This window comes from Leptospira licerasiae serovar Varillal str. VAR 010 (assembly GCF_000244755.1).
Taxonomy (GTDB): Bacteria; Spirochaetota; Leptospiria; order Leptospirales; family Leptospiraceae; genus Leptospira_B; species Leptospira_B licerasiae.
The window spans coordinates 1,435,320-1,492,188 of sequence record NZ_AHOO02000005.1; the positions used below are offsets into that span (position 1 = coordinate 1,435,320).

At 41.2% G+C, this 56,869-nt stretch carries 57 protein-coding genes (2 of these 57 only partly in view); 39 read left to right on the plus strand and 18 right to left on the minus strand.

Annotation, left to right across the window (positions count from 1 at the left end; all coding sequences use genetic code 11):
• The 12 genes in view from LEP1GSC185_RS07245 to LEP1GSC185_RS07300 are tightly spaced (at most 25 nt apart) and all read left to right on the plus strand, a layout consistent with a single transcriptional unit that may run on beyond the window.
• On the plus strand, positions 1–377 hold the 3' portion of the coding sequence (locus tag LEP1GSC185_RS07245) for an NADH-quinone oxidoreductase subunit C (RefSeq protein ID WP_008594213.1). The gene continues 145 nt to the left of window position 1, outside the view; the window shows 377 of its 522 coding nt (coding positions 146–522); its start codon lies beyond the left edge, outside the window; its stop codon occupies positions 375–377.
• 12 nt (positions 378–389) lie between these two features.
• On the plus strand, positions 390–1,604 hold the full coding sequence (locus LEP1GSC185_RS07250) for an NADH-quinone oxidoreductase subunit D (RefSeq protein WP_024863934.1): 1,215 nt from the start codon (positions 390–392) through the stop codon (positions 1,602–1,604).
• On the plus strand, positions 1,604–2,083 hold the full coding sequence (locus LEP1GSC185_RS07255; RefSeq protein WP_008594791.1) for an NADH-quinone oxidoreductase subunit NuoE family protein: 480 nt from the start codon (positions 1,604–1,606) through the stop codon (positions 2,081–2,083). Before LEP1GSC185_RS07250 ends, LEP1GSC185_RS07255 begins: the two co-directional genes overlap by 1 nt.
• An 11-nt stretch (positions 2,084–2,094) precedes the next feature.
• A complete protein-coding gene (gene nuoF, locus LEP1GSC185_RS07260; RefSeq protein ID WP_008594679.1) occupies positions 2,095–3,390 on the plus strand; it encodes an NADH-quinone oxidoreductase subunit NuoF in 1,296 nt (431 codons plus the stop codon).
• A gap of 3 nt (positions 3,391–3,393) precedes the next feature.
• Positions 3,394–4,452, plus strand: coding sequence for an NADH-quinone oxidoreductase subunit NuoH (gene nuoH, locus LEP1GSC185_RS07265; RefSeq protein WP_008595685.1), 1,059 nt, complete (start codon positions 3,394–3,396; stop codon positions 4,450–4,452).
• A complete protein-coding gene (locus tag LEP1GSC185_RS07270; RefSeq protein ID WP_008593864.1) occupies positions 4,446–5,057 on the plus strand; it encodes an NADH-quinone oxidoreductase subunit J family protein in 612 nt (203 codons plus the stop codon). The genes nuoH and LEP1GSC185_RS07270 overlap by 7 nt, the downstream gene beginning before the upstream one ends.
• A complete protein-coding gene (gene nuoK / locus LEP1GSC185_RS07275) occupies positions 5,054–5,389 on the plus strand; it encodes an NADH-quinone oxidoreductase subunit NuoK (protein WP_008594272.1) in 336 nt (111 codons plus the stop codon). The genes LEP1GSC185_RS07270 and nuoK overlap by 4 nt, the downstream gene beginning before the upstream one ends.
• Before the next feature lie 4 nt (positions 5,390–5,393).
• Positions 5,394–7,325, plus strand: a complete 1,932-nt coding sequence (gene nuoL / locus LEP1GSC185_RS07280) for an NADH-quinone oxidoreductase subunit L (protein ID WP_008593686.1) — start codon at positions 5,394–5,396, stop codon at positions 7,323–7,325.
• Positions 7,326–8,975, plus strand: a complete 1,650-nt coding sequence (locus LEP1GSC185_RS07285; RefSeq protein WP_008594742.1) for a complex I subunit 4 family protein — start codon at positions 7,326–7,328, stop codon at positions 8,973–8,975.
• Complete coding sequence (locus tag LEP1GSC185_RS07290) at positions 8,972–10,450, plus strand: NADH-quinone oxidoreductase subunit N (RefSeq protein ID WP_008595823.1); 1,479 nt, start codon at positions 8,972–8,974, stop codon at positions 10,448–10,450. Before LEP1GSC185_RS07285 ends, LEP1GSC185_RS07290 begins: the two co-directional genes overlap by 4 nt.
• Before the next feature lies 1 nt (position 10,451).
• Positions 10,452–10,964, plus strand: a complete 513-nt coding sequence (locus LEP1GSC185_RS07295) for an SseB family protein (RefSeq protein WP_008594476.1) — start codon at positions 10,452–10,454, stop codon at positions 10,962–10,964.
• A gap of 25 nt (positions 10,965–10,989) precedes the next feature.
• Entirely contained in the window at positions 10,990–11,610 is a 621-nt protein-coding gene (locus LEP1GSC185_RS07300; protein WP_008593745.1) for a hypothetical protein, read from the plus strand.
• On the opposite strand, the gene LEP1GSC185_RS07305 is transcribed toward LEP1GSC185_RS07300, so the two are convergent.
• Positions 11,594–12,028 carry an MAPEG family protein gene (locus tag LEP1GSC185_RS07305; RefSeq protein ID WP_008594820.1) on the minus strand — a complete coding sequence of 145 codons (435 nt, stop codon included), beginning with the start codon at positions 12,026–12,028 and terminating at the stop codon, positions 11,594–11,596. The two genes, LEP1GSC185_RS07300 and LEP1GSC185_RS07305, sit on opposite strands and share 17 nt — an antisense overlap.
• A 160-nt stretch (positions 12,029–12,188) precedes the next feature.
• Here LEP1GSC185_RS07305 and LEP1GSC185_RS07310 point away from each other — a divergent pair, with 160 nt between their 5' ends.
• Entirely contained in the window at positions 12,189–16,022 is a 3,834-nt protein-coding gene (locus LEP1GSC185_RS07310) for a PAS domain S-box protein (RefSeq protein WP_008595728.1), read from the plus strand.
• Positions 16,023–16,028: 6 nt separating this feature from the next.
• Here the strand turns inward: LEP1GSC185_RS07310 and LEP1GSC185_RS07315 are convergent, their stop codons facing one another.
• Genes LEP1GSC185_RS07315 through thiL form a run of 3 tightly spaced genes read right to left on the minus strand, consistent with a single transcriptional unit; the run spans position 16,029 to position 19,499 of the window.
• Positions 16,029–17,192 (minus strand): DUF418 domain-containing protein, encoded by a 1,164-nt coding sequence (locus tag LEP1GSC185_RS07315; RefSeq protein WP_008593504.1) that lies wholly within the window; start codon positions 17,190–17,192, stop codon positions 16,029–16,031.
• Between the two features lie 9 nt (positions 17,193–17,201).
• Complete coding sequence (locus LEP1GSC185_RS07320; RefSeq protein ID WP_008595478.1) at positions 17,202–18,530, minus strand: MFS transporter; 1,329 nt, start codon at positions 18,528–18,530, stop codon at positions 17,202–17,204.
• 48 nt (positions 18,531–18,578) lie between these two features.
• Complete coding sequence (thiL, locus tag LEP1GSC185_RS07325) at positions 18,579–19,499, minus strand: thiamine-phosphate kinase (protein WP_008594532.1); 921 nt, start codon at positions 19,497–19,499, stop codon at positions 18,579–18,581.
• Positions 19,500–19,557: 58 nt separating this feature from the next.
• Between thiL and LEP1GSC185_RS07330 the strand changes: the two genes are divergently transcribed.
• A complete protein-coding gene (locus LEP1GSC185_RS07330; RefSeq protein WP_008596460.1) occupies positions 19,558–20,202 on the plus strand; it encodes a YceI family protein in 645 nt (214 codons plus the stop codon).
• 55 nt (positions 20,203–20,257) lie between these two features.
• Here LEP1GSC185_RS07330 and LEP1GSC185_RS07335 read toward each other — a convergent pair whose 3' ends face one another.
• From LEP1GSC185_RS07335 to LEP1GSC185_RS07345, 3 genes are all read right to left on the minus strand, one after another.
• Positions 20,258–20,818, minus strand: a complete 561-nt coding sequence (locus LEP1GSC185_RS07335; protein WP_232298497.1) for a hypothetical protein — start codon at positions 20,816–20,818, stop codon at positions 20,258–20,260.
• Positions 20,819–21,024: 206 nt separating this feature from the next.
• Positions 21,025–21,603: a hypothetical protein gene (locus tag LEP1GSC185_RS07340; RefSeq protein WP_232298498.1), complete on the minus strand. Its 579-nt coding sequence runs from the start codon at positions 21,601–21,603 to the stop codon at positions 21,025–21,027.
• A gap of 202 nt (positions 21,604–21,805) precedes the next feature.
• Complete coding sequence (locus LEP1GSC185_RS07345) at positions 21,806–22,447, minus strand: hypothetical protein (protein ID WP_008595817.1); 642 nt, start codon at positions 22,445–22,447, stop codon at positions 21,806–21,808.
• Between the two features lie 528 nt (positions 22,448–22,975).
• Between LEP1GSC185_RS07345 and LEP1GSC185_RS07350 the strand changes: the two genes are divergently transcribed.
• The 7 genes from LEP1GSC185_RS07350 to mpl17 all read left to right on the plus strand — a co-directional run bounded on the left by LEP1GSC185_RS07350 (position 22,976) and on the right by mpl17 (position 28,858).
• Entirely contained in the window at positions 22,976–23,800 is an 825-nt protein-coding gene (locus LEP1GSC185_RS07350; RefSeq protein WP_008593758.1) for an LA_0442/LA_0875 N-terminal domain-containing protein, read from the plus strand.
• Positions 23,801–23,867: 67 nt separating this feature from the next.
• Positions 23,868–24,317, plus strand: coding sequence for a 50S ribosomal protein L13 (gene rplM, locus LEP1GSC185_RS07355; protein WP_008594822.1), 450 nt, complete (start codon positions 23,868–23,870; stop codon positions 24,315–24,317).
• Between the two features lie 13 nt (positions 24,318–24,330).
• Positions 24,331–24,729, plus strand: coding sequence for a 30S ribosomal protein S9 (rpsI, locus tag LEP1GSC185_RS07360; RefSeq protein ID WP_008593622.1), 399 nt, complete (start codon positions 24,331–24,333; stop codon positions 24,727–24,729).
• Between the two features lie 83 nt (positions 24,730–24,812).
• Positions 24,813–27,572 (plus strand): alanine--tRNA ligase, encoded by a 2,760-nt coding sequence (gene alaS / locus LEP1GSC185_RS07365; RefSeq protein ID WP_008594976.1) that lies wholly within the window; start codon positions 24,813–24,815, stop codon positions 27,570–27,572.
• A 1-nt stretch (position 27,573) separates the two neighbouring features.
• Entirely contained in the window at positions 27,574–28,068 is a 495-nt protein-coding gene (locus LEP1GSC185_RS07370; protein WP_008593878.1) for a YajQ family cyclic di-GMP-binding protein, read from the plus strand.
• Between the two features lie 19 nt (positions 28,069–28,087).
• The gene (locus tag LEP1GSC185_RS07375; RefSeq protein WP_050806110.1) at positions 28,088–28,399 is read left to right on the plus strand and encodes a type II toxin-antitoxin system HigB family toxin; all 312 of its coding nucleotides are present in this window, start codon (positions 28,088–28,090) and stop codon (positions 28,397–28,399) included.
• A gap of 63 nt (positions 28,400–28,462) precedes the next feature.
• Positions 28,463–28,858: a cell surface protein MPL17 gene (gene mpl17, locus LEP1GSC185_RS07380; protein ID WP_008594101.1), complete on the plus strand. Its 396-nt coding sequence runs from the start codon at positions 28,463–28,465 to the stop codon at positions 28,856–28,858.
• Between the two features lie 213 nt (positions 28,859–29,071).
• Here the strand turns inward: mpl17 and LEP1GSC185_RS07385 are convergent, their stop codons facing one another.
• Positions 29,072–29,491 carry a lipoprotein gene (locus LEP1GSC185_RS07385; RefSeq protein WP_008595770.1) on the minus strand — a complete coding sequence of 140 codons (420 nt, stop codon included), beginning with the start codon at positions 29,489–29,491 and terminating at the stop codon, positions 29,072–29,074.
• A gap of 17 nt (positions 29,492–29,508) precedes the next feature.
• A complete protein-coding gene (locus tag LEP1GSC185_RS07390; protein WP_010513500.1) occupies positions 29,509–30,129 on the minus strand; it encodes a hypothetical protein in 621 nt (206 codons plus the stop codon).
• 95 nt (positions 30,130–30,224) lie between these two features.
• Between LEP1GSC185_RS07390 and LEP1GSC185_RS07395 the strand changes: the two genes are divergently transcribed.
• From LEP1GSC185_RS07395 to LEP1GSC185_RS07430, 8 genes are all read left to right on the plus strand, one after another.
• Positions 30,225–31,802, plus strand: coding sequence for a M16 family metallopeptidase (locus LEP1GSC185_RS07395; RefSeq protein WP_008596299.1), 1,578 nt, complete (start codon positions 30,225–30,227; stop codon positions 31,800–31,802).
• A complete protein-coding gene (locus LEP1GSC185_RS07400; protein ID WP_008595826.1) occupies positions 31,799–33,232 on the plus strand; it encodes a M16 family metallopeptidase in 1,434 nt (477 codons plus the stop codon). The genes LEP1GSC185_RS07395 and LEP1GSC185_RS07400 overlap by 4 nt, the downstream gene beginning before the upstream one ends.
• Positions 33,232–34,062, plus strand: a complete 831-nt coding sequence (locus LEP1GSC185_RS07405; protein WP_008594429.1) for an MBL fold metallo-hydrolase — start codon at positions 33,232–33,234, stop codon at positions 34,060–34,062. Before LEP1GSC185_RS07400 ends, LEP1GSC185_RS07405 begins: the two co-directional genes overlap by 1 nt.
• A gap of 3 nt (positions 34,063–34,065) precedes the next feature.
• Complete coding sequence (locus tag LEP1GSC185_RS07410) at positions 34,066–34,752, plus strand: O-methyltransferase (protein ID WP_008594909.1); 687 nt, start codon at positions 34,066–34,068, stop codon at positions 34,750–34,752.
• A 54-nt stretch (positions 34,753–34,806) separates the two neighbouring features.
• Positions 34,807–35,562 carry a hypothetical protein gene (locus LEP1GSC185_RS07415; protein ID WP_008593495.1) on the plus strand — a complete coding sequence of 252 codons (756 nt, stop codon included), beginning with the start codon at positions 34,807–34,809 and terminating at the stop codon, positions 35,560–35,562.
• A gap of 166 nt (positions 35,563–35,728) precedes the next feature.
• The gene (locus LEP1GSC185_RS07420; protein ID WP_232298499.1) at positions 35,729–37,015 is read left to right on the plus strand and encodes an N-acetylmuramoyl-L-alanine amidase; all 1,287 of its coding nucleotides are present in this window, start codon (positions 35,729–35,731) and stop codon (positions 37,013–37,015) included.
• Between the two features lie 198 nt (positions 37,016–37,213).
• Positions 37,214–38,716, plus strand: coding sequence for an MASE3 domain-containing protein (locus LEP1GSC185_RS07425; protein WP_010513494.1), 1,503 nt, complete (start codon positions 37,214–37,216; stop codon positions 38,714–38,716).
• A gap of 6 nt (positions 38,717–38,722) precedes the next feature.
• Positions 38,723–39,085, plus strand: coding sequence for a response regulator (locus tag LEP1GSC185_RS07430; protein ID WP_008596259.1), 363 nt, complete (start codon positions 38,723–38,725; stop codon positions 39,083–39,085).
• A 7-nt stretch (positions 39,086–39,092) separates the two neighbouring features.
• On the opposite strand, the gene LEP1GSC185_RS07435 is transcribed toward LEP1GSC185_RS07430, so the two are convergent.
• The 3 genes from LEP1GSC185_RS07435 to LEP1GSC185_RS07445 are packed head-to-tail and all read right to left on the minus strand — an operon-like array spanning position 39,093 to position 41,824.
• Positions 39,093–40,526 (minus strand): OmpP1/FadL family transporter, encoded by a 1,434-nt coding sequence (locus LEP1GSC185_RS07435; protein WP_010513490.1) that lies wholly within the window; start codon positions 40,524–40,526, stop codon positions 39,093–39,095.
• A 51-nt stretch (positions 40,527–40,577) separates the two neighbouring features.
• Entirely contained in the window at positions 40,578–40,937 is a 360-nt protein-coding gene (locus LEP1GSC185_RS07440) for a hypothetical protein (RefSeq protein ID WP_008595387.1), read from the minus strand.
• A complete protein-coding gene (locus tag LEP1GSC185_RS07445; RefSeq protein WP_008594266.1) occupies positions 40,934–41,824 on the minus strand; it encodes a patatin-like phospholipase family protein in 891 nt (296 codons plus the stop codon). The genes LEP1GSC185_RS07440 and LEP1GSC185_RS07445 overlap by 4 nt, the downstream gene beginning before the upstream one ends.
• 210 nt (positions 41,825–42,034) lie before the next feature.
• Between LEP1GSC185_RS07445 and LEP1GSC185_RS07450 the strand changes: the two genes are divergently transcribed.
• Genes LEP1GSC185_RS07450 through LEP1GSC185_RS07460 form a run of 3 tightly spaced genes read left to right on the plus strand, consistent with a single transcriptional unit; the run spans position 42,035 to position 45,916 of the window.
• Positions 42,035–43,663 carry an FAD-binding dehydrogenase gene (locus tag LEP1GSC185_RS07450; protein ID WP_008595500.1) on the plus strand — a complete coding sequence of 543 codons (1,629 nt, stop codon included), beginning with the start codon at positions 42,035–42,037 and terminating at the stop codon, positions 43,661–43,663.
• 16 nt (positions 43,664–43,679) lie between these two features.
• Positions 43,680–45,413, plus strand: a complete 1,734-nt coding sequence (locus tag LEP1GSC185_RS07455; protein WP_008595260.1) for a thiamine pyrophosphate-binding protein — start codon at positions 43,680–43,682, stop codon at positions 45,411–45,413.
• 11 nt (positions 45,414–45,424) lie between these two features.
• Entirely contained in the window at positions 45,425–45,916 is a 492-nt protein-coding gene (locus LEP1GSC185_RS07460; protein ID WP_008593754.1) for a copper resistance protein D, read from the plus strand.
• Positions 45,917–45,939: 23 nt separating this feature from the next.
• Here the strand turns inward: LEP1GSC185_RS07460 and LEP1GSC185_RS07465 are convergent, their stop codons facing one another.
• Positions 45,940–46,563 (minus strand): Crp/Fnr family transcriptional regulator, encoded by a 624-nt coding sequence (locus tag LEP1GSC185_RS07465; protein ID WP_008594841.1) that lies wholly within the window; start codon positions 46,561–46,563, stop codon positions 45,940–45,942.
• Between the two features lie 214 nt (positions 46,564–46,777).
• Here LEP1GSC185_RS07465 and LEP1GSC185_RS07470 point away from each other — a divergent pair, with 214 nt between their 5' ends.
• Genes LEP1GSC185_RS07470 through LEP1GSC185_RS07500 form a run of 7 tightly spaced genes read left to right on the plus strand, consistent with a single transcriptional unit; the run spans position 46,778 to position 52,975 of the window.
• Positions 46,778–47,224, plus strand: a complete 447-nt coding sequence (locus LEP1GSC185_RS07470; RefSeq protein WP_008594724.1) for a c-type cytochrome — start codon at positions 46,778–46,780, stop codon at positions 47,222–47,224.
• 54 nt (positions 47,225–47,278) lie between these two features.
• On the plus strand, positions 47,279–49,159 hold the full coding sequence (gene nosZ / locus LEP1GSC185_RS07475; RefSeq protein ID WP_085974974.1) for a Sec-dependent nitrous-oxide reductase: 1,881 nt from the start codon (positions 47,279–47,281) through the stop codon (positions 49,157–49,159).
• Between the two features lie 12 nt (positions 49,160–49,171).
• Entirely contained in the window at positions 49,172–49,780 is a 609-nt protein-coding gene (locus tag LEP1GSC185_RS07480) for a hypothetical protein (protein WP_008593967.1), read from the plus strand.
• On the plus strand, positions 49,767–50,207 hold the full coding sequence (locus LEP1GSC185_RS07485) for a nitrous oxide reductase accessory protein NosL (RefSeq protein ID WP_008595080.1): 441 nt from the start codon (positions 49,767–49,769) through the stop codon (positions 50,205–50,207). The genes LEP1GSC185_RS07480 and LEP1GSC185_RS07485 overlap by 14 nt, the downstream gene beginning before the upstream one ends.
• Positions 50,191–51,486: a nitrous oxide reductase family maturation protein NosD gene (locus LEP1GSC185_RS07490; protein ID WP_008594042.1), complete on the plus strand. Its 1,296-nt coding sequence runs from the start codon at positions 50,191–50,193 to the stop codon at positions 51,484–51,486. Before LEP1GSC185_RS07485 ends, LEP1GSC185_RS07490 begins: the two co-directional genes overlap by 17 nt.
• The gene (locus LEP1GSC185_RS07495; protein WP_008595442.1) at positions 51,483–52,193 is read left to right on the plus strand and encodes an ABC transporter ATP-binding protein; all 711 of its coding nucleotides are present in this window, start codon (positions 51,483–51,485) and stop codon (positions 52,191–52,193) included. The genes LEP1GSC185_RS07490 and LEP1GSC185_RS07495 overlap by 4 nt, the downstream gene beginning before the upstream one ends.
• A complete protein-coding gene (locus LEP1GSC185_RS07500) occupies positions 52,190–52,975 on the plus strand; it encodes an ABC transporter permease (protein ID WP_008594369.1) in 786 nt (261 codons plus the stop codon). Before LEP1GSC185_RS07495 ends, LEP1GSC185_RS07500 begins: the two co-directional genes overlap by 4 nt.
• A gap of 54 nt (positions 52,976–53,029) precedes the next feature.
• Here LEP1GSC185_RS07500 and LEP1GSC185_RS07505 read toward each other — a convergent pair whose 3' ends face one another.
• The 5 genes from LEP1GSC185_RS07505 to LEP1GSC185_RS07525 all read right to left on the minus strand — a co-directional run.
• Positions 53,030–54,187: a transporter gene (locus LEP1GSC185_RS07505; protein ID WP_008595832.1), complete on the minus strand. Its 1,158-nt coding sequence runs from the start codon at positions 54,185–54,187 to the stop codon at positions 53,030–53,032.
• Between the two features lie 61 nt (positions 54,188–54,248).
• Positions 54,249–55,031: a hypothetical protein gene (locus LEP1GSC185_RS07510; RefSeq protein WP_008594658.1), complete on the minus strand. Its 783-nt coding sequence runs from the start codon at positions 55,029–55,031 to the stop codon at positions 54,249–54,251.
• Between the two features lie 83 nt (positions 55,032–55,114).
• On the minus strand, positions 55,115–55,561 hold the full coding sequence (locus LEP1GSC185_RS07515; RefSeq protein ID WP_008593684.1) for an LIC_11090 family protein: 447 nt from the start codon (positions 55,559–55,561) through the stop codon (positions 55,115–55,117).
• Between the two features lie 105 nt (positions 55,562–55,666).
• Complete coding sequence (locus LEP1GSC185_RS07520; RefSeq protein WP_008595081.1) at positions 55,667–56,665, minus strand: sterol desaturase family protein; 999 nt, start codon at positions 56,663–56,665, stop codon at positions 55,667–55,669.
• Positions 56,666–56,741: 76 nt separating this feature from the next.
• Positions 56,742–56,869, minus strand: partial view of an NnrS family protein gene (locus LEP1GSC185_RS07525; RefSeq protein WP_008596492.1) — the 3' portion only. 1,051 nt of this gene lie beyond the right edge of the window; only the last 128 of its 1,179 coding nucleotides appear in the window; its start codon lies off the right edge, out of view; the stop codon is at positions 56,742–56,744.

Below are 56,869 nucleotides of genomic sequence, written 5' to 3' on the forward strand. Positions count from 1 at the left end.
GGATCGAGCTCAATTATCTAAACGATCTGACTGCGATCGATTGGTTGGGCAAAAAAACTCCAAGATTCGAAGTCTGCTATCTTCTCCGCTCCGGAAATAAATCCTCCACAAAAGTACAGTTCCGCGTAGCTTTGGAAGAAGACGAAGAAGTTCCGAGCATCATAAACATCTTCAAAGGTGCTAACTGGCCGGAGAGAGAAGTTTACGATCTATTCGGCATCCGTTTTACAGGGCATCCTAGAATGGATCGTCTTATCATGCCTGATAATTTCCAAGGTCATCCATTAAGAAAAGATTATCCTTTAGAAGGTTTCGGTCAGGATTATCTGGTAGAGGACCTTCTCACCATCCACTTAAAAGAAGATATGGAGGCTTAAGTTATGACGGCGATGTACGAAAAGACCGCGGAACATTTTAGCCTCAAACAGAAAAAACTCCCAGAAGGACATCTACTTGTGAACCTGGGACCTTCTCACCCTTCTACTCATGGGATCTTGCAGAATGTGATCCAACTAGATGGAGAAAGAGTGGTGGATGCGGAATCTGTGATCGGATACGTTCATCGCAGTTTCGAAAAATTAGGAGAACGTTATACTTATAATCAGTTCCTAGTCTGCACAGACAGGATGAACTATGTATCCACTCCACTCAATAATATCGGATGGATCCTCGCTGTAGAAAAAATGCTCCAGATAGAAGTTCCGGACAAGGTGACTTACGTTAGGATGATCGTTTCCGAACTTTCCCGAGTCATGGATCATATTATCTGCAACGGTATCTTAGGTGTGGACCTGGGCGCATTCTCCGGGATGTTGCACTTATTCCACCACAGAGAGAATATTTACCAGGTCCTGGAAAAACTTACCGGTGCAAGACTTACCACAACCTTTTGTAGAGTAGGCGGTCTCGAAAAAGATATTTATCCCGAATTCGAAAAGGATGTAAAGACTATCATCAAAGGTCTTCGTCCTGCGATCGAAGAGTTTCAGTCGTTACTCGTAAATAATAGGATCTTCATGGATAGAACGGAAGGTGTGGGAGGGATCTCTGCAGAAAATGCGATCTCTTACGGTTATTCCGGTCCTAACTTGAGAGCGGCAGGAGTCCCATGGGATATTCGTAAGGACGATCCTTATATGTTCTATGATAAGGTGGATTTTGATATACCTGTAGGGGAAGACGGATCCGTTCTCCATAGGACTCTTGTGCGTATGGAAGAGATGAGACAATCTCTTCGTATCGTGGAGCAGCTCATCAACGGTCTTCCAACTGGAGCTCACCATGCGGATATCCCTCATATTTACCTTCCTGAAAAGAGTAAAGTTTATAAGAATATGGAAGAGTTGATCTACCATTTCAAATTGATCATGCACGGGATCAAGGTGCCTAAGGGAGAATATTATATGGCGACCGAGGCGGCTAACGGTGAACTCGGGTTCTATATCGTTTCTGAAGGAGAGAAGTCTCCTTGGAGAGTGCATGTGCGCAGGCCTTGTTTCTGGTTTTATCAATCCTTCCCGGAATTAGTAAAAGGTTCACTTCTTGCGGATACGGTCGCTACCATGAGTTCTATGAATGTGATCGCAGGGGAGTTGGACTGCTAATGAGTTACCAATTCTCTTCCGAATCAGTTTCAAGATTAGACAAACTATTAGAGATGTTCCCGGATAAAAGAAGCGTGATCCTTCCAGGGTTGTACCTCCTACAAAAAGAACAAGGGTTCGTAGACAGAGAAGGTATGGAAGCTCTTGCGGAGAAGATAGGTTCTCCTATCTCTCTTGCTCAAGTCTATGGAGTCGCGACATTCTATACCTTATACAACAAAAAGCCTGTGGGTAAGTATCATATCCAGATTTGCGGAACTTCTTCTTGTTATATGCGAGGGAATGATAAATTAGAAAAACATATCTGCTCTCGTTTGGGAATTGAACTCGGAGAAACCACTCCTGATAAAAAATTCACTTTAGAAGAAGTGGAATGTCTGGGGGCCTGCGGATACGCTCCTATGGTCCAGATCAACGATGCATATTATGAAAATCTAACGTTCGAAAAAATGGATGAGATCCTAAAGGATTTAACCTAAGGGGAAACGTTATGGCAGAAATGAAGATTCTCACTAAATTTATAGACGATCCCCGTTCTAACGAATTGGAATTTTACGAATCTGTCCACGGTTACGACGGGATGAAAAAAGCCCTCGCCATGGCACCGGAAGAAATCATAGAGACCGTCAAAAAATCAGGTTTAAGAGGACGAGGGGGAGCAGGTTTCCCTACAGGACTCAAATGGTCCTTTATTCCAAAAGATATCCCAAAACCGAAATATCTCATTTGCAATGCGGACGAGGGAGAACCCGGAACATTCAAAGATCGTAAACTAATAGAGAACCTTCCCCACCAGATCATCGAGGGAATGGTGATCGGCGCGAAAGCAATCGGCGCAAACAAAGGATTCTTTTATATCCGCGGAGAGTTCAATAAGGGAATCGATTCCATGCAGAAGGCAATCGACGAGGCCTATACAAAAGGATATCTGGGTAAAAACATCCTAGGCAGCGGATTCGATTTCGATCTGGTACTCTATGCGGGAGCAGGCGCTTATATTTGCGGAGAAGAGACTGCACTCATCAATTCTTTGGAAGGTCGTAGGGGCCATCCTAGATTAAAACCTCCATTCCCTGCTGTTTCCGGTCTATATCGTTGTCCTACAGTAGTAAATAACGTGGAAACTTTCTCCACCGTTCCCCATATTTTGGACAAGGGCGCGGATTGGTATTCCAAGATCGGGACTGAAAAATCCCCTGGCACCCGTTTATTCTCCGTCTCCGGTCATGTAAAAAGACCCGGCGTATACGAAATTGAATTAGGAACTCCTTTATTAGAATTAGTGAATGATCTTTGCGGTGGAATGCTCGACGATGTTCCTTTGAAAGCGGTGATCCCAGGCGGTTCTTCCGTTCCGATCCTAACTGCGGAAGAATGTAAAACTGCAAATATGGATTTCGAATCCATGGCGGCTCATAAAACCATGCTTGGTTCCGGAGCGGTGATCGTAATCGGAGAAGGTACTGACTTGGTGGAAACCACATATCGATTTGCAAGATTCTACGCGCATGAATCCTGCGGACAATGTACTCCATGTAGAGAAGGTACTCACTGGGTAAGAGACCTTCTGCATAAGATCAGAGAAGGTGAGGGAACGAGCGCCGACTTAGAACTTATTCTTTCCTTAGCTCGAAATATGGAAGGTGGAACAACCATTTGTCCTCTTTCTGATGCGTGTGTGGGGGCGGTCCGACCAACTATCTTAAAATTCAAACATGAATTCGAAGCCAGATTAAAAGATAGAGCGGGTAAAGAAGAACAAATTCCTACTGGAACCGGGGCCTAAACCATGGATTGGAATATTGTCCTACTCTGGTTATTGAAAAGTGCGCTTTTTTTCTTGGTGTTTATCACTGCATGCGCTTACTATACATTAGCAGAACGTAAAGTAGCTGGATTCATCCAGGACAGGAAAGGTCCGAACCGCGCGGGTCCTCTTGGTTTATTACAACCTTTGGCGGACGGGATCAAGTTCTTAACCAAAGAAGAGATCTTTCCTCAGAATGTGAACAAGGTCATGTATTTGATCGCTCCTGCGATCTCTATGACCTGCGCCATCATGGCTTGGGCCGTAGTCCCTTTGGGCGGGACAATTATGTTACCTGAATGGCTGGCAAAACAGATCGGTTCTCCGTATTTGGATCTTCAGATAGCGAATCCTGATACAGGGATCTTGTTTTTGTTTGCTATTTCCAGTCTCTCAGTCTACGGGATCATCTTAGCAGGTTGGTCCAGTAATAATAAATATTCTTTGATCGGCGGGATCCGGGCCACGGCTCAGATGATCAGTTACGAGTTACCTTTAGGTCTTTCTGTAGCGTCTATCGTGATCTTAACTGGATCTTTAAAACTCACCGACATCAACGATGCCCAGATCGGCCTTTGGAATATTTTCAAACTTCCGGGGTTTATCGCATTTTCTGTTTTCGTAGTGGCTATGTTTGCGGAAACAAATCGACTTCCTTTCGATTTGGCCGAAGCTGAATCCGAATTAGTGGTAGGGTTCCATACTGAATACGGTGCATTTAAATTTGCGTTATTCTTCATTGCGGAATATATGAATATGATCACAATGAGTTGTGTGGTCACCATTCTATTCTTCGGAGGATACCATCTTCCTTTCGGTTGGTTGAGCGGCTCTATCTGGCAGGCTTGGGCGGGACTCGGGTTCTTTATTCTTAAAGTCCTATTCTTCGCGTTTTTATTTATGTGGGTGAGATGGACCCTGCCTAGATTCAGATACGATCAGTTGATGACGATCGGTTGGAAAAAAATGATCCCTTGGGCCGTCGCGAATATTCTGATCGCGAGCCTTTACGTTGGTTTGGACGGTTTCTGGAAATGGTAGGAATATTCGAGAATCCGGGGCTTCTGCTCTTTTTTATATTCGGTGGGGTGTTGGTTGCCGGTGCCTTAGGTGTTGTTTTTCATCCGAATCCGATCAGTTCTGCGGTTTTACTAGTGCTTTCCTTTTTCGCGTTAGCCGGAATTTATGCGGTATTAGGCTCCGTTTTCGTGGCCACAATGCAAGTTTTGGTCTATGCGGGCGCCATTATGGTGCTTGTGGTTTTCGTTTTGATGCTTCTTTCTTTGCATGACGAAGGGATCACTAAACTTTGGAATCATCCGATCAAAAAAGTTCTGGTTCTTTCCGTGGTTGTATTACTTGGAGTCGTGCTGATTCATTCCGTGAGAGAAGGTATTCCGAATACGGACGCTTCTCCTAAAGGATATTCTGAATCAGGTTCTTACCAATATACATTATCCGAATCGGAAGAAGGTAAGGCGAACGTAGTCGCAGAGGGGAATACTGCAGTAGTAGGAAGTTCCATGTTCTTGGATTATCTTCTTCCTTTTGAAATAGTCTCCATATTACTTTTGGCTGCCGTACTTGGCGCAGTTATATTAGGAAAAAAGAATTTAGGCAAAAAAACAGAAGAAGGGGAGCCATGAATCCGGGAATTCTGAAACCAACTCTCGCGGGAATCCCCGCGGAATATTTACTGATCCTTGCTTGTATCATTTTTTCCATCGGAGTCGCAGGTGTTTTATTCAGAAGAAGTGCCGTGGTTATCTTCATGAGTATTGAACTCATGTTGAACTCCGTAAATTTGGTATTTGTCGTTTTTTCGAAATCGCTTCATCAGGTTCAGGGAGAAGTGGTTGTTTTTTTTGTGATGGCAATCGCAGCAGTCGAAGCGGCAATAGGCTTGGCCTTAGTGGTCGCAATTCACAGAAAGAAAAAGACAAGTTTCGTAGACGAAATGAATTTAATGAAATGGTAATGCGATGAGTTGGGAAATCCTCATACCGATCCTAGTTTTTTCTCCGCTTCTCGGCTCCGTATTAAACGCGTTATTCGGAAGATTTTGGAAGGGGTTCTCCGGTCCTATCGGGACCTTGTTGTCTTTTGTATCCTTTGGAGCGAGCGTATTCGCCTATCTCCAATTCCATCCTTTGGAAAGACAAGACGCTCAAATAGTAACCTTATTCAATTGGGTAGAAGTAGGGAATTTTAAAGTGGATCTTGCTTACCAAGTGGACCAACTTTCCCTTTTTATGGCCCTGATCATCACGGGGATCGGGAGTTTGATCCATTTGTATTCCATCGGATACATGAAAGGAAATCAGGGGATCGGCAGATTTTTTTCCTATCTGAACCTATTCGTATTCTTCATGCTCCATCTGGTTTTAGCGGAAAATCTAGTGGTCCTGTTTTTCGGTTGGGAAGGTGTAGGGCTTTGTTCTTATCTTCTGATCGGTTTCGATACTCATAAAGAGAATGCGGCCCAGGCAAGTATCAAAGCTTTTGTTACCAATAGGATCGCTGACTTGGCGATGATCGGTGGGATAGCGCTTACCTATTGGTTAGCCGGTTCCGTTTCCTTTATTACAATTTCTGAATCTTTGCCTCAGGCAAAGTTCATGTTGAACGCACTTCCTTTCGTAGCGATCTGTTTCTTTATCGGAGCAATGGGTAAATCCGCTCAGTTCCCGTTCCATGTTTGGTTGCCGGATGCGATGGCCGGACCAACTCCGGTTTCCGCGTTGATCCACGCAGCGACAATGGTGACAGCGGGGCTTTTCCTGATCGCGAGATTGAATTTTATTTTTATCTTAGTTCCTAAAGTAGGTTTTTGGATCGTTTGTATCGGAACATTTACCGCATTCTTTGCTGCAACCATTGGCGTTTATCAAAACGATATCAAAAAGGTTTTAGCGTATTCTACCGTTTCTCAACTCGGTTACATGTTCGTCGCGATGGGAACGGGTGCTTATGTGGCGGGGCTTTTTCATTTACTGACACACGCGTTCTTTAAGGCACTTCTTTTCTTGGGTTCCGGTTCCGTGATCCATGGATTGTCGGATGAGCAGGATCTGAGAAGAATGGGTGGCTTAAAGTCCCAGATGAAGATCACCTGGTGGACTTTTCTTTTAGGAACCTTGGCGATCGTAGGAGCTCCCCCATTCAGCGGATTTTTCTCTAAGGACCTGATCTTAGAAAAGGCTTTCTATTTTCATCCGGTTTTCTTCGGGATGGGGATTGCTACCGCATTCTTGACTACTTTCTACATGTTCCGCCTAACGTTCTTGGCGTTTACAGGCAAGTCCAGGGTTTCGAATCATGTGCATCCCCATGAATCTCCTTGGACCATGACCCTACCATTGGTGATCTTGGCATTGGGCGCTGCATTCTCAGGTTATTTGTTAGTCCCTGAATCTTTAGGAGGAGGGATAGATTTCTTAGAGAAATATTTCTCTCCTGTTTTTGCAAAAGGATTACTGTATTATTCTCAGCAAAGAGGAGCTGTAGAAGTCCATCATTTAAGTCATGAGTTGGAACTCCTACTAGCTGGACTTTCTTTAGGGGCGATATTGCTTGGAGTGGGGATCTATTGGTTCTTTTTTGGTAAAAAGGAGAAGCTACCTTTAGATGAATCCTCTTACACAGGTTGGAGAATTCTTCCTGCAAACAAGTATTTCATAGATGAAATTTTTAGAACCGTTTTGATCGGACCGATCTCCGCTTTGTCGGAATTCTTATCCGAAGTTGTCGAAAAACGTTTGATAGATAGAGTTTTGACGGGTACCGGAAAATTTTCGGGAGGAATCTCCTCATTACTGCGTAGGATCCAGACTGGAACCGTAGTAGATTATGCTTTTCTAATTGTCTTAGGGACCGTTTTGATCTTGTCCGTATTCTTATGGAGGGGAATCTAAGTGCCCCAATATTATTTAAGTATTCTATTATTTTTGCCCGTTTTAGGGATCCCTTTCTTATTTCTTTCTAAAAACGAAAAGTGGATCCGCGCTTGGTCTTCGATCGTGACTCTTGGGGTTTTCGCGATGACCGTTCCTCTCTTTTTGGAATTCCTAAAAGGGGATAGCGGTTTTCAATTTACCCATCGTATCTGGAACTTTCTGGAATTACAATTCGGCGGATTAGATTATCATATAGCAATAGACGGTTTTTCCTTATTGCTTGTCGCGATGTCCGCGCTCCTATTCTTTCTTTCTGCTTTATCCGCTTTTTCTAATGTAAAACAAAGGATCAGAGAATTCTTTATACTTCTTCTTTTAGTGGAAACAGGGGTAATCGGAGTATTTCTTTCGGTTAACCTGGTCCAATTTTACGTTTTCTGGGAATGGATGGTCTTACCTTTCACCTTGATGGTAGGCATTTGGGGAGAAAAGGGAAGGATCAAGGCCGCAATGAAGTATCTGGTATTCTCATTTACCGGATCCGTTTTTATGCTCGCGAGTATTTTGGTATTATATCATTACACTCACACATTCGATTTGGAAGAATTGGCTGTGGTCTCCCTGAATTCTATTCCCGGGAATATTAGGTTTTGGTTATTCGTCGGTTTTAGTTTCGCGTTTGCGATCAAGGTCCCATTATTCCCTTTCCATACTTGGATGCCTGATGTTCACGAAGAGGCTCCGACTGTCGGTTCAGTGGACTTGGCGGGTATTCTTTTAAAGATCGGTTTATTTGCATATATTAGAGTGGCTATTCCACTTTTTCCTCAGGTATTTTTAGAATACCGTAATCTACTGACTGCCCTTGCTGTAGCCGGGATCGTCTATGGAGCTCTGGTCGCTTTAACTCAGAAAAACAGCAAACGTTTGGTTGCATTTTCTTCCCTTTCGCATATGGGATTCTGTATTTTAGGGATTTTAACTCTAACGGAAGAAGGTGTTGCCGGTGGAATGCTCCAAATGGTGAATCATGGATTTACATCCGGACTTCTTTTCTTTATATTAGGATTTCTGCATGAAAGAACGGGAACAAACGAATTAAAAGACTATTCGGGGCTTGCTAAATCCGCTCCTTTTTTAGCGGTAACAATCGGTCTGGCAACGTTTGCAAGCGCAGGGCTTCCCGGTACGAACGGATTCGTGGGAGAATTTTTAGTTCTTATAGGAACTTTCAAGTATAGCCTTCTTTACGGATTTTTAGCGGGGACCGCTGTAATTTTTGCGGCAGGATATATGTTATACTTTGCTCGAAACTTACTTTTCGGTGAGCCGAATTCTTTATCTTCGGGTTTGAGTCCTTTGAATTTACGAGAGAAGTTTATAATCTCAATAGTTGCTGGAATTATAATAATAACCGGTATTTTTCCGAACGTTCTACTAACCTACTTGAAGCCGAGTGCAAGGGTGGTATTAAACGTGACCTCTAAACAAGCGATTCAAGAAAGGGCCTTTTTGGAACAAGAAGGTACTTTGAAAAATACCAAGAAGAAATTTATAAATTATAGGACCTTGGGTGCAGAGCCTCCTATTTATGAAGATAGGATCAGTTCCGGAAGAGGAGCAGGGATCCCAGGTAAAAAGACGGTATCCCAAGAGGCGGAAGAATGAATTTAATTCCAAATTCCAACGATCTAATTTCTATACTTCCGATCCTAGTCCTTTCCGGTGGAGGGATCTTATTACTTGGATTACAGTTCTTTTTCCATGGATTCGAATTTAGGATCGTAAGATTTACTTCCGGTCTGGTTTTGATCGCGGCATTCTTTTCATTGTTTGTTTCTCAATCAAACCCCGGACCTGGATCATATTTTTCAGGGCATTATGAGATTTCGACTTTCGGATTTTGGTTCGGGGCGTTGTATTTGGTAGCCACATTCTGCACAGTTCTTGCGTCTCCGAGAGTATTAGAACAGCATAATATGGAATTCCCCGAGTTCTATCCTCTTCTACTCTTTTCGGTAGTCGGAATGCTCCTAATGACTTCTGGAGCCGACACGGTGACTATCTTCGTCGGCTTGGAATTAATGTCGGTATGCTTGTATGTTTTGGTAGGAATGGCGAGAAGCGATGTGTATTCCTTAGAAGCCAGCCTGAAATATTTTCTTTTAGGAAGTTTTTCCACAGGATTTTTCCTATTTGGAATGGCGTTCTTGTTCGGAGGATCAGGTACAACTCATCTACAAGACTCCCTAAAACCTTTAGTGAGTTCCGGATTCGATTCTAATTTCACAAAGATCGGATTGTTACTTTTATTAACCGGGATCTCATTCAAGATCGCGTTATTCCCATATCATTCTTGGACACCTGATGCTTACGAGGGAGCACTTACTCCGGTTACTGGATTTATGGCTACCGCTTCTAAGTCCGCTTCTATGGGATTATTGCTAGTAGTTTTTTCAAAACTTCCGGCTTCCAATTCCGGTGGGGAGTGGACCTGGGTGATGGGAATTTTAGCGTTCATGTCCATGACTTACGGTAACTTTGTCGCTTTAAAGCAGACAAGTTTGAAAAGAGTTTTAGCATATTCCTCTATCGCTCATGCCGGGTACGTCGTAGCAGGAATTGCGTTAGGTGGAAAGGAAGAAGCTCTATTCTATCTGATCGTATATTCTTTTATGAGTTTGGGTGCATTTGCCATTCTTTCTTTCTTAGAAGAAGGTAATCGCCACGTAACGTATGAGTCTATTGCAGGACTCGCAAAATCAAGACCTTGGACTAGCTTTGCTTTGTTCATCTTCTTTTTATCTTTAGCCGGAATTCCTCCTTTGGGCGGGTTCTGGGCAAAACTATTCCTATTCCAAAGAATTGCGGAAGGAACGGATCAGATCTCCAGATGGTTACTCATCGGAGGGATTGCAAACTCCGCGTTGGCATTGTACTATTATGTTAAAGTGGGAATACTCGCGTATATGAGTTCAGAAGAAGGAGAAATTTCCAAATTACATCCTCCTAAAGCAAGTTATGGAGTTATATTCGTATCCGTGATTTCTTTGGCGGCGGTATTGGTAGGATGGTATTTTATCCAACCTAAGGATTTGAATAGTTTGAAATTCGCAAACAAATCCGCAGAATTACAAAAGTAAGATGTCCAGTTTCAAAAAAGTTCTCTCTTCTATTAAAGAATATTTTGAACCTATTCCTAAGTTTGATGGAGAAAACGCGAATTTTAGGGAGGCAATCTATCTTTACTCTAAAAATCGTTCTGAAAAAAATTTAGAAAAACTTTCCGCAGAACTTACTAAGGCTTACTTTTTGATCCCTCATGCAGGCGCAGAAGCTGCGGCAAAAAAGGCAAAACCTAAAAAGAAAGCAGCTGCTAAAAAAAAGAAGAAAACTTCTCCAAAAAAAGGACCCGAACCTATTGTATTATTATATGTAAGCGATGAACGAGGTAGGGTCTTTCTACCTGCATTCTCCCATCCGTCTGAATCATTCCGTTATTTTAAAAAGGAGACTCCACTCGTTCCTATCACAGCGAAAGAATTATGGGCTTTAGGTCTACAGAACAAGGGGGTTTCCGGGGTAGCCATAGATCCGGGCTCTACGTTATGGTTGCTCTCCAGAGAACATTTGGAATTGTTGCAAAAAGAAAAATAACCCTCTCCTTTTCGAACGCAATCCAATGTATTCTTCTTTTCGAATATATCCTTTTTACTTTCTTCCTTTATTCGTCCTCTTTGCGAACTGTATCATTGTTTCTAGATCGGAACTTTATTCTCCTTCTACCTTAAATGAGGGAAAGGTATTAAAACATTATAAAAAAGTTTCCATTAAAGTGATTTATATCCCTGAAAAGGACGATCATGCTTATAACCTGGAAGAGGAAGAACAGAAGAATAGGGAAGAAACTTGGACAGAACTTTTGGTTTCCGCCTATGAGGATTCAGGATTATTCCGAGAAGTGAGTACTTCTTCGGACGGAGATCTGAAAGTCCAAATTAAGATAGTGGAGTCTCAAGCGGAAGATAGGGGAATAGAATACGCATTTTCCAAGGGTTGGGGTTTTCGACCATACAGAGAAGAAGGCTCGTTTGCTATGAGCACGGATTTTTACAATTCTAAAGGAGAACTTTTAGGTTCAGTAGACTTAACGGAAACGTATGACTACTATTATCAGGTTCTCTTTATATTCCTTGCTCCCTTCTATTCTCCAGGAGGAGAATACGAAAGATTGGGACGTTTTATGGGGTTAAAAACTTTAGATAGGGCATTGTCTAAAGAAATTTTTATCCCCAAAAAATAATCTCTAAAAATTTTCTGAAATAATTTACCCAGATCCCAAACAAGATTAAATTGCTCGCCGCAAATATGGCCAATCTGTGAATAACGTTGTTATAGGTGAGATGGATTAGGCTATGTACGCTCCTAAATCCCACATAGATCCAAGATAATTGAAAATTTAACGGATCGTTAGAATTTGTTAGATACTGTATTAGGCAGATCAAATAGAACAATAATGGCATTTCCAATAAGTTCATATAGTTTCGGTTCGCGATAGTTACCCATTGGGGAACATTTTTGGATTCTCCAAACTTAAAATCGTCCGGGATTACTTTTCCATTAAAGCCTGCATAAAAACGTCGGATTGGGATTTGTAGTAATACGAAAAAAGTCAGTAGAGCTAACGCTCCGATCGGAAGAAGCCAATATTCTTTTTGCATTTATGGACCTTTTGATCGAAAAGAATTTTATATGAAATAGTTTTGCTTTTTTATCGGCAAGCAAAAGACGATAAATCTCATACGGTTTTCTTTTTCATTGACTCGTGGCGTTTCTTTGGTAAGTTAAATGCCCTTTCAATTCGTCTCTTACTTATAAAAAATGCGGGAATCACTCGAAAAGGCAGTTTATCGACAGGTACAATCCGATTGGGAAACCTTCCAATTTATCCAAACCGAAGGAATCGATGGAGTTTGGGCCTTGGATCTTTCGGATCAAACTCGATTTTGGATCAATCCCAAATTAAGATCCGTGCTTGGATTTCCCGAACAGGACCAAGATCTTGCTCCCCTTTCTTGGAAAGATATCTTTTCAAAAAACGATTACAAATTGATCGGTCTCCAGCTAGAAAAGGGTCCGGAATCTGCGACTCTTCCTGTCCGTTACAAAACTCTTTTTGGTTCAGAGGTAGAGACTGATACCAAACTTAAGATTTGGAAAGATCCAAACGGAAATCGTATATGTATCGGAGCGATCAAGATCGCAAAAGGATCGGAGTTACATTCCATGAAACTGGAATTGGATTTTCTATCCTTGATCAACGCTTTGCCGGATATGATCGGTTATTGGGATTCTAATCTGATCAATAGGCTTGCGAACGATGCATATCAAAATTGGTTCGGAATAGAGGCCAAAAAGATAGTCGGCTCGCACATGAAAGCCGTTCTGGGTGACGAGTTATTTAAATTAAATTTTCCTTATATTCAAGGGGTTTTGAAAGGTGAAACTCAATTATTTGAGAGAAAAATTCCTGCGCCCGACGGAGAAAGTTTTAGATATTCTTTGGCAAAATACATACCTGATTTTAGGAACGGGGAAGTAGTCGGTTTTTCCGTCATAGTGAGCGATATTTCAGAGCTTAAGAATGCGGAGACAGAAAATCTAAAACTGGCCCGAATCGTAGAAGCTTCCGACGACGCGATCATCGGGAAAAATCTAGATGGTACGATTAACTCTTGGAATCGAGGAGCAGAAAAGTTATTCGGCTACAGCTCAGATGAGATCTTAGGTTCTAATTTTGATCGATTGGTATCGAAAGAATCTAAGAATTCGGAATCCAAAATAAATCATAAAGTAATCTCCGAAAAAGAGACGGCTAATTTCGAATCGGTACGCAAGTCCAAGGGCGGCCATTCAATCGAAATGTCCATCACACTCTCGCCAATGTTCGATTCAGAAGGAAAGATTATCGGTTCTGCGGAAATCGCAAGAGATATCAGCGAAAGAAAAAGAATGGAGAGTTCGTTCAGGAGCGCTTTTGAATATTCAGCGATCGGAATGGCTATCCTGGATCCCGATGGAAAATGGATCCAGGTAAACGGGAATTTGATCAAACTGCTAGGGTATGATTGGGAAGAATTATCCAAACTCACTTTCACGGATATTACATATCCGGAGGATATCGGAAAGGACATACAGTTGCTCAAGGAAACCTTGGAAGGAAAACGATCCGGATATCATTTAGAAAAACGGTATATTAAGAAAAATGGAGAGATTATTTGGATACTTCTCTCTGTTGCCTTGGTGCGCGATGCCGACGGACTCCCCAATCATTTTATCTCACAGATCATGGATATCGATGAGATCAAAAAAACCGAAGGTCAATTGCGTCATGCCAAGGAACTTTTGGAACAAACGAATAAAATGGTTAAGATCGGCGCATGGGATATGGATCTTAAAACCGATCATCAAAACTGGTCTGGCGTAACGAAAGAGATGTTCGAGGTTCCTGCCGATTTTGAGCCGGATAGTAAAGGTGCATTAAGATTTGTTAAAGAAGGTGAGAGCCGAAATAAGATTAAAGAATTGATAGGAAGACTCAAGACAATGGGCGAACCATACGATCTTGAGATTCAAATCGTTACTGCGAAAGGGAAAGAGCTCTGGGTTAGGACCGTAGGAAACGCGGAATTTGAGAATGGAGAATGCGTCCGGATCTACGGTGCATTTTATGATATTGATAAAAGGAAAAAAGCGGAAATAGAACTATTCAGGGAAAAATCCAGATTATCCGCCTTTGTTGAGCACGCTCCTGCTGCGGTTGCTATGTTCGATACAGAGATCAAATATATCGCAGTAAGCGAAAGATGGTTATCAGAATATCATTTGTCCGGAAAAAATATCATCGGCCTTTCCCATTACGAAGTATTCAGGAATATTTCCGAAGAATGGAGGAACATACACAGAAGATGTTTATCCGGGGAAGTTCTAAAAAATGAAGAAGATATATGGAGGCCCGAGGGTTGGGAACATGATCAGTATCTTCGTTGGGAAGTAAGGCCTTGGTACCAGCTCGACGGTTCCATCGGTGGGATCATGATGTTCACTCAAGACATCACTGAAAGTTGTCTTCAGAGGGAAGAATTGAAAAAAGCTAAACTAGCTGCGGAACAAGCAAATAGAGCTAAGTCGGACTTCCTTGCGAATATGAGCCATGAGATCAGGACTCCATTGAACGGGATCATAGGATTCTCCGATCTTCTACTACGGACGTCTATGGATTCTACTCAGCATCAATATATGATGACCGTATTCCAGTCCGCAGAGTCGTTACTTGATATTATAAATGATATATTGGATTTTTCTAAGATAGAAGCAGGCAAGCTGGAACTGTCTTATGAAAAGACCAATCTTTTGGAACTTTGTGGCCAGATACTCAGCACGATTAAGTTTCAAGCACAGAAGAAAGGAATAGAAGTTATAGTAAATGTTGCCTGGGATGTGCCTAGGTTCGTAAAAGCGGACAGTGTAAGGCTTAGACAAATCATAGTGAATTTAGTTAGCAACTCCGTGAAATTTACTAAAGAAGGTGAAATAGAATTTAAGATCGAACTCATCAATGTTATTTCCAAAACGGAGGGCAAATTTAGATTTTCAGTAAGAGATACTGGGATCGGTATTGCGCCTGATGCAAGAGATAAGATATTCGAAGCGTTCACCCAAGGCGATGTTTCTACGACTCGTAAGTTTGGAGGTACAGGATTAGGACTCACTATCTCTAATAAACTTTTGTCGATGATGGGCAGTTCGCTTCAACTTAAGAGCGAATTGGGGAAAGGAAGTACATTTTATTTCGATTTAAAACTGAATATTTCAGAAATCGTTGGAGAAGACTGGATCAGGCTTCGTTCGATCAAAAAGATTTTAGTCGCAGATAAAAATCAAGAAAACATAAAATTAGTCGGAGAAATACTGTCTTTGCAAAATATTCCGGCTGACTTCTTCGAGAATGGAGAGGACGTGCTTCGCACTTTATCTAGCGGAAATAAATATGATATTATACTTATGGATTCTGAAATGCCAGAATGTTTGAAGCTGGTCCGAAAAATAAGAGAAGATATAAAGATCAAAAGTGAGGACCAGTCTATTATTTTGATGGTAAATCAGGAAGAAGCAGAATCTTTTATGGAGAAATACAGAAGAATGGGAATCCAGGAAGTAATTTCCAAACCGCTCCATATGCAGAAACTATTCAATATTCTCGCTAAAAATCAGATCTTAAGGGAACCTTTCGTGTTTCCTCTAGATCGAAGAAGCCTGGAAGGAATTCCTAATAAAGAAAAAACCGCAACTGTCTTAATTGCAGAAGATAATTCCGTAAATATGATGCTTGCAAAAAGTATCGTTAAAAAGATTCTCCCCAAGGCAAATTGTATTGAAGCTCGGACTGGAAGAGAAGCGGTCGATATGTATCGAGAAATGTATCCTGATTTGATCTTCATGGATATTCAAATGCCCGAGATGAACGGATACGAGGCAACAAAGGCAATCCGTGCATTGGAAAAAAATGGGCGTAGGGTCCCAATCGTTGCAGTGACCGCCGGTATTGTCGCAGGTGAAAGAGAAAGATGTATGGAAGCTGGAATGGATGATTATATTAGCAAGCCAGCTGTCAAAGCTGATTTTTCCAGGATTATCTTTCGTTGGATGAATTGATTGTCCCTAAAAGATCCTGATCATTTTCCAATAGGTCCAAGATCTTAAGATCCATTCCATAGGACCTAAAGAAAAAGTTCTTTTCCAAACTAAAGAGAATGTTCCGAAAAAAATCCAAATAGGAACGGTTAATAGTAAAACAATATAACTGCCGATCTGATCGAAATAACCTAGTCCCCAGCCGCAAAAGATCCAGGTACAGACCAAGGATTCGCCTAAATAACAAGTTAAAGAGAGTTTTCCCATTGTCTCAAACCAGATTCGATCCGTATAACTTTTTCCAGAATTGTAATAATTTCCGAGCAAATACACATAACAGAATGTGAGCGCCGGCGCGCTGAAAGTATCCGAGATCGCATAGAGAATTTTTAAAGATATACTTTGGTTTTCCGGAAGAACATGACGAGAATGTAATGTATACAATAGATTTCCTAAAATCCCGAATATTAACGCCCAGGGAAAAACCCTTTTGAATCCGGGCCTTATCTTTTCCCAATCCGTAAAAAGCGAATTTTTAGCCGCATAAAAACCTAGGCAGAACATAGAGAACACCGTCGGCCATTGGTAAAATACCAAAAAAGGAGCGGAAAGAATCGTATCCTTTGTCCTTTGCATGTTGCTTTCCCAGAAGCCGCCCAAATATGCCTTTCTACTTTCTTCCAATAAACGGGGAAGACTTGCCTCTAATTGAGATTTCAATTCTCCTTCCGCCATACTCATTCCTATTCTGCAAAACATGGCGATTACCAAACAAAATAGAGAAAGCCTTAATAGCCAGGACGAGGATTTGTTTCTCAAAAACCAAAGCAAGGCGCCCAAGATCGAATAGGAAAGTAGAATGTCTCCTATGAATAGGAAGATTCCGTGCAGAAATCCTAATATTCCTAAACCTAATATTCTTCTGAAATATCGGGATTTTGAATCCGTTTCAGTATTATTCTCTAACTGGATAAAGAATCCGTAACCGAATAAAAAAGAGAACAACACGTAAAACTTTGATTCAAAGAAGAAAGCTACAATCCAAGAACCTATGGAATCCAATAGGGTGGAATTTTCTCCAAAAGAGGCGACCAGATACATCGGTTTGGAAAAATAAGGAAGATTTACTGCGAGTATACCTAACAGCGCAAATCCTCTTAAGAAGTCGATGAATCCGATCCTGTTCTTCATATTCTTTTTTTAATGTTCCGGTTTCCAGTTCCAGGTGAACGCAAGTAGGATTATAGCCAAGATTGCAGAGAGAAATATTATGGATATAGAATATTCCCAGCGAAACCAAGGGAAAGAACTCATCCATCCTAAACCTTTGGAGAGTGCGGTTCTTCCTAAATAACCGAATAGTCCGATAAATCCAGCAGCTGTCCCTACAGCCTTTTTCGAGGTGAAGTCCAATCCGGCTACCCCCAATAACATGACAGGAGGATAAATAAAAAATCCGACCACGCCGAATAGGGTAAGATCCGCCCACAAGTATCCGGATGGGATTAGTAATATTCCGAATAATGCGAATAAGATGGGAAACATACAGACTAAACTGACTAATCCTCTTTTTCCTCCCACCTTGTCGGAATACCAACCGACAAGCAATGTGGAACCTATTCCTGCAAATTCATAGATCAGGGTGCTGACTCCTCCATTTTCTAAACTCGCTCCTTTAGCGAATTTTAGATAAGAAGGTCCCCAATCGGTGAGACTGTACCTTACGACATAAACGAAAAAATTCGCTATGGCAAAAACCCAGATATACTTATTTAAAAGCACCAAATCTATAAAAATTTCCTTAAAGCTAAGTTCTCTCTCAGATTCGGAAACTTTTGCAGAGTCGGTTTCCGTTCCGGTATACTCTTCAATGGAGGGAAGTCCAACAGATTGAGGGGTATCTAATAATCTAAAATACAAATAGATCGCAGTTAAGAACGAAAGTGCAGCAGGGATATAAAATGCGTTTCTCCATCCGAACCAGGAAGCGCTATAAGCTGCAATCACTCCGACCAATCCGCCTCCCACGTTATGCGCGATATTCCAGACTGCGAATTTTTCTCCTCTTTCCTTAACGGAAAACCAGTGACCTAAGGATCTTCCGCAAGGAGGCCAGCCCATCCCCTGGAATAAGCCGTTCAATCCCCATAAAATCAAATGTGTTTGATAATCGGAAGAAGCTCCGAAACATATATTACAAATTCCTGTTAGAATAAGACCTAAAGGCATGAAGATCTTAGGATTACTTCTATCCGACAGGGCTCCCATTAGGAATTTCCCGATCCCGTAAGAGATAGCGGTGATAGCTAAAATATTTCCGATCTGTTCTTGGGAATAAGAGAGCGCTTGGCCGATTTCCTTGGAGACTACCGGAAAATTGTTCCGCACGGTATAAAAAACCGAATATCCTAAGAATGTGGCTTCTAAAATTCTCCAGCGAAACTTTGGATAAAGGGAACTGATCTCCGATTCGGAGCGTAATGGTTTTGGGGGGCTAGGTAGAATCCAGGACAATAGACCTTTTCTCATCGATCGGGAAGAATGATCGTATCTACATTAAGCACAAGTAGAATTTGATCAAAAATGTCTAAATCCGGATTCTTTGGGAGAGTAAGGTTTTCCTTCGTAAGAGTATTTTACCTGAGGAAATTCGCCTTTTTCCAAAGCGAAAACAGTCCCGATCTTACGAATAGATATCCCCTCCCAAAAAGGAGGTAATTCTTCCGGAGATAAAAATACGAGTTCTAATTCTTCGCCTGAAGTTAAAACTCCTTCTATCCCGATCGCTTCTTTTACTCCGTTCTCGAAAGGGAGTTTATCCAGATCTAACTCTATCTTAACGCCGGAGGATTTAGCTAATTTGAATACATCTTGTTTGAGTCCGTCTGTCAGATCCATTCCCGCATGTATTTTGTTTTTTGAATATAAGGAACGACTTAAGTTTAGCCTGGATTTAGGTCTTAAATGTCTATCTAGGGCGATTTTTTTGACTTCCGGTGAAAGGGAAATATGGGCGCCTTCTAATATTTTATAACCTAGAAGGGAAGCTCCTATATGACCGCTTAAATATACATTATCTCCCGGCTTGCCCCCCTTTCTGTCTACAGGATAGCTTGATTTTCCTAATAGAGTTAAAGTTAAGTTCAACTCCTGCGTTCTATATGTATCTCCTCCACACAGTTCTATTTCATATGAGTTTAAGGCTTTCTTAAATGAATCGATAAACGGCTCTAAAAATTCTTTTCGATTGCAGGAAGGGGAAAGTCCGAAATTGAAAAACGCCTTTTGGGGTGTTCCGTTAGCCGCCGCTATATCCGATACGTTAACTTCCACCAACTTGTTTGCTAAATCTTCGGGACGACTCCAGTCCAAACGGAAATGAGTTCCTTCTGCTATCGTATCCGTAGTGATTAAGTTGCCTTCTTTGTCCGAATAACAGTCGTTTTCCTGTTCTTTGCCGGGAGGATATAAGGAGGAGATGAGTTCTTCTTCGTTCAAGTGCTTTCCTATATCTAAAAATCTTGACTTTGTTTTATTTCAACCCTAGTATAAGTCCATGAAATCACGTATAAATTCTTTTTATCAATCCGCACTGATTTTTTCAGTATTCTCCCTTGCGGGAAGTTTGCAATTCAATTCGTTATCCGCTGAAACTTCTTGCAAATATTCCGTGAGCCAAGACGCAACCGCTTTGGAATGGAAAGCTTTTAAGTTCACTGAAAAAACCGGAGTAGGTGGCAAGTTTGCTAAAGTAACTATTTCTGGATCGAAATCTACAGCTAATGTTCCGGACGCTTTAAAAGGATTAAAATTCTCCATCGATCCGATGGACTTGGACAGTGGAAACGCGGAAAGAGATCCTAAGATCAAGGGTGCATTTTTCGGAAATTTAAAGAAGAGCGGAAAGATACAAGGATCAGTATCTTCCGCGAAATTAGAAGCGGATGGTAAGTCGGGAACAGGGGTGGTAAAACTTGTTTGGAATGGAGTAAGTAAAGATGTTCCTTTACAGTTTACTTTAGCCGGAGATGTTTTAGAAGCAAAAGGTTCTTTGGATGTAAATAATTGGAATGCAAGTAAGGCTTTGGCTGCGTTGAACGCGGTTTGTAACGATCTACATAAGGGTAAAGACGGTAAATCCGTGCTTTGGCCGGATGTGGAGATCACTATCAAATCTACTTTAAAGAAAGATTGTAAATAAGATTGAAAAGCGGGGAGAATCAATTTGCCCCGCGTATTATAAATATAGAATGTATTCAGCCGCCCCCGGAAGTAGGGACGTAACAAAGACAAAGAACTTTTAGCATATTAGAGCAAGAATAAATGTTCGTGCTAAACCAGCTTGCCTGGTTCTTAACTACTGTACTTCCTGTGGCGCCCAAAGTAGAAAGGCTACCGTCATCTTCTCCGTTGGAACAAGTATCTGCTGCGGCACCACCATTCCCATCTCCAAAACTCCAATAGGTTTGATTCCCTAAACCTGCGGCTTCTAAGGTAACTTCAAGATCTAGAAAGAATAAGTTAGAATAATCTTGCGCGATAATCGTTCCGAAAGGTCCTCGGATAGGAACTCCTGTCGTTGGTAGGTCCGCATAAAGCACATTAAGCGAGGAAGCAGAAACGAGTGGGGTGGAAACTAAGGGAGCGTATTTGGAACATTTAGTATCTATAATATTCGAAAAAATACGTTGTTGACCACATATGAAGTTTAAGCTGCTATCTAAGGTTCCCGGACCCAGAACGGTTAATTTTCCGCTGTAGCTTGTATTTGTGGCATACATATAAATCCCATCGGGAGCTGAAACTAATAGACTCATTAGAGTTGCTTTAGGACTACAACTTCTATCCTGGTCCGAACAGGTTTTGTCGGAAATGCAACCATTGGACAAAATATAGATAACTAAAATAGGAAGAATGCGAAGTTCCATCCAGCCAAAGGTAGGATTGAGTTAATTCGCATGCAAGAAATTATATCTTTTCTTTTAAGTTAAACTCCGCCCTCGGAGGACATTCCCTTAGATTATTAATAGCAAAGACAAATGATCGGATGGGACTCCGAGCAGGCCGGAGCTCCCGATAATAGCCAGACGTTAGTAGCGTCCGTTGGGGATCCAACTCCTCCTGTGGCTCCTGTGTCTGTTCCGTTAATACAATTGTCTGCGGAATTATAAACCCCTCCCGAATTGGAGAATGTCCAGAACGGTTGTGAAGTGACACCTGCTTGTTCCATGGTCATGAATAGTGAGGAAAATATATTTGCCCATGAGCTCGCAAGGATACCTCCTCTTGCTCCCCTTACCGGATAAGAAGTGTTATTCGGAATACTATAGAGCGAGGTAAAATTATAAAGGGCATTTGTGGAAGTTGAAACTACAGGAAGAACATTCATACAACTTGTATTAATGATTGATGCAAATATACGATTGTCAGTGCAAATATTATGAAGACTATTTTCGAAAGTGGATCCATAGGCAGCTAAATTGCCCTGGTAACTGGTTTGAGTTGCATATAAATATATCCCTTGAGGAGCGGAGATCAAAGAATAAATCTGTTCTTGTATGCTGCAATTTTTGTCCTGATCGGAGCAAACTTTCGAACTCATACATGCGTTTGAGGAAAGAATTAGAAAGAAAAGAGATAGCTGAATAAAAAATTTCACCGCACGATTAAAAACCATACAGTTCAGTTTTGCAAGAAATTTACTTAGAAAAACTTCCAACAAAAACATTCTTTATGCAGGAAGTATATTTTAGAGAAGATAAAATTTCCGGATCTTTTGTTACTTAAGGTTATAGAAGTAGAATTTAATAACAGAAACAAAGGATTTTTCTATATTGATCGCAAGTCGCGAAAGTGGGACCTACCCAAGCATTATCCTGACGGGTGGGGCTTCCGATTTCCCCGGTATCGCCACTTACGTTAGAAATACCATCGAGGCAACTGGCCGAATAACCTCCACCAGGAGAGGTAAAACTCCAGAATTCCTCGTTCGTGATCCCGGAATTACTTAAGGAAGAAACATCAGGTCCTATCGCTATTAGCCAGTTAAAACTTCTAGAAACGATATTTCCTTTCGTTCCTCTAATTATAAAATTATCTCCATCGAATGCGGGGAAATTTACGGGATATTGATCGATAGACATTAGATCACTCGAAACTCCCGGAAGAATGTTGGCGCAAGAAGATATGATCGGTGCAAAGATCCGATCCTTTACGCAGAGATTCATAAGGCTATCGAATAAGGTAGGTCCGTAATTGGCTAAATTTCCTTGGTAAGCATCTAAAGAGGAATAAATATAGATCCCGGGAGGCGGAGCGATATACGAATATACAATTTCGGTAAAGCTACAGGCTCTATCTTCTTTAGAACATATATTTTCTTTAGCACATGCACTTAATGAAAAAAAGGCTAAAAGAAGAATAGGAGCGGTCAATTTCACAGTCATATACGGATTCACTTTATTTTTTACGCAAGTAGTTTCTCTGTGGAATGATCAATATTAATATATCATTTCTATCGGAACATTTTAATAAGAAAAAATCCGTAGCTTTCGGTATTCCCATTATCATAATTGACTCCATTTATCATAAATGAGCTTTCCTTTCGCACCTCTTAATGGCAGAGTCCCGTTTAGAGAAAAATCCGGCCTCATAGCATATATTCATCAAGCTCCGCTGGAGATTCGGACCGTGAACAGTTAAATTACCTTGGAATACTGTCGGGTAGAGTAGAGATAAATTCCTTCGGGAACGATTGCAGAGGAAAATAGAAGTTCGCTTACATTGCAAGTCTTGTCATGATCGGAACAGGTCTTGTCGCTCAAACAATTGTAATATAGAGAAGAGCACAAAGAAATAATGAGGATCAAATGGTGACTTCGCATAATACAACACTCCCTAGAGGGCTATACAAAGCTCAAGGAATTTCTAATCCCACTTGACTAATTTGTCAGAAAGTTTTTTATTCTGCCAAGATGCGCCCAAATCTTAAAGTCCGTTCTACGATATTTTTCCTGTTGGCAATGTTCCTGACACCGAGCCTTTTATTTGCCGATCAGACCATTCTTCTCCGCAAAGGAGGCAAGCTAACAGGTAATGTAGTAGGCCAGAATGAGAAGACGATCACTGTTCAATCCGAATCGGGCAAACAGACCATCAACAAAAGAGATATATTAAAAATTATTTATAAAGATATCACAAAAGAAGAAGAGAACCGTATTCGTAAAGAAGAGGAAAAAAAGGTCCAGGAAAACCCTCAAGTAGTGGAGGAGCCTGTCCAGATCATTCCACCTCCCACTTCTACGGCTTCGACAGAGCCGGGCAGAAACAGATGGAGTGCAGTATGGCGTTCTGCGATCCTCCCAGGTTGGGGACAATGGTATACTGATAATAAATCAGAAGCTAAGATTACAGGCGGTGCGTTCATCGCTAGCTTGGCATACGCGGGTTATTCCAGATCCGAAGCGGAATCCGCAAAGAGCAAATATGATGATGCAGTCTCCAAAAGTAGCACCACCGGCTCTTATATTTACGGAGGTGGAGTTGCGAACTTCTACCTTCTCACCGTGGTTCCTGGAGCAAGAGCGGATTACGAAAGTTCCGTCCAGGCCTATAATACTTCTGTGTATGTGTTGGGCGGGGTGTATTTGGCTCAATTGGTCCGTACGTATTTCCTGGGAAAATCTTGGGAGCAGGGCGCTTCTGCCAATCCTGTAGCCTGGACAGTGGTGCCTAAGCCTGATTGGTCTGCTGCTCGGATCGGATGGGGTGCAGAAGCAAGTTTTAGCCTTGGTTTTTAGTAATTTTGTTCGTATTTCCTTGACCCCTTAGGCCGGTACGCGAAATTGGCCAATACAGGACATACCCATGCCAATCGTATCTAAACCGCATAGAACTCCTTCCTTAAAAAAGGAACAAGCTAATAAAGCTTGGTACGTAGTCGACGCTGAAGGCAAAACCTTAGGTCGTCTCGCTTCGGAGATCGCAACCAGACTCCGCGGTAAACATAAACCTACTTTTACTCCTAACGTTGATTGTGGAGATAATATCATTGTTATCAATGCTGCTAAGGTAGCTGTGACCGGAAATAAAGAGACTCAAAAAGAATATTTCCATCACTCTCGTTATCCGGGTGGTATGACAGCTACTACTCTCCAAAACATGAGAGTGAAACAACCTGAAAAAATCCTGTATGAAGCAGTAAAAGGTATGCTTCCTAAAAGCAAACTCGGTGCTGAGATGTTGACTCATTTCAGAATTTTCCCAGGAACCGAGCATAATCTCGGCGCTCAAAAGCCGATCAAACTGGAACTCTAGGAGATATTAGAATATGGCAAGCGCCAAGGAAATCTGGGCAGTAGGTCGTCGTAAGAATGCGATCGCTCGTGTTAAATTAAAAGAAGGTTCCGGTAAAATTGTAATCAATGATAAAGATTACAAAGATTATCTGCAAAACAGCCGTTCTAATATTAAAGAAGCTTTGACTGCTTTAACTCTGATGAACGTTTCCGAAAAGTTTGATCTTAAGGTAAACGTTTCCGGAGGAGGGATCATCGGACAAGTCGGAGCGATCCGCCACGCACTTGCAAGAGTGATCTGCCGTTATAATCCCGAGTTCAGACCGACTGTCAAAAAAGAAGGCCTTCTGACTCGTGACCCACGTATGGTGGAACGCAAGAAATACGGTCTACACAAAGCACGTAGAGGAACTCAGTTCTCTAAACGTTAATTTACGCTTTTTAGATCTATTTTTGGGAATGCCTGAAGTTCTTGCCAGCAAGACCTCGGGCATTTTCTGTTTTTAGGGGTATCATGAATTTTAAAAAAGTTTCCGAAGTCCGTAAGATCTTTTTGGATTATTTTAAGGAGAAGGGCCATACAGTAGTTCCTTCCTCTTCTTTGTTGCCTGCGGGAGATCCTACTCTTCTATTCACTACTGCGGGAATGGTCCAGTTCAAACCTTTATTCACCGGTGCAGTGGAACTTCCTTATACGAGAGCGACTTCCGCTCAAAAATGTTTGAGAACCACCGACCTGGAGAATGTAGGTAAAACAGAAAGGCACTGTACATTCTTCGAAATGCTCGGGAACTTTAGCTTCGGCGATTATTTTAAAGAAGAAGCTATCGAATATGCTCTGGATTGTTCCGTAAACTATCTTGGGTTTCCTAAAGAAAAGATCTGGATTACAGTATTCGAAAATGATGATGAAGCTGAGAAGATCTGGATCTCCAAAGGAATCCCGAAAGAAAGGATCACCCGCTTAGGTAAAAAAGATAATTTCTGGGGACCCGCCGGAGATAGTGGAGCCTGTGGCCCTTGTTCGGAGTTGTATCTAGACAGAGGACCTGAAAAGGGGTTTCCGGATTGCGGAGTCAAATACGAGTGTAAGCCCGGTTGCGATTGCGATCGTTTTTTAGAATTTTGGAATATAGTATTCAACCAATTCAACCAAGATACGGAAGGAAATTTACATCCACTCAAACAGACCGGCATAGATACGGGTTCCGGATTAGAAAGAGTGGCTCTATTGCTGCAAGGAGTGGACTCAGTTTACGATACCGATGAGCTCCGTCGCATTATTACGGAAGTAGAAAAAATTTCGGGGAAAACCTATAACGAATCCACTAAAATCCCTTTCCGAGTGATTACTGACCATATTCGTTCCGTATTATTCACTGTTTCCGACGGGATCTATCCGGACAGAACAGGAAGAGGATACGTTATTCGCCGTTTGATCCGTAGGGCTGTATTATTCGCAAGGAAATTGGATCTAAAAGAACCTTTCTTATATAAATTGGCGAAATCTGTATGCGATATATATAAAGAAAGATATCCGGATTTAGAAAAACATATCTCCTCAGTCGAAAGAACGCTTCTTGCAGAAGAAGAATTATTCCTCAAAACCTTGGAGATCGGTTTGGAGAAGATAGAAGTTCTTGTTTCCAAAACCAAATCGGAAGGTTCCAGTACATTCTCCGGAAAAGATAGTTTCTTACTTTATGGAACTTACGGTTTTCCGGCTGAGATGACAGAGGAGATCGTGGCCGAGCACGGACTTTCTTTCGACAGAAAAGGTTTCGAAGAGGAACTCGAGAAGGACAGACAATCTTCTCGCGAGACTTGGAAGGCAAATAAGGTTTCCTTATTCACCGGGATCAAAACGGATAAGACCCAATTTTTGGGTTACGATGTTTTGGAAGCGGAATCGGATCTTAAATTTATATTCTCTGATAATAAACAAACTTCCACTCTCAAAGAGGGTGAGTCGGGAGTATTGGTGTTTTCTTCCAGTCCATTTTATCCGGAAGGTGGTGGACAGGTTGGAGACGTAGGATTCATCAGAAAAGACGGTTCAGTCTTTAAGGTTTTAGATACCCAAAAAGAGAACGATATCATTCTTCATATCGGAACCGTTCTTTCTGGAAATTTTGCAGTAGGAGACAAGGCCAAGTTGGAAGTGGAGAAGGAAAGAAGAGAAAGACTCAAATTCCATCACTCCGGAACTCACTTATTGAACGGCGCTCTACGCACTTTACTCGGAAATCATGTGCTTCAAAAAGGGTCTATTGTTTCTCCGGAATATCTTCGCTTCGATTTCTCTCATCCGAGTCCTTTAAGTTTAGAAGAAATTCGTAATATAGAATCCTGGGTGAACGATAGCATCGTTCGTCATATACCGGTCGATACCAAAGTGCTTCCAATAGAAGAAGCAAAAAAGACCGGAGCAGTTGCTGCCTTCGATGAAAAATACGGAGACAGTGTGAGAGTTCTCCAAATGGGGGACCGCTCTTTGGAGTTCTGTGGCGGGACTCACGTGGGTAATACGGGCGATATAGGATACTTCTTCATTAAAAAAGAATCCAGCCCGGGTGCAGGAAATAGAAGAATAGAGGCGGTTGCAGGCCCGTTGGTCGTGGAAACCTTCCAGAACAGATTTGCAGAATTAACGGAAGCCGTCCAAAATTTAAATCTTAAGATCAAAGACGAGTTAGGAGCGGAAGGTGCTTCCCTTTCTATCAAAACAATAATCCCGGGACCGGACGAGATTAGATCTTTGTTTGCATCCAAGGGTGCCGACGCTGTCGTTTCTCTTAGAGATCTTTCTGAAAAGCTATCCGTTGAATTGGAAGAGGCTCAATCCAAGTTCTTAAAAGAGAAGAAGAATCAGGAATCCAGAGACTTTGAGAATAATCCGGAAGTAATCTCGAAAGTATTCGAAAATTCTAAAGTAGTAGGGTCTGTTAAAATTGTTTCCGCGATCTTTGAGTCCAAGGATGCAAAGGCGTTAAAAGGACTTTCGGATAATATCAAGGTAAGAGAAAAAGAGATAGTGGCAATTCTCGCCAGCAAGAATGCGGAAGACGCGAGTATAGTAATCACTTGCTCTTCTTCTTTGGTTGGAAAGATCCACTGCGGGGAACTTGTAAAGATTGCCTGTGAAATTTTGGGCGGAAAGGGTGGCGGAAAACCCGACATGGCCCAAGGCGGTGGAAAAGAAGTTTCCAAAGTGGAAGAAGCGGTTCGATCCGCATTGGAAAAAGCAAGTTCCAGTTTGAACGGAGGAAAATAAGATGAGCGACCCATCGTTTGATGTTGTTTCCGAAATCGATAAACCTGAATTACAAAACGCGGTTACCCAAGCGATCGCGGAGATCAAGAATAGATTCGACTTCAAGGGCTCCAAGTCGGAGATCAAATTGGAAGAAGAAAATCTGATCCTAGTATCCGACAACGAAGCTAAATTGGAAAGTGTAATCGATGTTCTGATCAACAAGATGGCAAAAAGAGGGCTTGGTTTAAAGTCCTTCGATTTTAAATCCAAATTGGAGCCAGCTACCGGCAATACCGTTCGGATGAAAGTGAAAATACGGAACGGTCTTGAAAAGGAACAAACCAAAGAGATCACTAAGATCGTAAAAGATTCCAAATTAAAAGTCATTCCTACCATCATGGGAAATTGTGTTAGGATCCAAGGTAAGAAGAAAGACGATCTTCAGGAGATCATGAGACTCTTGAAGTCCGCAGACCTTCCTTTTGATGTTCAATTCCAAAACTTTAAGGGTTAAGTGACTAAGATCTACATTAATTGAATTTTGGAAAAAACATCCTAAAGCGAAAGTTCCTTTAACAGCCCGGTATGAAGAAGCTAGGAGATCTTTTTGGAATGAGACTAAGGTGATCGGAGAAAGATATAGGTCTGCTGATTTTCTCCCGGGCAACCGAGTCGTATTTAATATTGGCGGGAACAATTATCGTATTATCGTAAAAATAGAATATAGGTTTGGAGGAGTTTTTATCCGATTTGTAGGAACCCATTCCGAATATGATAAGATAGATGCGAAAACAGTTGGGATTTCCGGTGACATTCTGATACAAAAATACCCTACAAAAAGATAATCTGATTTTTATTTTCAAGCGGCTTGACAAAACATTCCGGAACGATAAGGGTCTAATTTACGTATGAAACGTTTTACATTTATAGCAATCATTTCTATTTTTCTGATCTCAGGACTCTCTGCAGAAGAGGAAAATCCGATCAAGTTCAAGATAGAAAAAGCCTCAACTTCCGGTTATCTTTTGAAAGTAGTGTATCCTGAAAATTTCGGGGTCCAAAGAGAGGCTCCGCATCGTATTTTACTCAATCCGGGTTCCGGATTAAAAGTGGTTTCTGCGGATCTAAAACTGAAAGGGAAAACTTCTGCTCGAAAAAAAGAATATTTCGAATCGGTGGAACCGATGCAGTTGAAATTGGAAGGAAAGGGTGAGTTGGAGATCCATGCAAAAATTTTCTACTGCGATTATAACAGGAATATCTGTATCCCTGGAAAGATATTACAAAAAGAAATTATACAATAATTGAATAGGTCCTGATCGGAGAATAAAAAGCGGCTTGAGAGCCGCTTTTTTTATGTTAATTTATTTTAGTAGAGTTTGTAGGAGTTCCCACTACAAGCTCGGCAATCCGAAAATCCGAATTTATGTGCGGATGTTGCAGTTTATATAAACCGATCCTTTAAAAGAGATCTTTATTGAGCAATGAGCGCAGTACTCTCATAGACGCAAATTTCGTCATTTTTTTATCTCTATTTTCAGATCAGGCTGAGAAACATGAAATAGATAATATGTTTTTCCATTAATCGGTTTGGAAACTTTTACGATCTTACCTTTAGAATCTACTAGTTCTTTCAAGAATTTGCGGTCCGTAGGGCGGAATGAGTCTCCCTTCTCCGCTATAAAAAGATTCAAGGCCCTTTTTTTGGCTAGATCTAATGCCTCGTTCTCGTTGCTATCCAAGGAAGACACTACGACTTGGTAAGTGGAAGAGCTGATAAAACCTTCGGTTGCTTTTACGAATTGGTCGTCTTCGGTCGGAGCGGATTCTTCCACTACATTTTTGGGAGTTTCTTTTTTTGGTTCTTCCGTTTGAGGTGTTTTACATACGGAGATGAGAGAAACGATCAATAATGCGAAAATCGTTTTTGTATGCATAGCGTTAGATTCCTTTGTTATGGAATTATTTTAGATTCTAAGGTTCGCTTAAGTAAATCCGCATCCACAACCCTAAAAACGAAAGTGCAGCTCTTAGGGTCGCTATAATCTTCTCTATATAAGAACAGTTTATCCAAAAGCCAAGCGAAAGAAGCTCGGTAGGTTAAATAATCCGCATTTACGATTTCCGTCTTCTTCTTTTCTTTTTTTTCTTCCGGAGAGTCATCCTCTGCCGGGGTCTGTATATTTTGAGTAGCGATGGAAGCGGCGCCCATTGGGGAATTGGATTTGGTGCGGACCGCTTGAGGTGGTCCGGGAAGGGGCTCATACTTTGGAACTGTAGTATTGACTCCGACCCCTATCCAAGTTTTTCTTTCTTCCGAGATCTGAGCTAAGAGCAAGTTCACCGACATCTCGTCCCTTTTGCGGATCGCTCTTGCCTTACAATCTTCTCTCAATGCTAATAACGGTTTTTCTTGATTTGGGACAGGAACTGTCACAACAATTTGGAAATAATCGTGAGAGATAAAACCGGAGTCGTTTAGATTATCCCAAACCTTTCTTCTGTATTCGGGATCTGCAGGTTCGCAATACCCTAAAAAAAATGTCAGGAATAAGACCGACAAAACCCGCAGCATAGTTCCTAGTTTAAAGCTCCCCTCTACAAAAACCAGCGGGATTTTTTCCCGGTATCTTCTGGACAGCATAACTTTTAAGGGAAATCTTGTTGGTTATGTGGGAATATCTTTCCAAGTCCGTCATTTCTCGTTTCAACTTTTTGTTTTTCACTTTTTGCATTCTTATAAACTTCGAAGCCTTCGCTAACGAAGACATCTTCTCAGAGATCCGAACCACATTGGAGTCCAGAGTTAAGAAGGTGACTTTGAAGAATGGGATCAGACTTCTCATGATGAAAAGGACCGATTCTCCTACAGTTGCGGTTTATACCAAATTTTTGGTGGGTGCTGCGGACGAAACTCCTGAGATCGCAGGAACTGCTCACCTTTTAGAGCATATGCTTTTTAAAGGCACGAAAAATATCGGGGTCACCGACGCTAAAAAAGAAAAAGTCTATTTGGATCAGATCCGTGTTTGGGGAAAACGTCTGGATTCATATCGATTACAAGAAAGAGAACTCGCCACTAAAGGGGAGCCTGTTCCCGAAAAACTCATTAAAGATAAAAATATTTTAGAGATCAGATTTAAGAATCTACTGGAGCTTCATCGTAAGTTCGTAGTTTCCAACGAAGATTCTTATATTTACGACAAGAACGGCGGCACAGGTTTTAACGCGTATACCACAAACGATGTTACGAATTATCAGATCCTTCTTCCTGCAAATAGATTGGAGATCTGGGCTAAATTGGAATCGGATAGATTAAAAGATCCTATATTAAGAGAATATTATACGGAAAGAGATGTGGTCCTTGAAGAACGTAGGATGAGAGTGGAAAACCAAGGAATGGGGATCTTAAGAGAAAAGTTTTTAGGGGCCGCTTTTCCTAAACATTCTTACGGAATGCCTGTGATCGGTTACGAATCCAATCTTCCTTTTTTGGATATAGATAAAACGGAAGAGTTTTTCAAAAAGAATTATAGACCTCATAAAATGGCGATCGGGATCGTTGGAGATCTTGATTTCGATAAGACCGAAAAATTAGTTCGAAAATATTTCGAAGATATTCCGGATGGACCTTCTCCTAAACTTTCTCTTGAGCCTGAAAGTTTCGACCATGAAACAAGAAGAGTTAGCGTAAAACATTCTTCGGGTCCGATGAAAGTAATGGGTTGGTTGACGCCTGCATCTCCTCATCCTGATAAACCTGTTTTGGAATTGATAGATGCTATATTATCCCAAGGCGAAACCGGAAGATTATATAAAAGATTGGTATTAAGGGACAAACTTGCGCAGAGAGTGGCTTGTTGGACCGGTGAGCCCGGGGAAAGATATGCGAATCTTTTTGCGATCTATGTGACTAACGTAAGAGGCGCGGACCCGGATAAGATAGAATCCTCTATCTTGGAAGAAATAGATACTCTTAAAAAGGAAGCGGTTACCGAAGAGGAATTAGCGAAGATCAAAAATCAGATCGTTGCGGATTATATCAGAGGTCTAAATAGCAATTCTAAACTTGCGGATGTTCTTACGTATTATGAATTGGTAGCAGGAGATTGGACCGAAATTTTCGACGACTATGCACGTTTGGATCGGGTTACTCCGGAAGATATAATGAGAGTTGCCCAAAAATATTTCACACCCAGGAATTTGACCGTGGGCGACCTGATAAATTCAGACGGAGAGAAAAAATGAACATTCTAAAAAAGTTATATATTTACTCTTTTATCTTCTTGTTCTCTTTTGTTAGCTCCGAGGCTGCTCCTGGCGATTTTGTAAAAGACGTTAAGATCCCCGCTTTAGAATTCAATTTCCCCGAAATTAAGGAGATCGGTCAAGATCCGAATACTAGAATACTTTATTTGGAAAACTCCGAGTTCCCGATCAAAACTCTCGAGATCACATTTTATGCGGGACCCGATTTTTATACGAAAACCTCTTTCGAGTTAGTGGAAATTTTTCCTGAGGCTTGGAAGAAGGGAGGAACAACCTTACATCCCGGAGAAACTTTTGCGGAAGTTTGGGAATCTTACGGTTCTAAACTCAGGGTGGACTCCGATCTGGATACGGTAACTTTAACATTCTCCTGGCTTTCCAGATACGATCAAGAGTCCAAGTCATTGATCTCCGAGTTCCTGAAACAACCTATATTTGGGAAAGAGGCGTTCGAGATCGCAAGATTACAATTGGGCGAACAGATCAAAAGAAGAAACGATAATATAGTAGGACTCGCTTTCAGAAAGGCAAACGAACTTGTCTACCAAGGAAAAGTAAAGGGCAAGGCTCTTTCTCTATCCGCGTTGGAACAATTAAAAGAAGAAGACCTGGAAGAATATTATAAAAACCAATTATTGAGCTCTAGACGTTCCATACTTGTGAGCGGTAAATGGAAAGAGGAAGAGATCCCTCGATTTTTAGGGGATATTTTACCGGCTTTTTCCGGGACACCCGTGTTGGAATCCCAGGGTTCCAGTCCGGAAGAATTGAATAAAAATCTAAAACAAAAAGAGATTAAAAATCTGATCGTGGACAAGGCAAATACACAAAATGTTGTTTTGTTCTTGGGAGTAGGTCCTGCTCACAATGATAAGGATTTTTACGCAGTCCAAGTTTTAAATTATCTTGTAGGTGGAGGAGGTTTTACTTCCTACTTCATGAGCAAGATCCGCTCGGATAAGGGATTGGCTTATTCTTCTTCCAGTCATCCTGTGTTCGAAAAAGATCATTCTGTAATTTATTTTTTCACCCAAACAAAATCCCAAAGCAGTATGGAAGTTTATAATCTTATGGGAGAAATTTTGGGAGATTCTACCTTCTCCAATATAAGTGAAGAGGAATTGAAAAATGCAAAAGAAGCCATTCTAAATAAGTTCATATTCCTATTCACAGACTCCATGGAAATTCTTCGTAACGAAGTCCGGTTTAGAGAACATAAAATGCCTAAGGATTATCTTAAGAACTATAGGGATAAAATCCAGAATGTTTCTCTTGCGGATTTGAGAAGAGTGGGTAAGATATATTTTAGAAGAGATAAACTGACCGCAGTGATCTCCGGCCCGAAATCTTCCGTCTCTTCCGACTTGCCTGGGCAAAAAACAATCGGTCCGGAAGATCCGATCCCATAATGGATTGTAGGTTCGAACATAGAGGTTATTTATTCGAAGGAATTTCAGAGGGAGGAATTCGTACTTCCGTTGTCATGCCTCGTTTAAGTTTGATGTTCGATATAGGACACCAAAATCCGAATCGTATTAATATAGAAAGATTGCTTCTTACCCACGCACATTTGGATCATTCAGCAGGACTTCCTTATTATATCTCTCAAAGATCCTTACGTAAATTAGGGCCTCCTAAAATTTATCTTCCTAAAACTTTAGAAGCGCCTATGAGAGAGATCTTATCTCTATACTCTAAGATAGAGGATTTTCCTTATCTTTACGAAATGAAAGGGTTGGACGAAGGGGAAGAGATAGAGATAGATGCATATCATTTTTTTAAAATATGGAAAACGTTCCATAGAGTGGATTCCCAAGGTTATACGATCTACGAAAGGAAGAAAAAATTAAGATCCGAATTTGCAGGATTAGATCGGAACGAACTTTTAAAGAAGAAGGAAGAAGGGATAGATATCAACGAAGTTCATTCCAAACCTTTGGTCAGTTTTTCAGGAGATACTAAGATAGAATACGTTCTTGCTCATAAGGACGTCGCTGAATCCGAGATCCTATTTTTAGAATGTACTTATATTGATCACGAGCGAAGTATAGAGGATGCCAGAGAATGGGGCCATATACATCTGGATGAGATCTTACACCATATTTCTTCTTTCAAAAATGAAAAAATAGTTCTCATACATTTTTCAAAACGTTATCCTCCTTCGTATATTCGAAAGATATTACATAAAAGGATCTCACCTTCTGAAAGAGATCGGTTCCATCTTTTTCTTCCTGATTGATCTATGACTTCTCAAAACCAAAAACGGAAATACGGGACTTCTATTTATAAGGAAGGATTGGAAGATTGGATCCATTCCGAATTAGTAAAACGCCCTTTTGATTGGTTGGAGGCTCTAGAAAAGAGGGCGTCTCAAGATAAGTTTCCCGTTTTAACTCCTGCCTCCGGGGCGGTGCTTGCATTTTTGGCTTCTTCTTGGGATCCAGACCTAGTCTTAGAATTGGGAACGGGCTATGGGATTTCCTTATTTTGGATCTTATCCGCAGTCAGAAAGGAAACGAAGATCCAAACAGTGGACAGAGAAGCTGATTTTATCGGAGTTGCGAAAGAATTTTTTGCCAAATTAGAACCTAACTCTAATCGAGTGGAATTTACGAACGCAGACTGTTCCGAGATCACAAGAGGATTTTTGGAAACTTCTTCTTCCGGACAGAAAGAACTGATGTTTGTGGACTGCGATAAGATCCGTTATCCGGAAATTTTAGAAATGATCCTGGAAAAGGGTAAAACCAGAAACTTAAGGGTAATTTACGATAATGTACTCTGGCACGGAAGGATTGCTGATCCGGAAAACCAGGCTCCTTCCGACCAAGCAGTGCGTAAATTATGGTCCCTAATCAAAAATGCCAAGATAGAATACACCTTATTCCCTGTCGGTGACGGAATATTATGTTTCGATTTTAGCCAATAAAAAGCTTGTTTGCTCCTTAAGCGTTGTGTTATATTACCGCGAAGGGTCGATCACATGACAAAAATTTCTTTCCCTCGGATCGTCGCGGTTCTTGCGGCATTCTTCTTAATTTCGTACGGCGTAACTGCACAAAATAAACCTACAAATAATGACGGTAAGGGTTCTGCTCTGGCTAACGCGGCCGAAGATCCTAAATACCAGGGAGATTATTTGGAGGAATTCCATTTTGCCAGGACTATAGATTCTACTCAGAACAAGATCAAAGGTGATCTAGGCGCTTTGGAAGTGGTTGTAAAAAATTTCGGATCTCAGGTCCAGAATTCCCAACAGGATTTCGATACCATCTGGAAAAAATACAACGAAGCATATCGATATTCTTTAATGCGCAAATATGTTGTCGCCGGCCGTAAGATGAAAGAAACGGAAGATGAGACAAACAAACTTTACGGAAAATTCTCGGATCTATATAATCAAAAAGTGGATCAACTATTGGGAGAATGTGCGGATGCGATCGTTTCCATTGAGCAAAAGTCCGGACCGGGAGCTGCTGCAAAAGGATATGCCGGAAGAGAAGTTTCCAATAACCAGCATAAACTTCAGATTGCATACTACCAATTCATCCAAGCGGAGAAGATGAGAAGGGACTCCAGATTTAAGGACAGCCTAATGCATCTTAGGATTGCGAAAGAATATGGAATTTCCATCCTAAGCAAATTAAAGACCGAAGAGGAAAGTAAGAATGTCAGGGAGAAATATAAAGTGGATCTGAGCGATAACCGAAATATGGTTTACGCGGAATCCAAACTTTAAAAGTTCTCAGACGCCAAACGCTCGGATTCCTTCCTTGACGTATCATATGGGGATAACAGGCTATGCCTGATATCCCCGGAGAAATAAATTTCCATACGTGATACGAAAAATATTATTTATTCCTTTATTCCTAATTCTTTCATTCTCCGTTTCTTCCCAGGAAACAATGCCAAAAAGAACCTATAATATAGTCATAGATCCCGGCCATGGAGGTCTGGACTTAAAACCTAAGGAAGAACACGGCGACAAATACGATCCTATTTCGAACAAATATCTGGAACCTTATAAGGCCGGAGCTCAAACAAAATCCAGAAGAGAAAGTGAAGTGGTCTTAGCGCTTGCAAAAGAAGTAAAAGAAATTCTGGATCTTACCAAAACTCCGGAAGGTTTCGAAACTTTCAGATCGTACGCAAAAAAATTCACGAACGATACACTTCCTTGGATTAGGATCGATTCCGATCTCACTAGAGAAGAAACGGCAAAGGAAGAGGGTGCCGATCTATCTTCCGACCCGAATGCTTTTTACAGATTGTATGATTATCCGGATAAGAAAACCGGTAAGATCAAACCAGGAAGGATTTCCAGGATCAATGCTGCTCGTCCTTATTTAGTTCTGTCTTTACATTTGAATCCGAGTTGGAAGGGACATCCCGGAGGAATGGCTGCTGTACTTTCTCCTTCTTATAGAACATTCTATTCTTTAAGAAAGATCTCGGAAGGAAAATCTCCCAAGTCTTTTGAAAACGGACCGTGGAGCGAGTGGATGCGTTTTAAAATGGAATGGTCTCGTTTGGAAAATGCAGTCGCGGATGCTTGGATCTATTTTAACGGATACTGGCCGAACAAATCCGGGAAAAAAACGGACCTTTCCAATTTCGAAGGATATCGTCAAAACATGGTGACATGGAAATATGCTGATCCTCCGGGGTGGATCGATAAGGCAGTGTTAGACGGTCCGGGCCCTTATGCTAAAAAACATTCCGAATATTCCGCTAAAGGAAAATTCTGGGATAGAGAAAGAGCGGAACCTGAACTTTGGAGAAGGGAAGACGGTTCCGAAGGTTTCGGAGGAGATAATCATTACGCGGCGGCGGAACTTATGAGATTTCTGCAATATGGTCTTAGGACTTTGCCAAATCAAGAGGAAGAATTGTCCAATCCAGGACCGATCAATAAGCCTTATATTTCCACCTATAGCCTTCCTACTTTTATCAATGCGATTTCCGCCTATTTAGAAATCGGTTATATCGATAAGGAGAAGGACATGAAAATCCTGACCCAAAGAAGAAAGGACACAGCGATCAGTCTTGCGGTAGGCGTTTATTCCTTGTTCCATGGTGTCAAAATTAAATCGGCGGATCTTCCTTACCTTCCTAAAGGAAAGAAGATAGACTGGGCACGTTATGAGAACTTGAAGGAAGGAAATTATTTTAGAGTGGTGAGGGAGGACTGATTTTCTTTCATTGATATTTATCAACGTCCCGAATTTCGCTCTGCCATAAGAATTATGAATGACAAAAATCGATTTTATCCATACATACATTAAACTCATTTTTCAAGTTATTCTCCTTTGATAAAGGAATTCCTAAGGAAAAAATGGATGAAAATCCGTCCATTGATCTAACAAAGCGAAAGTTTCTTCGTATTGTAAATGAACTTCAGGTCGGAATTGGCGGCAATGGATCAGGAAGCGAATCGTCATTGGATGAACGTTGCTACAGCGTTCTTTATTGCTTCCCTTCCAATTCTTATCATTCAAGTTCTTCACTCCTACATATATTTCGAATCTGAGATCCCTCCTTATCTTGTTTTTCATAATATAGCCGAATCATTCAGTATCATCGTATCCATGTCTATTTTCGGAGTCGGGTGGTTTACTTACGCTCAAAGTAAGGATAAACATACCCTATTTTTAGGGACAGCTTGTTTGGGGATCGCATTAATGGATATGATGCACATGCTGGGATATGCCGGCATGCCGGATTTGTTTAGTGCGAATTCTCCCAATAAATCCACTCAGTTTTGGATCATTGTTCGCTTCTTTGCAGCAATTTCATTTTTGGCGAGTGCGTTTATTTCGAATGAGAGCGGCTTATTTAAACGAAGGCGATGGTTGCTTCTTTCGTCGCTCTCCGCATCTGCATTTGCTTTTATTTCGGTTACTTATTACCCGGATCTTCTTCCGGTGACATTTTCCCCCGAGATCGGTTTAACACATTTTAAAAAAGTTTCCGAGTTCGTAATTATTTTTATCCTAATTCTTGCTCTTATCGCTTATTGGTTCAGAATACCCAAGTTCGGTTGGGATCGTACAAAATATTACATTTATGCATTCGTATTCTGTATTTCCAGCGAGCTCGTATTTGCAGTGTACACAACTGTATTTGATATATATAATGTACTTGGCCATGTTTATAAGATTATTTCCTTCTGCCTTATCTACAGAGGCGTTTTTATTTCCTCTATAAATAGTCCTTATCAAAAAGTTTTAGAAACGAACGAAAAATTGTCCAAGTCCTTGGCGGAAAAGGAGAACCTGATCAGGGAGATATATCATCGTTCTAATAACACTATGCAGGTAATCGGCAGTCTGGTCTTTCTGCAAGCGGAAGCGTATCCGGATAGTCCGGAAATTAAGACAATCGCGTATAGGATCCAGGACCGTATTCAGGCGATCTCACTCGTTCATAGATTACTATTTTCCGGTCAGGATCTGTCTTCAGTGTCTATCAAACAGTATATCTACGAGTTATCAAATTACGCTTTGCAGGCTAACGGCAATAGTTCCTGTAAGCTGAATCTTAATTTGGAGATAGAAGATAGGAAACTTCTTTTTGACGCAGTAATTCCTATCGGTCTGATTCTTTCAGAACTTTTGAATAATTCCATTAAATACGCTTTTCCTGAAGTGTCTTCGGGAAATATCTCGATCAACTTTTATGAAGGCCAGGATCAAAGATTTCACTTAACGTATTCTGATGATGGAATTGGAATGAAGGAAAATTACGATTTCAAAAGTGGCAGCTCTCTAGGTATACAACTTGTACAAGGTATCGCTGAAAACCAATTATCCGGAAAGATCCATTTTAAGACAGGTCCGAAATTTCAATGTGAGATCGATTTTCCGATCAATATATATAAGAAGAGGGTATAGTTTTAAATGAACAATATAAACGTACTTCTTGTAGAGGACGAGGCCATTACGGCCATGTTGATCCGAAGGGAACTAAAAAAAATCGGCTGTAATGTAGTAGAACTTGCCACTTCCGGAGAAGATGCGGTCCGAATTGCAAAGGAAGATCGACCTGATTTGATCCTAATGGATATTACGCTTGCTGGAGCGATGGATGGGATAACCGCAGCTTCCGCGATCAAAGGGGATAGGGATATTCCGATCGTTTTTGTCACCGGATACCAGGATAGAGCGACTAGAGAAAGAGCAGCTTTAACAAAACCTTTGGGCTATTTTGTTAAACCTTTACAGATGGATCAGCTGAAGAGCCTGATAGAATCCCATTTTTGATCTCTGTTTATATATTTTTTTCAATACCAAGGCTTACGCTTAATACGGAAACGGATTTATTGAATTGGAATTGAGCCAATTGGATCTCTTTATCGGAAAAGATAGAATGAGAAAGTGCCCAATCCGAAGATCCGCTTCCTCTCATCGATTTTGGAAAGGCATATTCTACGGCCAATTGGATTGCGGAACCGTTTACGGAATAATATCCTAACCCTCCCGCCAGATGATGTTCATTTGTGGTTCCAAGCATCGGATTTAATCCCTGGGGGGTCATCGGAGTTTTAGCGTAACTGTATCCTGCTCTGAACCTAAATCCATATTTCCATTCGTATTCCGCGCCTAACGCGAAACAATATTGATCTCTCCATCTAAAGTTCATCTGCATTACGTTTGATTCGAGCCCTATCGGAGTGGTCAATAAAGGTTGGTCCAATATAAATCTATTCGTGCGAAAACTTTGTGACCAAGGAATAAATTTAACATCAAAGTCGAAGATCCAAGAATTCTTTCTGTAAGAGATCCCAAAGATATGCCTGTCCGGCCAGACCATGTATCTGGAAACTCTAGACCCATTTTTGACGATTGGATCGTCCGCTTCTATTTTCATTTGTCCGTCCATATGCAAAACATTCCGGAGCGTATAAGAGTACGCGATCCGAATATTCGAGGAAAGATCATAAGAAAATCCTAATTTTCCTCCGTAGGAATAAGCTGGATCGCTATTATAGGAGATGCTTCCCGGCAGTTCGACTGTTCTACTTAGATCCAAGTTGGTTTTTTTCATTTCCATGAATGCGTATGCTAGATCAAGACCTATACCTACCGATAGATTTCCAAATCTATATCCGGCGCCTACGGTCAACTTAGTGAGCATAAATTTGAATTTAAGATCTTCTTGTATTTTTCTTTCCGTCCCAAAAGGAACATCACCTCCTAACGTTTCATTTAAAGTCTGTTTGCCCGGTGAAACTCTGGTGATATTAGAAAAAGAACCTCCTCCTCCGCCTTGCGTATACAATGCAAATCCGATCCCAAGTCGATCCGTTACAGGCTGGATATAGCCTACATAAGGAAAAACCGCTCTTGGAGTTTCTGTGATCGTATTTCGGTAAGAAAGGTTGGGATCTTGGTCTATAAAGGAATCTGAATATTCTATTTTGGCAAAATGGACCGAAGTCCCGAACTCCCATTTCGGAGTAGTGAGTCTTGCCAAGTGAGATGGATTGGATTCCAGATCCATTACGGACCCTCCGACTGCTTGGAATGCACCTCCCATTCCCGCTTGTCTTGCCCCGAATGAAGTGGGCATAATACCCTGGAATCCGTGCACGTAAGAATGAGCCGATGAGAAGAAGAGCAATAGGATCAATAAGAAACGTGCAAGACCATTTTTGGATCGGCCCGCTTTCTGTTCCCTTGTGATATTAATTCCGAGATTCATTCTCAAATTATGCAAAATGATGTAATAATTGCATTGATCCAGGTCAATTTTTCAGAATCTGGTGAGGTAAACCATAGGGTTCGGGTATTCCGGATAACGAATGGTGAATCTGGACGAGGTATCCGTCTTTCTTCTGTCTTCTGGAAAACAAATGAATTCTATCCGAAAGTCTCGGATCTCCATCTCGGGAGGTTGGATCCCATCTATAAAATCCATCCACTCCCAAGTCGGAACGTTGATAAAAAGAAGTCCCCCCTCTGGGAATTCGTAACGCGGCTCTTTCTTATATTCTTGCGAATTCCATTCTAGATGGATATAAACCCGCGGATTGTGTTCTTCGAAGTCCATTATTAATTCATAATTGATCCGATCTAACGCGGGTTTCAGAGAGGGAAAGGAGATGGTTTTCATAACTTTCGTTTTAAGAATTTTGCGGCCTTTCTTCCGATTTCTTTTCCTAATTCTACTGTTTCTTCCAGCCTAGACTGTTTTGTAGTAATTAGACCTACTGGAAGTTTGGATTCAGGTGCTATCGTATAAATGCGGACTCCTTTAGGAGGATTGGAAGCGATCTCTCTCGCAGTATTATAATTCGTATGATGTGAAAATTTCATGATCTTGGATAATTTTCGATCCAAAGGGAAAGATAAAAATCTACTAATAGATGTGAGAGGCGGAGAAGAGTGTTGAATAGGCGAGTTTAATACTACGGTTATATCCTTATACCCGGCTTGGATCAAATCTTGTAAAGGCAAAGGATTTAGGATCGCTGCATCGGATAGATATTCTCCTTCTACCTTATATTTTCCTTTCGTTGCGATCGGAAGAGACGTTGCGGCTTTTAATAGGTCAAAAAGATTTTCTTTTGTAGCTTTTCTATACTCAACGGATCTAGATCGGAGGTTACTTACTGCTATCCTTAACTCAGGCAGTCCTTTTTTTCCTAAATTTTCGGTTAATATCCTATATTTTTTCCGGAACAGATAATCTATTAAATATTTCTGATCTAAGAATGGTTTTCCGAACAGTGGATGGAATATCGAGATCAACTTTTTACCTGCTAATTCATATTTCCAGATAGAAAGAGTATGATCTCCTGATACCGGTTCAGGATCGGGCGTGGTCGCGTAATATGCGGCACAGCAAGCTCCTGAGGATACGGCCAGAACCAGATCGAAATTTTTGGCAGGTAGAATACAATTCAAGGAATGTAAAACTCCTCCGGCAAATGCTCCTTTCATTCCTCCTCCTTCTACCAATAGCGCTCGCTTTCTTTTTTTTGCTTTAGGAAGTTCCATGATCTCTCCTTTGAAGGAAATTAAGAATTTTATCCTTAATTTCCGTTTACAATAGATAAGAGATCAACTCGGGCAAAAAGGTTGCAAATTCAAGATGACTCCGAGGTTAAGAAATTCATTTCAACGTATTAAACATGATAAATGTTAATACGCACATTGATTTCAATCAATTGCGTTAGAAAGATTTTCAGTTAAAATTTTATCGTGAAAATGGAAGAGAAGAAGAAAGAAAAAATATCCTTGTCCACTGAAGTTTTAGTGATCGGAGGAGGGCTTGCCGGGATCGTTATCGCTTTGGATCTCTTAGATTCCGGAAAGAGAGTGATCTTGGTCGATCGTGATTCTGAGGATCGTTTAGGAGGTCTTGCTAGACTTTCTTTCGGTGGTATCTTTATGGTAGATACTCCGATCCAGAGGTGGAACGGTATAGAGGACAATGTCTCCTTGGCCCTTTCCGATTGGCATTCCACTGCGGAATTTTCGAAAGAGGACCATCTTCCTAAGCTTTGGGCGAAAGAATACGTTAACCGATCTTTAGAGGATATATTTTATTATCTAAAAGGGAAATCCGTGGGCTTCTTCCCGGTTGTCCACTGGGTAGAAAGAGGATTGTTCAAACCTGGGAATAGTGTTCCCAGATTCCATATGGTTTGGGGAACAGGAGACGGTCTGATCTCCGCATTAAAGAAAAACTTATACTCCCATAAAAACTTAAATCGACTTCGTTTTATATTCGGGACCAGGGCAACGGAACTGATCCGTTCCGGAAAGAGAGTCCAAGGTTGTATTGCGGAATCTGAAATAGATGGCAAAACATACGAGATCTTCGCCGAACACACCGTGCTTGCTAGCGGTGGGATTGCGGGAGATATGAAGAAGATCAGGAAACATTGGCCTAAATCTCTTGGCAAACCTCCCGAGATCATTCTGAACGGTTCACATAAATATGCGATCGGAGATCTACATACCGCTTCCGCTAAAGTAGGGGCGAACCTGACTCATCTTGATAAGATGTGGAATTATGCTGCAGGTGTTCATCATCCCGATCCGAAATGGGAGGGAGAAGGTTTAAGCTTGGTTCCTCCTAAGTCTGCTCTTTGGTTGAATTCAAAAGGAGAAAGGATCGGACCCATCCCATTAGTTACCGGTTTTGATACGCGCTATCTTGTAGAAAGGATCTGCGCACAAGAAGAGAAGTTTTCTTGGCAGATCATGAACTGGAAGATCGCGGTAAAAGAACTTGCAGTTTCCGGTTCCGAATTCAACGACTCGATCCGAAATAAGGACTTCTTCGGATTTCTAAAAACTGTTTTTTTCGGGAACGAATCGTTTTTGAAAAAGATCAGCTCGGAATGTCCCGATTTCGTGGTGGCGGATTCCATTTCCGAGCTCGCGGAAGGGATGAACGAATTGAACGAAGATTGTTCCATCGACGCGGATAAATTGGAAAAAACGATCCTAGAATATGACGGAATGATCGAAAGAGGAGAATCGTTCCATAACGACGATCAACTCAGGAGGATCACACAACTTCGTAATTATCGAGGAGATCGCGCTCGAACCTGTAAATACCAAAAGATCCTGGATCGAAAAGCGATGCCTTTGATCGCCATACGTGAATTTATACTCACTCGAAAATCTATGGGAGGGATCCAGACGGATCTAAGATCCAGAGTTTTGGACTCCAGAGGAAATCCTATAGAGGGTCTGTATGCGGTGGGAGAGGCCGCAGGTTTCGGTGGAGGAGGTATCCACGGAAAAGGAGCTTTAGAAGGTACCTTCTTAGGAAGTTGTATACTTACCTCTCGAATTGCCGCACGTTCCATTATAAAACCTTAAATAACAGGGAATCATTATGAAGAAGACCGGAGCAGAATTGATCGTATACGCCTTGGAACAGATCGGAGTGAAATTCACTTTCGGAATACCTGGCGTTCATAATACGGAGTTGTATGACGAATTAAACATATCCAAGAGTATTACTCCCTATCTGGTAACCCACGAATGTGGGGCTGCGTTTATGGCGGACGCAATTAGTAGAACTTCGGAGTCTATAGGCACCCTGGTCATCGTTCCCGCAGCCGGCGCAACACACGCGTTAAGCGGAATAGGGGAGGCTTATTTGGATGGGATCCCAATGCTGATCATTTCGGGAGGAGTTAGAACGGATACCGGAAGAAAATTCCAATTACACCAAATCGACCAGTCGGGTTTCTTGAAAGGAATTACAAAAAAATTCTTCCGTGTAGAAACGCATGAAGAGATCATCCCGATCATATTCGAGGCTTACGAGGTCGCAACCGAGGACGAAGCCGGACCGGTCTTTATAGAAATACCGGTAAACATACAATTGTTTTCCGGAAATGTATCGTATATCCCTAAGTTCACTCCGGAAAGGAATGTATGGAAGATAGATGAGGCAGCATTAGATGGAGCATGTGATCTTTTGAAGAATTCTAGACATCCTGGGATCTTTGTCGGTTGGGGAGCGAGAGAAGCCACGAAAGAATTGATCGAACTCGCCGAATTGATCGGCTCTCCTGTTGCGACAACCTTGCAAGGATTAAGCGTATTTCCGGCGGATCATCCGCTGCATACTGGGATGGGATTTGGCGCTTATTCGGTTCCGGCCGGAGAAGCTGCATTCGAAAATTGTGATTGTTTATTGGCAATCGGAACAAGATTCTCCGAAATCCCTACCGGAAGTTTTAGCATGAAAGTGCCTGAAAATCTGATCCATATAGACGTAAATCCGGACGTATTCTCCAAAAACTACCCTGCTAAATTCGAGTTAGAAGGAGACGCCAAACATATATTAGGCGCCATTCTGGAAAAATTAAAGAAGGACGGAATCCAGCAAAAAGGATCAGATAAATTGAAGGAATTGATCCTGAAGAAAAAAAGGGAATATACCGAAGAATGGGAAAAACATTCCATCCCGGACAAAGTCAATCCTTCCGTTTTTTTTAGAGAGTTACGTAAACAAATGAAAGAAGAAGACATTCTCGTAGTAGATGACGGGAATCATACTTTCTTGGCTGCCGAATTATTTCCATCTGTTCGTTCAAAAACATTTATCTCTCCAAGTGATTTCAATTCCATGGGGTATTGTGTGCCTGCTTCTATTGGGGCTAAGATTGCTAATCCGGATCGGAATGTAGTAGGGATTGTGGGTGACGGAGCCTTTTTGATGACCGGACTAGAGCTACTCACCGCGACTACAAATTCGGTCGGAGTGATCATTTGTGTGTTCTATGACGGAGAGCTGAGCCAAATTTCGCAAGGGCAACAGATACCATATTCCCGTAAAACATGCACCATTCTTGGAGAATTACATTTAAAGGGGATCGCCAGAGGAACTGGTGCGGCGTATCTATCTCTTGAATCGAATGAAAGTATAGAATCTGTGCTGCAACAAGCATTCCGAATTTCAGCGGAAGGTAGACCTGTCATTGTGGATATAAAAATAGATTATTCTAAAAGGACTAGATTTACTAAGGGAGTGGTTCAAGCCAATCTGGGAAGATTTCCTTTAGGGGAGAAATTCAGATTTATCGGCCGTGCTCTTTGGAGAAAATTGACGGGCTGAGCTTTCTCTCCATGTATTTTATAGCTTTATTATTCCACTTTTTCGCAGCTGCCTTTTGGGTGGGTGGAATGCTTTTTTTTGTGCTGATCTTTCGTCCGGTATATAAGGATAAAGAGCTATCGGACGTCAAAACCCTGTTATTGCTCAAGATAGCGTTACAATTTAGGAAAATATCATATTATGTATTTATGATATTGTTTTGTTCCGGGATCAGCATTGCATATCTAAAGGGATATTTCGAGGCATATTCCCAAATGGCCTATTGGGTATCTCCTCACGGAAGTATCTTTCTTATTAAAATGGGCTTGTTCCTTCTTTTGCTTCTTAGTTCGGTTCTTCATGATTTTTTGATCGGCCCGACAGCGTTTAAGGACATGCAGAATGGGATTCGATCTGATAGTCGTAGTCGAAAATATGCGTCCATTTTCGGCAGGATCAATCTTCTGATCTCTTTATTGATCGCAGTGTTAGGGCTTGCGTATTCTAGGGGATTTACGTTTTAAAGGAACTTCTGCCCAAATAAGTATTAGAAAAATTTCTTTAATTCTTCTTTTTTTAAGACCTCTATCAACCCTCTTTCAGGGTTTATGATACCCTGGTCCTTAAGTTGTTTTAGCGCTCTGGAAAAAGTTTCAGGTCTCAATGCAAGCATAGAAGCGATCTGAGAATGAGCAAGTGTCGCTTGGCCTTCCGGGAGGTAATACAGGAAGTGGGCAACCCTTTGTAAAGAATCCATAGTCATCCCACGATTGATCGAAAGATTTAATGCTTGGATCTTGCTAAATAAGGATTGGATCAAAAGATGATTTAAAGGGATGTCCGTTTTTATCCTTTCACGAAGTTCTTTAAACGGAAGCGAAAGTACTGCTCCATCAGTCACGAATCTACCAGACGCAGGGAATGGGATCCCGTTAATAAGCGCGAGTTCTGCGATCATCGAAACAGGCGAGAAAAAGTTCAAAGTGACTTCGTTGGAGCCGGAATCATATTTGAATATCTGAAGCTTGCCTTCGATGAGAAGATGCAATGAATCCGTCTCATCGCCTTGATGAAACAGGAATTCGTCCTTTTTAAGGTTCCGTTTTCTTCCTTCGGAAAAGATGGATAACATCTCTTCTTTAGATATTTCATCGAAGATCATCAATCCCATATCTTACTCATTATCATTCGATCTTATTATATAAGTTTTGACGACTTGAAAACCTATAACTCGATCCTATGGCCCGATGACAATTATCATCCATGGCTTTTTATACGGATTGACCCTGGTCAAGGAGCTTCTTTCCCGAACGTAGTTAGATGAATGAAAGTCCGGTTGCTGGATCTGATCTCAGAAATCTAAAGAGCCGGACGCTCGGGTGTTTATGAAGATAATCAAGAATATCATAAAATTCGGTAAGATCACTCCGGTACTGTTAGGTTTAATCGCTTTCTCTTATTGTGGGAAAGAAAAACCGGCAGAGGCCGAGAGTTCTGTCGGTAGTAAAGGGATCGGGCCTGTCACTTCTGTTACGTTAGGCACATTGGATGAAGGGATGGCCCAAAAGGGAAAACAGAACTTCGAAGCAAAATGTAGCGCCTGTCATAAATTCGAAGAGAAGGTCGTAGGACCTGCATTAAAGGGAGTTACGGAGAGGAGAACTCCGGAGTGGATCATGAATATGATCCTGAATCCTATGGAAATGACACAGAAGGATCCGATCGCTCAAGAACTTCTCGCAGAACATCTGACTCAGATGACGTTCCAAAACGTACAAGAATCCGAGGCCAGAGAGATCCTGGAATATCTAAGAAAAATGGATAAGAAATAAGGGAGGAAGAATATGAGAAAACACGAATTCAGGAATCTTGTACCTATAGGACTGATGATCCTCATCGGTTTAGGGTACGGATGTAAGGGTGGGGCTGCAACTGCTGCGCTCGCTTCGGATGCGGCGAAACGTGTGTATGTAGCGCCGGGAGAGAAGGATGAAGTATACGCTTTCCTTTCCGGAGGATTCAGCGGTCAAATGTCGGTCTATGGAATTCCTTCCACTCGTTTATTCAAGATCATTCCGGTCTTCTCTGTCTTTCCTGAGAACGGTTATGGATATGATGAGGAAACTAAGAATATGCTTAGAACCACTCACGGATACGTCCCTTGGGACGATAGCCATCATATAGAAGCGTCCATGACTGACGGAAAGCAGGATGGTCGTTGGTTGTTTTTGAATGCAAACAACACTCCTAGACTTGCTCGGATCGATTTGAGATCTTTTGAAACGAAAGAGATCATTGAGATCCCGAATAGTGCCGGTAACCATGCTTCTCCTTTCGCAACCGAAAACACAGAGTATCTGATGGCGGCGACTAGATTCTCCGTTCCGATACCTCAAGCAAGTGTTCCGATCGAAAATTTCTCCAAAGGAGATTTTAAAGGAACAGTTTCAATGGTGAAGGTGGACCCTAAATCCGGAAGACTTTCTCTAGAACTACAGATACTTGTTCCAGGTTTCGATTATGATCTATCCCACTGCGGAAAAGGAAAATCTCACGACTGGTGCTTCTTCACTTCTTATAACTCCGAACAAGCTTATAAGATGATAGAAGTAGGAGCTTCCAAGAACGATAAGGACTATATCCTGGCATTCAACTGGGTCCGTGCAAAACAATGTCTGGACCAAGGAAAGGCGTCTAACTTTGGCGGAGAATATTATAGGAATTACCTACCGGATAACCAACCTGCGATTTCCGAAAAGTTGAGCGGAGTGAAGATGCTCCAACCTAAGGATTGCCCGGGAGTCATGTATTATATGCCAACTCCTAAGAGTCCTCACGGAACAGACGTGGATCCTACAGGAGAATATATCGTAGGTGGGGGAAAACTCGCCACAGTCATCCCGGTGCACTCTTTCTCCAAACTTATGGAAGTGAAGGATAAACCTGAACATAGAACCGGAATGATCATGGATATTCCGATCTTAAAATACGAATCCACTCTTGCGGGAGAAGTTAAAAAGCCTTGTTTAGGTCCTTTGCATACAGAGTTTGATGGAAAGGGATACGCTTATACTTCTTGTTTCGTAAGTTCGGAAGTTGTTAAATGGGAATTGGGGACTTGGGAAGTGAAACAACATCTTCCTGCTTACTATAGTGTTGGTCACCTTTCTATCGTTGGAGGAAGTTCCAAAGAACCGTACGGAAAATATCTGATCGCATTGAATAAGATCACTAAGGATAGATATCTTCCCGTAGGAATGGAGTTACCTCAGAGTGCTCAGCTCTACGATATTTCCGGAGGTAAAGCGGAACTACTATCCGACTTCCCTACGGTTGGTGAACCTCACTATTCCCAAATGATCCCTGCAAAACTTCTTATGGATAAGGCTGCGAAAATCTATCCATTAGAAGAAAATAAACATCCTTATGCGATCAAGAACGAGAAGGATGCGAGAGTCGTTCGGGAAGGAAATACTGTCCGTGTTTATATGACACAGATACGTTCTCACTTTAAACCGGACACCATCGAAGTAAGAAGCGGAGATACCGTTTTCTTCCATGTGACTAACTTGGAACAAGACTTCGATATTCCGCACGGTTTTGCGGTGGGTGGGGCGCCTGAAATGCCTAACCTTCTGATCATGCCGGGACAGACTCGGACTTTCAAATGGAAAGCGCCTAAGCCTGGAATATATCCTTTCTACTGCACCGATTTCTGTTCGGCTCTTCACCAAGAAATGCAGCAGTACATAAGGGTACTTCCTTAAACGAGGGATCTTATGAAAGAACTTCTAATAAAGAAGATCTCAAAAATGAACCGGCTCCTAATTTTAGGAGTCGGTCTTTTGTTGGTATCAGTTTATTTTTTGCCGATCTGGCATATCTCCTTGGATGCTCCTCAATATCCGGAAGGTTTAGGAATGAGGATCTGGATCGATAAGATCACTGGATCTTCTCCTTACGATCTTCAGAATATCAATTTACTAAACCATTATATAGGGATGCATGAGATCGTTTCGGAATCCGTTCCGGAGCTATTGTTTATGCCGTATGTTTTAGGATTTTTGATCTTTGGGGCATTCGTGACTTCTTTATATCCGAAAGTATATCTAGTCATTTTAGGAATTCTGAATATTGTTATATTAGGAATTCTGGGAATGTATGATTTCTGGAGATGGGAGTATAATTACGGGCATAATCTAAATCCTGAAGCTCCGATTATAGTTCCCGGTATGGCATACCAACCTCCGCTTTTGGGATGTAAAGAGATGTTAAATATCACTGCCTGCAGTTTTCCTTCTTGGGGAGGGATCATTCTGTTCGCGTCCCTTGGGATCCTGGCCTTTATAGTATGGAATGAGAGGAGGAGGTTGGATGTTTCGAAATAGATCCGGTTTTCCGGTTATCATCTTGCTGTCGGTAGTATCGATTTCGGTTTTCTGTTCAAAAAGAGAACCGATCCTACCTGAATTCGGAAGAGAGCTTTGTGCTCATTGTTCAATGGCAATCGTGGATAAACGTTTCCATGCACAGTTGTTAACCGAGAAAGGGAGACGATACTATTTCGATTCCATCGAATGTTCTCATTCTTTCGAAAAATCCGCAAGATATTCTTCCGGGTCCGTTTGGTTCGCAGATTATGAAAATCCGGATCGAATGATTTCCGAAGAAACAGCCGTGATTGTCCGTTCTTCGGAAATACGCTCCCCCATGGGAGAAGGTCTTGCGGCATTCTACTCTATGGAGAACGCAAAGGATTTTTTGAAGACTCACAAAGGCTCTATCTGGAGTCGAAATAATGAAAAAGATCATTGATTTGAACAGTGGAACTTCTAAGACCAATTTCCGATATTCGCGATTTATTGCGATGTTAGCCTTCTTCTTTTTTTATATAACCTCCTCTGAGATTTTTTCCAAAGAACTAGAAGTATGTAAAGAAAAGTGTAAATTCCGTTCGATCCAAGCCGCGATCGATTCCGCAAATCCAGGAGATACAATCCGGATACGAAAAGGGATATACCAAGAAGGTATGATCTCTATCTCAAAACCTCTAATTTTGGAAGGTACTGCAGGGGTTGTTCTAGACGGTAAAAAAGAAAAACATGTATTGGATATTCGATCAAACAATGTGGTAATCCGTCGACTTGACATTGTAGGCAGCGGAGTTTCGGATACTTCCGAGTATGCAGGAGTACATGCCGAAAAAATAAAATCATGTGTAATAGAAAATAATACTTTCGAGGACAACGCTTACGCGATGTATCTGGCGGAAGTAGAGGATTGTATCGTCAGAGGAAATATATCATCAGGGAATGCGATAAACGAAGTTTCCGGCGGGAATGGGATCCATCTTTGGTCTTCAAAAGCGATCAGGATAGAAGGAAACGAATTAAAAAAACATAGAGACGGGATCTATCTGGAATTTTCGAGTAATCTGAAGATAGAGGAAAATTTCTCCCACGATAATATCCGCTATGGAATGCATTTTATGTTTTCTTCGGATAATGATTTTAGAGGAAATAGATTCGAAAACAACTCGGCCGGAGTTGCAGTGATGTACAGTAAGAACATACTCATTGAAAATAACCGTTTCGAGAATAATTGGGGAGATAGTTCATACGGACTTTTGCTGAAAGAGATCTCCGAAAGTATCCTGACAAAAAACTCATTCGTACATAATACCGTTGCGATCTTCGCGGACGGATGCAATCGTAATTATTTTACTCACAATGACCTAAAAGATAACGGCTGGGGAGTGCGAATATTGGGTAATAGCGAATCCAATCAATTCGTGCAGAATGAATTTAAGGAGAACGTATTCGATATCAGTACGAATACAAAACATAGCACGAATACTTTTAAAGAGAATTATTGGGATAGTTACGATGGTTACGACCTAGATCTGGATAAGTTCGGTGATATTTCTCATAAGCCCGTTCATTTTTTCGGGTATTGGGTAGTAGTTTATCCTTTTCTAATGGTACTATATAATTCTCCGGTCGTGAACTTTTTACAAGCGATAGAAAATGCCTTTCCGATCGTTACTCCGATAGATCTGGAAGACCCAAAGCCTAAGATGAGGAGCCATGTATGATGCAGGTAAAGGATTTAACCGTTCAATATGGAAAATCGATCGCAGTTAAAGGTGTTTCCTTCGATGCGGAAGAGGGGAATATTCTATCTTTGATAGGCCCTAACGGTTCCGGAAAAAGTTCCGTATTAAAAAGTATAGTCGGTTTAGTAAACCCAGTCCAGGGAAGGATAGAGTTTAAGGGAGGAGGGGAAGGTAATACTAACTCCAAGATCGGATATATGCCTCAAGCTCCTCTTTTTCCTAAAAATGTAAAGGTCGCAGAATTGGTGGATTTTTTGAAACGTTTGGAATCCTCCGACCCGAAAGAATTCCGTGAATTGTTCGATCTGTTAGGTCTAAAGGATTATGAAAATGTAAAGTTCGGGTCCTTATCCGGAGGCACAAAACAAAAGGTCAATATTCTACAATGTTTTTCCATTCGAAAGCCTGTATACATCGTTGATGAGCCTACCGCTAGTTTGGATCCCTATATCTCTAATCTTTTAAAGGAAATTTTACTGCGAAAAAAGAAAGAAGGAGCATTGCTCGTTTTCTCCACTCATATCTTAAGTGAAGTAGAGGAGATTGCAGATCGTTTTTTGCTAATGTCAGAAGGTTCCCTATTGATCGACGATTCCCCCGAAAACTTCGTGAGAAATAAGGATAAAGGTAATCTTCAGAACAGTTTGATGGAATTTTGGAATAAGGAATATTCGGAAAAATTATGAATGAATTGGTCTTATTCGAGCTGAGGGAAAATATAAGAAGTAAATGGATGTTCGTTTTTGCGGGCTTTCTTGCAATTTCGGCTGGAGCGCTCAACTATTTCGGAGACGAGAGCGGAGGCAGATTGGTAGTAAGCCAAATGAACCTGGTTTTGTTCATCGTTCCTTTATTCTCAATCACGTTTGCCGGATTGACATTTAACGATTCGCTTCCTTTTGCGGAAGTTCTTCTTTCCAAATCATTGACTAGGTCCCAATATTTTTTTGGCAAATATTGCGGCGTAAGTTTATCTCTATTTTTAAGTTTTCTGGTTGGACTTGGAATTCCGGGAATACCTCTATTTTTTACTCAACCCAAACTCGCGATCCTGTTTCTTGAACTGATCTTTTTCGGAACAGTATTGATCTTAGTATTCGTTTCTTTGGGATTTTTATTGGCTTCTTTCTTTAAAAAAGGAGAATTGATAGTCTCCGGGGCCTTACTCATCTGGTTGTATTTCTTTTTACTTTTTGATTCATTCGTATTTATGTTGAGTATCTATCTGGGCGATTATCCGGTAGAAATACCTGCATTACTCGTCATTCTATTTAATCCGGTCGACCTGATAAGGATCTTGATCATTCTTCAGACAAAGGCTTCCGTTTTGCTTGGATTTTCGGGAGCGTTCCTTATCAGAAGTTTGGGTACTTCGGGTGTTGTGTTATTATCTATTTTATTTTTGACCTTTTGGGTCTTGATGCCTCTGAGCATTTCGTATAAAAGATTTTTAGTTCGAAATTTTTAAAAAAGAAGAAGGCCCGCGTTATGAATTGATTTGGGCCTTCCACACTATATATTGTTAATTCAGATCATAACGAACAAAGACGTTAAACATAGTTTGCATAGCGAGTTGGGGTCCATTCAGATGTTGGTGAAAAGGTTTTCCGGCTTCGAATCCGAATCTAATTCCTTCTTCCAAAAGAAAATTCATACCGACTAACGCGTCAGTACGATTTCCCCCTTGCCGATTCGGATCATTTTGAGGATCCATTTTCGGATCTAATGAGCCGTCTTGCCCCTTGATATTATCCCAATACACCGCTTGCACTCGGATCGAAACGCTTGTCCAAGAGAATATGGAATAGGCTATCCAAGAACTGAGTTCGTATATATTCCCGAAACGATATTGGTTCTGATTTTTGGAACTACGAAGATTTGCGTTCGCGCCTAACCCCCAAGAGAATCGATCCGATTTTCCCGAATAAGCGATCCCCGGTAAATAATTGATCGTTCCCGTTCCCGGTTGCATATTATAAGGGACCTTTTGGTTTCCCATCATCGGCATCCAATCCCGCTCGTCAATGGAGCCTGTAGGAAGGGAGATCCCGAAATTCAGAAAGAATTCGTGATCATTTCGTTTTAGGACACGATGCGCTCCGGAAAAGGAAATATCTCCTACTCCTCCCGATTTCATAGCTGATGAATCAAAGTTACTAGTTTCCATCATCATTTGGTTTTTTACGACCGGGACCATGAACATGATCATCGTATCGTCTGAAATCCCATACATTGCGCTTGTCATATAGGATTCCATTAGCATAGATTTAGGAACCGACATATAACGATAACCGTTGAGGGAAGTTTGAGGAATGCTCGGTCCTCCTGTAAGTATGCTTCCTGCGGGCATGGAAACACTTGGATCGAATTGTGGAAACCAAAGAGTTTCATAGGTTCCCATGGATTTACTTCCATTTAATAGTCCTGACATTTGCATTCCCATATAACGAAAATCTAAAACCCAAGAGCCTTTTTTATGCACATGAGGGAACATTAGTCCTGCAGGAGCGATCGTATCCGCTCTTAATTCATGTTGATGACCTTGGTCTTTAGATTCCTTACGGTGTTGCGCATGAGGATCTACTTCTTCGGTTGGTCTAGGGACGTTTACTTCGTCCGATTTGATATTTTGAAAAGATAATATAATTAGTAATATTATTATGGGAATGCGATACTTCATGATTACCTCCGAGTATCCTGCTCAAAAAAAGAGGGCCGCTAAGCGGCCCCAGTGGAAACGATCAATCGACTTGGGACAAAATCGAGCCGATCGTAAAAGACGTTAGTTTCGCTCCATTCAAAATGAATCCGATCCGATTCCCGGAATAAGTAGGAACACTCATCATTTGCATGACGGGGAACATCATCATGGAACTGCGTTCCGATTGGTTTACCTCCGAACATGCTTTCGGCCAGGCATTGATCCATTGTTCTGAACTTGCGTATTGGAAATCGATACAGTATGTGTAATTCGTATCCGGGGACAAGGCTGCAGTTCCCTTACTTACTACTTCGAAATTTCCGGACATATCCGAGTAAAATTGCTCTTTGCTGGAATCAGTTAGTCGAAATGCCGGACCGGAGATAGGAGTTCCTGAGCCGTAAACATATGCAGTTAAACTTCCTCCGGATTTTAGTGAGAAGGAAATCTCTAAATTTGTTCCTCCATTCGAGGAAGAAAGAACGACATTACCTAAACTGGAAAATATCGAATCTGAGGAATTACCGCTTAGTCCTTTTTCCAGTTGAGAGTTATTGCCTGTAAATCCGAGACCTTCTAAATCGCCGGGGGAACAGTTTTGAATATCGTATCTTGTACGTTTGGGATGCACATACGAAAGTGTATTTGAGATTGGGCTTAAACTTTGAGAGGAGCATCCTTCTTTTGCAGAAACTCCGAGGACTAGAGTCTGCATAAGCTGTTGCTCCGAAGAAGTTCCGTTCGACAAGGAACCCAATTGGGAACAGTCGAAATGGGAGAGCGCGAGTAAGATCGCGAATATGGAAATATGACGTGATAACATATTTACTTTCCTTTATATTATAAATATATACTTAATGTTTCTCCTAAACTGATTCTGCAGTCTTCGGAGGCGAAAAGGTTAAGCTAAGAAAAGTATTTAGGAGGGCGTTTCAATTTTTGAGCGTGCGCTTTGGATAATTCTCCGGAATATAGATCCTTGATCTCGAAAGTCGATCCAGGGGCCGGGATAATATAGATATGAGGAACGATTACATAATAGGAGAAGATCCGGATCTGTGAGAGAATCCGATCGCCATTCTCCTTTTTACATGCGCATTTATGAATGGAAGATCCAGGAGCAGAGTGACAGTTCGGGCGATCCTGTTTTTCGGAGCCGGAAGATTTGGATATTTCCGTTTTAGTTCGGAAAAACTCGTCTTCCTCGCTTGGATGAGTTTCTCGGCTCGAATTATGATTACAATGACAAATAGAATTTCCTAAAAACAATTTTTCGAATACGCTTCCTTCCGCAGGAACAAGCAAGCGAGGAAAAAAGATCAGAGTTAAAATCCAAGCTGTAATCGTTTTCATCTAGAAAGACTCTAACGAATTAAGTTTAACTCCGAATTAGCGTAAATTGCATTGATAGCGATCAATCTGAGAGACTAAAACTCTATTATTTGACTTTGATTTATCTCAAGGTTTAGGGTCGTGTTTGGAAAAAAAGACCGTCTCTTTGATTCTATTCAGTAATTTCCCGAATGGTAAAAAATATATTTTAAACAAATTACGGAAGTTGGTATCTTCCTCTTCCTCCAAACCGAAAACGGTACGTTCCGCTTCTCCTTCTTCCGGAATATAAAGACTACCAAAAAGAATATCCCAGAAAGCGAATGAGACTCCTATATTTTTGTTTTGAAGAGTAATATTCGTACTGTGATGGATCTGATGTTGAGCAGGACTTAAAAGTATTTTGCTGAACCATTTAGGAAATCTAAGACCTATATGAGAATGTCTTAAATTAGCGTATAGGTTGAATATGAAAATTCCGGCATTCACGCCTAAAAAGGATAACATATTGATCCCGTTCGGGAAAATAAAAACGGCAATACCGGTAACGATCCCTGAACAAAGGGCGCCTAAAGAATTTACTAAGATTGCTTCCACTGGATGGACCCTATACACAGTGAGAGGATTTAATACTTTAGCAGAATGATGTAATTTGTGGAACTCCCATAGAAAAGTCTTATGAAGAAGCCAGTGAGCGAAAAATCTACCGAAGTCGTTTGCTAACCAAAATAGTACGGAATAAATTAAAATAAAAAAAGTTCCGGAAGAGAAAGAATAATTCGTTTCTCCGAATACTTTAGATAAAGATCCGTTGACGAAAGCGGATACGCTTGCACCAGATACAACGAAGTAGCTGAAAAAAAGAGCGAATAAAAATGTATTTATTAAATAATACTTATAATCCAAAAGAGCGGATTCATGTAGCCAGATCTTCTTGGATAAATTCTCTCTTAAATAATCCTTGGATCTGAATTCTTTTTCCTTCCAACTTCGCCATACGATCAAGAGAAGAGTGATCAAGATCGAACTCAATATATAGAACCAATATATCTTCACGGAAGGCAAAAATACAATCCGGATCGGACTAAGAAGAGAACGGAAGAACTCAGCGAAATATGCCTGCATAGGTCCCGATTTGAATTGTCTTTATTGGAAAGATGTTAGGTCAAACCGAAATCTCAAAACAGAGATCTGAGAAATCTCAAGAACTCGCGAAAGCCCTCGGACTTATTAGTACTTTAGAATATTTAATAGCAAAGATCAGGAATGCGCTTATCCAGAATATGGAGGAAAATAGATAGGCTTCTCGATATTTATTCATTAAAGGAA

Excerpts from the sequence above, each read along its gene's own strand:
- LEP1GSC185_RS07415 (WP_008593495.1), top strand. The coding sequence starts at position 34,807 with ATGACAAAAATTTCTTTCCCTCGGATCGTCGCGGTTCTTGCGGCATTC.
- LEP1GSC185_RS07295 (WP_008594476.1), top strand. The coding sequence starts at position 10,452 with ATGTCCAGTTTCAAAAAAGTTCTCTCTTCTATTAAAGAATATTTTGAA.
- nuoF (WP_008594679.1), top strand. The coding sequence starts at position 2,095 with ATGGCAGAAATGAAGATTCTCACTAAATTTATAGACGATCCCCGTTCT.
- rpsI (WP_008593622.1), top strand. The coding sequence starts at position 24,331 with ATGGCAAGCGCCAAGGAAATCTGGGCAGTAGGTCGTCGTAAGAATGCG.
- LEP1GSC185_RS07435 (WP_010513490.1), bottom strand. The coding sequence starts at position 40,526 with ATGAATCTCGGAATTAATATCACAAGGGAACAGAAAGCGGGCCGATCC.
- LEP1GSC185_RS07290 (WP_008595823.1), top strand. The coding sequence starts at position 8,972 with ATGAATTTAATTCCAAATTCCAACGATCTAATTTCTATACTTCCGATC.
- LEP1GSC185_RS07405 (WP_008594429.1), top strand. The coding sequence starts at position 33,232 with ATGGATTGTAGGTTCGAACATAGAGGTTATTTATTCGAAGGAATTTCA.
- LEP1GSC185_RS07470 (WP_008594724.1), top strand. The coding sequence starts at position 46,778 with ATGAAGATAATCAAGAATATCATAAAATTCGGTAAGATCACTCCGGTA.
- LEP1GSC185_RS07485 (WP_008595080.1), top strand. The coding sequence starts at position 49,767 with ATGTTTCGAAATAGATCCGGTTTTCCGGTTATCATCTTGCTGTCGGTA.
- nuoL (WP_008593686.1), top strand. The coding sequence starts at position 5,394 with ATGAGTTGGGAAATCCTCATACCGATCCTAGTTTTTTCTCCGCTTCTC.
- LEP1GSC185_RS07385 (WP_008595770.1), bottom strand. The coding sequence starts at position 29,491 with ATGCATACAAAAACGATTTTCGCATTATTGATCGTTTCTCTCATCTCC.
- LEP1GSC185_RS07270 (WP_008593864.1), top strand. The coding sequence starts at position 4,446 with ATGGTAGGAATATTCGAGAATCCGGGGCTTCTGCTCTTTTTTATATTC.
- LEP1GSC185_RS07315 (WP_008593504.1), bottom strand. The coding sequence starts at position 17,192 with ATGAAGAACAGGATCGGATTCATCGACTTCTTAAGAGGATTTGCGCTG.
- LEP1GSC185_RS07465 (WP_008594841.1), bottom strand. The coding sequence starts at position 46,563 with ATGGGATTGATGATCTTCGATGAAATATCTAAAGAAGAGATGTTATCC.
- LEP1GSC185_RS07500 (WP_008594369.1), top strand. The coding sequence starts at position 52,190 with ATGAATGAATTGGTCTTATTCGAGCTGAGGGAAAATATAAGAAGTAAA.
- LEP1GSC185_RS07340 (WP_232298498.1), bottom strand. The coding sequence starts at position 21,603 with ATGAGTTCGAAAGTTTGCTCCGATCAGGACAAAAATTGCAGCATACAA.
- LEP1GSC185_RS07250 (WP_024863934.1), top strand. The coding sequence starts at position 390 with ATGTACGAAAAGACCGCGGAACATTTTAGCCTCAAACAGAAAAAACTC.
- LEP1GSC185_RS07505 (WP_008595832.1), bottom strand. The coding sequence starts at position 54,187 with ATGAAGTATCGCATTCCCATAATAATATTACTAATTATATTATCTTTT.
- rplM (WP_008594822.1), top strand. The coding sequence starts at position 23,868 with ATGCCAATCGTATCTAAACCGCATAGAACTCCTTCCTTAAAAAAGGAA.
- LEP1GSC185_RS07455 (WP_008595260.1), top strand. The coding sequence starts at position 43,680 with ATGAAGAAGACCGGAGCAGAATTGATCGTATACGCCTTGGAACAGATC.
- LEP1GSC185_RS07520 (WP_008595081.1), bottom strand. The coding sequence starts at position 56,665 with ATGCAGGCATATTTCGCTGAGTTCTTCCGTTCTCTTCTTAGTCCGATC.
- LEP1GSC185_RS07430 (WP_008596259.1), top strand. The coding sequence starts at position 38,723 with ATGAACAATATAAACGTACTTCTTGTAGAGGACGAGGCCATTACGGCC.
- LEP1GSC185_RS07460 (WP_008593754.1), top strand. The coding sequence starts at position 45,425 with ATGTATTTTATAGCTTTATTATTCCACTTTTTCGCAGCTGCCTTTTGG.
- nuoH (WP_008595685.1), top strand. The coding sequence starts at position 3,394 with ATGGATTGGAATATTGTCCTACTCTGGTTATTGAAAAGTGCGCTTTTT.
- LEP1GSC185_RS07370 (WP_008593878.1), top strand. The coding sequence starts at position 27,574 with ATGAGCGACCCATCGTTTGATGTTGTTTCCGAAATCGATAAACCTGAA.
- LEP1GSC185_RS07335 (WP_232298497.1), bottom strand. The coding sequence starts at position 20,818 with ATGAGTCTATTAGTTTCAGCTCCCGATGGGATTTATATGTATGCCACA.
- LEP1GSC185_RS07310 (WP_008595728.1), top strand. The coding sequence starts at position 12,189 with ATGCGGGAATCACTCGAAAAGGCAGTTTATCGACAGGTACAATCCGAT.
- LEP1GSC185_RS07440 (WP_008595387.1), bottom strand. The coding sequence starts at position 40,937 with ATGAAAACCATCTCCTTTCCCTCTCTGAAACCCGCGTTAGATCGGATC.
- LEP1GSC185_RS07300 (WP_008593745.1), top strand. The coding sequence starts at position 10,990 with ATGTATTCTTCTTTTCGAATATATCCTTTTTACTTTCTTCCTTTATTC.
- LEP1GSC185_RS07425 (WP_010513494.1), top strand. The coding sequence starts at position 37,214 with ATGAACTTCAGGTCGGAATTGGCGGCAATGGATCAGGAAGCGAATCGT.
- LEP1GSC185_RS07400 (WP_008595826.1), top strand. The coding sequence starts at position 31,799 with ATGAACATTCTAAAAAAGTTATATATTTACTCTTTTATCTTCTTGTTC.
- LEP1GSC185_RS07395 (WP_008596299.1), top strand. The coding sequence starts at position 30,225 with ATGTGGGAATATCTTTCCAAGTCCGTCATTTCTCGTTTCAACTTTTTG.
- LEP1GSC185_RS07495 (WP_008595442.1), top strand. The coding sequence starts at position 51,483 with ATGATGCAGGTAAAGGATTTAACCGTTCAATATGGAAAATCGATCGCA.
- LEP1GSC185_RS07305 (WP_008594820.1), bottom strand. The coding sequence starts at position 12,028 with ATGCAAAAAGAATATTGGCTTCTTCCGATCGGAGCGTTAGCTCTACTG.
- LEP1GSC185_RS07480 (WP_008593967.1), top strand. The coding sequence starts at position 49,172 with ATGAAAGAACTTCTAATAAAGAAGATCTCAAAAATGAACCGGCTCCTA.
- LEP1GSC185_RS07510 (WP_008594658.1), bottom strand. The coding sequence starts at position 55,031 with ATGTTATCACGTCATATTTCCATATTCGCGATCTTACTCGCGCTCTCC.
- nuoK (WP_008594272.1), top strand. The coding sequence starts at position 5,054 with ATGAATCCGGGAATTCTGAAACCAACTCTCGCGGGAATCCCCGCGGAA.
- LEP1GSC185_RS07350 (WP_008593758.1), top strand. The coding sequence starts at position 22,976 with ATGCGCCCAAATCTTAAAGTCCGTTCTACGATATTTTTCCTGTTGGCA.
- LEP1GSC185_RS07255 (WP_008594791.1), top strand. The coding sequence starts at position 1,604 with ATGAGTTACCAATTCTCTTCCGAATCAGTTTCAAGATTAGACAAACTA.
- LEP1GSC185_RS07445 (WP_008594266.1), bottom strand. The coding sequence starts at position 41,824 with ATGGAACTTCCTAAAGCAAAAAAAAGAAAGCGAGCGCTATTGGTAGAA.
- mpl17 (WP_008594101.1), top strand. The coding sequence starts at position 28,463 with ATGAAACGTTTTACATTTATAGCAATCATTTCTATTTTTCTGATCTCA.
- LEP1GSC185_RS07515 (WP_008593684.1), bottom strand. The coding sequence starts at position 55,561 with ATGAAAACGATTACAGCTTGGATTTTAACTCTGATCTTTTTTCCTCGC.
- LEP1GSC185_RS07420 (WP_232298499.1), top strand. The coding sequence starts at position 35,729 with ATGCCAAAAAGAACCTATAATATAGTCATAGATCCCGGCCATGGAGGT.
- LEP1GSC185_RS07345 (WP_008595817.1), bottom strand. The coding sequence starts at position 22,447 with ATGACTGTGAAATTGACCGCTCCTATTCTTCTTTTAGCCTTTTTTTCA.
- LEP1GSC185_RS07330 (WP_008596460.1), top strand. The coding sequence starts at position 19,558 with ATGAAATCACGTATAAATTCTTTTTATCAATCCGCACTGATTTTTTCA.
- LEP1GSC185_RS07450 (WP_008595500.1), top strand. The coding sequence starts at position 42,035 with ATGGAAGAGAAGAAGAAAGAAAAAATATCCTTGTCCACTGAAGTTTTA.
- LEP1GSC185_RS07410 (WP_008594909.1), top strand. The coding sequence starts at position 34,066 with ATGACTTCTCAAAACCAAAAACGGAAATACGGGACTTCTATTTATAAG.
- nosZ (WP_085974974.1), top strand. The coding sequence starts at position 47,279 with ATGATCCTCATCGGTTTAGGGTACGGATGTAAGGGTGGGGCTGCAACT.
- LEP1GSC185_RS07490 (WP_008594042.1), top strand. The coding sequence starts at position 50,191 with ATGAAAAAGATCATTGATTTGAACAGTGGAACTTCTAAGACCAATTTC.
- LEP1GSC185_RS07390 (WP_010513500.1), bottom strand. The coding sequence starts at position 30,129 with ATGCTGCGGGTTTTGTCGGTCTTATTCCTGACATTTTTTTTAGGGTAT.
- LEP1GSC185_RS07320 (WP_008595478.1), bottom strand. The coding sequence starts at position 18,530 with ATGAGAAAAGGTCTATTGTCCTGGATTCTACCTAGCCCCCCAAAACCA.
- alaS (WP_008594976.1), top strand. The coding sequence starts at position 24,813 with ATGAATTTTAAAAAAGTTTCCGAAGTCCGTAAGATCTTTTTGGATTAT.